60 protein-coding genes and 1 tRNA gene (2 of these 61 cut by a window edge) are annotated in these 55834 nt (G+C 57.1%); 20 read left to right on the plus strand and 41 right to left on the minus strand.

Annotated features, from left to right (window positions below; translation table 11 throughout):
* The 3 genes in view from ACN0WW_RS03340 to ACN0WW_RS03350 are tightly spaced (at most 24 nt apart) and all read left to right on the plus strand, a layout consistent with a single transcriptional unit that may run on beyond the window.
* Nucleotides 1-342: the end of an MFS transporter gene (locus ACN0WW_RS03340; RefSeq protein ID WP_417609371.1), read on the plus strand. Its footprint begins 921 nt before the window's first position; the window shows 342 of its 1263 coding nt (coding positions 922-1263); its start codon lies beyond the left edge, outside the window; its stop codon occupies nt 340-342.
* Nucleotides 343-366: 24 nt separating this feature from the next.
* Entirely contained in the window at nt 367-1287 is a 921-nt protein-coding gene (gene cysK, locus ACN0WW_RS03345; protein WP_417609373.1) for a cysteine synthase A, read from the plus strand.
* Complete coding sequence (locus ACN0WW_RS03350; protein WP_417609375.1) at nt 1284-2024, plus strand: dienelactone hydrolase family protein; 741 nt, start codon at nt 1284-1286, stop codon at nt 2022-2024. Before cysK ends, ACN0WW_RS03350 begins: the two co-directional genes overlap by 4 nt.
* A gap of 33 nt (nt 2025-2057) precedes the next feature.
* Here ACN0WW_RS03350 and ACN0WW_RS03355 read toward each other — a convergent pair whose 3' ends face one another.
* On the minus strand, nt 2058-2330 hold the full coding sequence (locus ACN0WW_RS03355; protein ID WP_417609377.1) for a hypothetical protein: 273 nt from the start codon (nt 2328-2330) through the stop codon (nt 2058-2060).
* A 270-nt stretch (nt 2331-2600) separates the two neighbouring features.
* Here ACN0WW_RS03355 and ACN0WW_RS03360 point away from each other — a divergent pair, with 270 nt between their 5' ends.
* The gene (locus tag ACN0WW_RS03360) at nt 2601-3389 is read left to right on the plus strand and encodes an aspartyl/asparaginyl beta-hydroxylase domain-containing protein (RefSeq protein ID WP_417609379.1); all 789 of its coding nucleotides are present in this window, start codon (nt 2601-2603) and stop codon (nt 3387-3389) included.
* A 9-nt stretch (nt 3390-3398) separates the two neighbouring features.
* Here ACN0WW_RS03360 and ACN0WW_RS03365 read toward each other — a convergent pair whose 3' ends face one another.
* Genes ACN0WW_RS03365 through hisI form a run of 4 tightly spaced genes read right to left on the minus strand, consistent with a single transcriptional unit; the run spans nt 3399 to nt 6613 of the window.
* Nucleotides 3399-5201, minus strand: coding sequence for an acyl-CoA dehydrogenase C-terminal domain-containing protein (locus ACN0WW_RS03365; protein WP_417609381.1), 1803 nt, complete (start codon nt 5199-5201; stop codon nt 3399-3401).
* A gap of 53 nt (nt 5202-5254) precedes the next feature.
* A complete protein-coding gene (locus ACN0WW_RS03370; RefSeq protein ID WP_417609744.1) occupies nt 5255-5692 on the minus strand; it encodes a MerR family transcriptional regulator in 438 nt (145 codons plus the stop codon).
* A 37-nt stretch (nt 5693-5729) separates the two neighbouring features.
* Nucleotides 5730-6254, minus strand: a complete 525-nt coding sequence (locus ACN0WW_RS03375) for a hypothetical protein (RefSeq protein WP_417609383.1) — start codon at nt 6252-6254, stop codon at nt 5730-5732.
* A complete protein-coding gene (gene hisI, locus ACN0WW_RS03380; protein ID WP_417609746.1) occupies nt 6251-6613 on the minus strand; it encodes a phosphoribosyl-AMP cyclohydrolase in 363 nt (120 codons plus the stop codon). The genes ACN0WW_RS03375 and hisI overlap by 4 nt, the downstream gene beginning before the upstream one ends.
* A 185-nt stretch (nt 6614-6798) precedes the next feature.
* Between hisI and purF the strand changes: the two genes are divergently transcribed.
* Nucleotides 6799-8322, plus strand: coding sequence for an amidophosphoribosyltransferase (gene purF, locus ACN0WW_RS03385; RefSeq protein ID WP_417609385.1), 1524 nt, complete (start codon nt 6799-6801; stop codon nt 8320-8322).
* A gap of 2 nt (nt 8323-8324) precedes the next feature.
* A complete protein-coding gene (locus ACN0WW_RS03390; protein WP_417609387.1) occupies nt 8325-9026 on the plus strand; it encodes an SDR family NAD(P)-dependent oxidoreductase in 702 nt (233 codons plus the stop codon).
* Nucleotides 9027-9032: 6 nt separating this feature from the next.
* On the opposite strand, the gene ACN0WW_RS03395 is transcribed toward ACN0WW_RS03390, so the two are convergent.
* The 7 genes from ACN0WW_RS03395 to ACN0WW_RS03425 all read right to left on the minus strand — a co-directional run bounded on the left by ACN0WW_RS03395 (nt 9033) and on the right by ACN0WW_RS03425 (nt 17953).
* On the minus strand, nt 9033-10238 hold the full coding sequence (locus tag ACN0WW_RS03395; protein WP_417609389.1) for a serine hydrolase domain-containing protein: 1206 nt from the start codon (nt 10236-10238) through the stop codon (nt 9033-9035).
* Nucleotides 10239-10252: 14 nt separating this feature from the next.
* The gene (locus ACN0WW_RS03400; RefSeq protein ID WP_417609391.1) at nt 10253-11503 is read right to left on the minus strand and encodes a class I SAM-dependent methyltransferase; all 1251 of its coding nucleotides are present in this window, start codon (nt 11501-11503) and stop codon (nt 10253-10255) included.
* A gap of 64 nt (nt 11504-11567) precedes the next feature.
* Entirely contained in the window at nt 11568-12362 is a 795-nt protein-coding gene (locus ACN0WW_RS03405; protein WP_417609393.1) for an SDR family oxidoreductase, read from the minus strand.
* Between the two features lie 141 nt (nt 12363-12503).
* A complete protein-coding gene (locus ACN0WW_RS03410) occupies nt 12504-13907 on the minus strand; it encodes a cryptochrome/photolyase family protein (RefSeq protein WP_417609395.1) in 1404 nt (467 codons plus the stop codon).
* A gap of 14 nt (nt 13908-13921) precedes the next feature.
* The gene (locus ACN0WW_RS03415) at nt 13922-14914 is read right to left on the minus strand and encodes a metal-dependent hydrolase (protein ID WP_417609397.1); all 993 of its coding nucleotides are present in this window, start codon (nt 14912-14914) and stop codon (nt 13922-13924) included.
* 121 nt (nt 14915-15035) lie between these two features.
* Nucleotides 15036-16067, minus strand: a complete 1032-nt coding sequence (locus ACN0WW_RS03420) for a 2-oxoacid:ferredoxin oxidoreductase subunit beta (RefSeq protein WP_417609399.1) — start codon at nt 16065-16067, stop codon at nt 15036-15038.
* Nucleotides 16064-17953: a 2-oxoacid:acceptor oxidoreductase subunit alpha gene (locus ACN0WW_RS03425; RefSeq protein ID WP_417609401.1), complete on the minus strand. Its 1890-nt coding sequence runs from the start codon at nt 17951-17953 to the stop codon at nt 16064-16066. The genes ACN0WW_RS03420 and ACN0WW_RS03425 overlap by 4 nt, the downstream gene beginning before the upstream one ends.
* A gap of 179 nt (nt 17954-18132) precedes the next feature.
* Here ACN0WW_RS03425 and ACN0WW_RS03430 point away from each other — a divergent pair, with 179 nt between their 5' ends.
* Genes ACN0WW_RS03430 through ACN0WW_RS03440 form a run of 3 tightly spaced genes read left to right on the plus strand, consistent with a single transcriptional unit; the run spans nt 18133 to nt 20579 of the window.
* Nucleotides 18133-19077 (plus strand): alpha/beta hydrolase, encoded by a 945-nt coding sequence (locus tag ACN0WW_RS03430; protein WP_417609403.1) that lies wholly within the window; start codon nt 18133-18135, stop codon nt 19075-19077.
* 45 nt (nt 19078-19122) lie between these two features.
* Nucleotides 19123-19608 (plus strand): RNA pyrophosphohydrolase, encoded by a 486-nt coding sequence (locus ACN0WW_RS03435; RefSeq protein WP_417609748.1) that lies wholly within the window; start codon nt 19123-19125, stop codon nt 19606-19608.
* 20 nt (nt 19609-19628) lie between these two features.
* Complete coding sequence (locus ACN0WW_RS03440; RefSeq protein ID WP_417609405.1) at nt 19629-20579, plus strand: DUF481 domain-containing protein; 951 nt, start codon at nt 19629-19631, stop codon at nt 20577-20579.
* A 23-nt stretch (nt 20580-20602) separates the two neighbouring features.
* On the opposite strand, the gene ACN0WW_RS03445 is transcribed toward ACN0WW_RS03440, so the two are convergent.
* The 4 genes from ACN0WW_RS03445 to ACN0WW_RS03460 all read right to left on the minus strand — a co-directional run bounded on the left by ACN0WW_RS03445 (nt 20603) and on the right by ACN0WW_RS03460 (nt 25496).
* Nucleotides 20603-21133 (minus strand): tetratricopeptide repeat protein, encoded by a 531-nt coding sequence (locus ACN0WW_RS03445; protein WP_417609407.1) that lies wholly within the window; start codon nt 21131-21133, stop codon nt 20603-20605.
* Nucleotides 21134-21202: 69 nt separating this feature from the next.
* Nucleotides 21203-22381: an RsmB/NOP family class I SAM-dependent RNA methyltransferase gene (locus ACN0WW_RS03450; RefSeq protein WP_417609409.1), complete on the minus strand. Its 1179-nt coding sequence runs from the start codon at nt 22379-22381 to the stop codon at nt 21203-21205.
* An 89-nt stretch (nt 22382-22470) separates the two neighbouring features.
* Nucleotides 22471-23949, minus strand: coding sequence for an IMP dehydrogenase (gene guaB, locus ACN0WW_RS03455; protein WP_417609411.1), 1479 nt, complete (start codon nt 23947-23949; stop codon nt 22471-22473).
* A gap of 50 nt (nt 23950-23999) precedes the next feature.
* A complete protein-coding gene (locus tag ACN0WW_RS03460) occupies nt 24000-25496 on the minus strand; it encodes a M28 family peptidase (protein WP_417609413.1) in 1497 nt (498 codons plus the stop codon).
* 102 nt (nt 25497-25598) lie between these two features.
* Between ACN0WW_RS03460 and ACN0WW_RS03465 the strand changes: the two genes are divergently transcribed.
* Nucleotides 25599-26564, plus strand: coding sequence for an SPFH domain-containing protein (locus tag ACN0WW_RS03465; RefSeq protein WP_417609415.1), 966 nt, complete (start codon nt 25599-25601; stop codon nt 26562-26564).
* A gap of 25 nt (nt 26565-26589) precedes the next feature.
* Nucleotides 26590-27069, plus strand: a complete 480-nt coding sequence (locus ACN0WW_RS03470) for an NfeD family protein (protein ID WP_417609417.1) — start codon at nt 26590-26592, stop codon at nt 27067-27069.
* A 31-nt stretch (nt 27070-27100) separates the two neighbouring features.
* On the opposite strand, the gene ACN0WW_RS03475 is transcribed toward ACN0WW_RS03470, so the two are convergent.
* Nucleotides 27101-27664: a DUF937 domain-containing protein gene (locus ACN0WW_RS03475; protein WP_417609419.1), complete on the minus strand. Its 564-nt coding sequence runs from the start codon at nt 27662-27664 to the stop codon at nt 27101-27103.
* A 248-nt stretch (nt 27665-27912) separates the two neighbouring features.
* Here ACN0WW_RS03475 and ACN0WW_RS03480 point away from each other — a divergent pair, with 248 nt between their 5' ends.
* Together ACN0WW_RS03480 and ACN0WW_RS03485 are read left to right on the plus strand one after the other, a co-directional pair.
* Nucleotides 27913-28278, plus strand: coding sequence for a DUF3597 domain-containing protein (locus tag ACN0WW_RS03480; protein ID WP_417609421.1), 366 nt, complete (start codon nt 27913-27915; stop codon nt 28276-28278).
* 40 nt (nt 28279-28318) lie between these two features.
* Complete coding sequence (locus tag ACN0WW_RS03485; RefSeq protein ID WP_417609423.1) at nt 28319-28984, plus strand: uracil-DNA glycosylase; 666 nt, start codon at nt 28319-28321, stop codon at nt 28982-28984.
* Here ACN0WW_RS03485 and aguB read toward each other — a convergent pair.
* From aguB to rpsD, 6 genes are all read right to left on the minus strand, one after another.
* Entirely contained in the window at nt 28957-29805 is an 849-nt protein-coding gene (aguB, locus tag ACN0WW_RS03490) for an N-carbamoylputrescine amidase (protein WP_417609425.1), read from the minus strand. The genes ACN0WW_RS03485 and aguB overlap by 28 nt on opposite strands.
* A gap of 18 nt (nt 29806-29823) precedes the next feature.
* Nucleotides 29824-30678, minus strand: a complete 855-nt coding sequence (locus ACN0WW_RS03495; protein WP_417609427.1) for a class I SAM-dependent methyltransferase — start codon at nt 30676-30678, stop codon at nt 29824-29826.
* Nucleotides 30679-30757: 79 nt separating this feature from the next.
* Entirely contained in the window at nt 30758-32278 is a 1521-nt protein-coding gene (locus ACN0WW_RS03500) for an FMN-binding glutamate synthase family protein (protein WP_417609429.1), read from the minus strand.
* Nucleotides 32279-32358: 80 nt separating this feature from the next.
* Nucleotides 32359-33339 carry an agmatine deiminase family protein gene (locus tag ACN0WW_RS03505; RefSeq protein ID WP_417609431.1) on the minus strand — a complete coding sequence of 327 codons (981 nt, stop codon included), beginning with the start codon at nt 33337-33339 and terminating at the stop codon, nt 32359-32361.
* Nucleotides 33340-33360: 21 nt separating this feature from the next.
* Nucleotides 33361-35034 (minus strand): M28 family metallopeptidase, encoded by a 1674-nt coding sequence (locus ACN0WW_RS03510; protein ID WP_417609750.1) that lies wholly within the window; start codon nt 35032-35034, stop codon nt 33361-33363.
* Nucleotides 35035-35235: 201 nt separating this feature from the next.
* Nucleotides 35236-35850, minus strand: coding sequence for a 30S ribosomal protein S4 (gene rpsD / locus ACN0WW_RS03515; RefSeq protein WP_417609433.1), 615 nt, complete (start codon nt 35848-35850; stop codon nt 35236-35238).
* A gap of 216 nt (nt 35851-36066) precedes the next feature.
* Between rpsD and ACN0WW_RS03520 the strand changes: the two genes are divergently transcribed.
* Nucleotides 36067-36378, plus strand: coding sequence for a chorismate mutase (locus tag ACN0WW_RS03520; RefSeq protein WP_417609435.1), 312 nt, complete (start codon nt 36067-36069; stop codon nt 36376-36378).
* Between the two features lie 3 nt (nt 36379-36381).
* Here ACN0WW_RS03520 and ACN0WW_RS03525 read toward each other — a convergent pair whose 3' ends face one another.
* The 14 genes from ACN0WW_RS03525 to ACN0WW_RS03590 form a co-directional block, all read right to left on the minus strand.
* Complete coding sequence (locus ACN0WW_RS03525) at nt 36382-37125, minus strand: RNA methyltransferase (protein WP_417609437.1); 744 nt, start codon at nt 37123-37125, stop codon at nt 36382-36384.
* The gene (gene nrdR, locus ACN0WW_RS03530; protein WP_417609439.1) at nt 37122-37583 is read right to left on the minus strand and encodes a transcriptional regulator NrdR; all 462 of its coding nucleotides are present in this window, start codon (nt 37581-37583) and stop codon (nt 37122-37124) included. Before nrdR ends, ACN0WW_RS03525 begins: the two co-directional genes overlap by 4 nt.
* A 14-nt stretch (nt 37584-37597) precedes the next feature.
* Nucleotides 37598-38887 (minus strand): serine hydroxymethyltransferase, encoded by a 1290-nt coding sequence (gene glyA, locus ACN0WW_RS03535; protein WP_417609752.1) that lies wholly within the window; start codon nt 38885-38887, stop codon nt 37598-37600.
* Between the two features lie 14 nt (nt 38888-38901).
* The gene (gene rpiB, locus ACN0WW_RS03540; protein ID WP_417609441.1) at nt 38902-39354 is read right to left on the minus strand and encodes a ribose 5-phosphate isomerase B; all 453 of its coding nucleotides are present in this window, start codon (nt 39352-39354) and stop codon (nt 38902-38904) included.
* Nucleotides 39355-39514: 160 nt separating this feature from the next.
* Nucleotides 39515-41455, minus strand: a complete 1941-nt coding sequence (locus ACN0WW_RS03545; protein ID WP_417609443.1) for a potassium transporter Kup — start codon at nt 41453-41455, stop codon at nt 39515-39517.
* A 153-nt stretch (nt 41456-41608) separates the two neighbouring features.
* A complete protein-coding gene (locus tag ACN0WW_RS03550; protein ID WP_417609445.1) occupies nt 41609-42265 on the minus strand; it encodes a tetratricopeptide repeat protein in 657 nt (218 codons plus the stop codon).
* Complete coding sequence (locus ACN0WW_RS03555; protein ID WP_417609447.1) at nt 42262-42678, minus strand: cytochrome c-type biogenesis protein CcmH; 417 nt, start codon at nt 42676-42678, stop codon at nt 42262-42264. Before ACN0WW_RS03555 ends, ACN0WW_RS03550 begins: the two co-directional genes overlap by 4 nt.
* Nucleotides 42675-43202, minus strand: coding sequence for a DsbE family thiol:disulfide interchange protein (locus tag ACN0WW_RS03560; protein WP_417609449.1), 528 nt, complete (start codon nt 43200-43202; stop codon nt 42675-42677). The genes ACN0WW_RS03555 and ACN0WW_RS03560 overlap by 4 nt, the downstream gene beginning before the upstream one ends.
* The gene (locus ACN0WW_RS03565; protein ID WP_417609451.1) at nt 43199-45136 is read right to left on the minus strand and encodes a heme lyase CcmF/NrfE family subunit; all 1938 of its coding nucleotides are present in this window, start codon (nt 45134-45136) and stop codon (nt 43199-43201) included. Before ACN0WW_RS03565 ends, ACN0WW_RS03560 begins: the two co-directional genes overlap by 4 nt.
* Nucleotides 45133-45582 (minus strand): cytochrome c maturation protein CcmE, encoded by a 450-nt coding sequence (ccmE, locus tag ACN0WW_RS03570; RefSeq protein ID WP_417609453.1) that lies wholly within the window; start codon nt 45580-45582, stop codon nt 45133-45135. The genes ACN0WW_RS03565 and ccmE overlap by 4 nt, the downstream gene beginning before the upstream one ends.
* Nucleotides 45579-45710, minus strand: coding sequence for a heme exporter protein CcmD (locus tag ACN0WW_RS03575; protein WP_417609455.1), 132 nt, complete (start codon nt 45708-45710; stop codon nt 45579-45581). The genes ccmE and ACN0WW_RS03575 overlap by 4 nt, the downstream gene beginning before the upstream one ends.
* Nucleotides 45707-46423, minus strand: a complete 717-nt coding sequence (gene ccmC, locus ACN0WW_RS03580; protein WP_417609457.1) for a heme ABC transporter permease CcmC — start codon at nt 46421-46423, stop codon at nt 45707-45709. Before ccmC ends, ACN0WW_RS03575 begins: the two co-directional genes overlap by 4 nt.
* Before the next feature lie 176 nt (nt 46424-46599).
* Nucleotides 46600-48264 carry a SulP family inorganic anion transporter gene (locus ACN0WW_RS03585; protein ID WP_417609459.1) on the minus strand — a complete coding sequence of 555 codons (1665 nt, stop codon included), beginning with the start codon at nt 48262-48264 and terminating at the stop codon, nt 46600-46602.
* A 12-nt stretch (nt 48265-48276) separates the two neighbouring features.
* Complete coding sequence (locus ACN0WW_RS03590) at nt 48277-48597, minus strand: helix-turn-helix domain-containing protein (RefSeq protein WP_417609461.1); 321 nt, start codon at nt 48595-48597, stop codon at nt 48277-48279.
* Between the two features lie 261 nt (nt 48598-48858).
* Between ACN0WW_RS03590 and ACN0WW_RS03595 the strand changes: the two genes are divergently transcribed.
* On the plus strand, nt 48859-49368 hold the full coding sequence (locus tag ACN0WW_RS03595) for a DUF983 domain-containing protein (RefSeq protein ID WP_417609463.1): 510 nt from the start codon (nt 48859-48861) through the stop codon (nt 49366-49368).
* Between the two features lie 42 nt (nt 49369-49410).
* On the opposite strand, the gene ACN0WW_RS03600 is transcribed toward ACN0WW_RS03595, so the two are convergent.
* From ACN0WW_RS03600 to gspJ, 4 genes are all read right to left on the minus strand, one after another.
* Complete coding sequence (locus ACN0WW_RS03600) at nt 49411-50460, minus strand: Leu/Phe/Val dehydrogenase (RefSeq protein ID WP_417609465.1); 1050 nt, start codon at nt 50458-50460, stop codon at nt 49411-49413.
* A gap of 129 nt (nt 50461-50589) precedes the next feature.
* Nucleotides 50590-50666, minus strand: a tRNA-His gene (locus tag ACN0WW_RS03605).
* 90 nt (nt 50667-50756) lie between these two features.
* The gene (gene gspK, locus ACN0WW_RS03610; protein ID WP_417609467.1) at nt 50757-51752 is read right to left on the minus strand and encodes a type II secretion system minor pseudopilin GspK; all 996 of its coding nucleotides are present in this window, start codon (nt 51750-51752) and stop codon (nt 50757-50759) included.
* On the minus strand, nt 51749-52345 hold the full coding sequence (gene gspJ / locus ACN0WW_RS03615; protein WP_417609469.1) for a type II secretion system minor pseudopilin GspJ: 597 nt from the start codon (nt 52343-52345) through the stop codon (nt 51749-51751). The genes gspK and gspJ overlap by 4 nt, the downstream gene beginning before the upstream one ends.
* 125 nt (nt 52346-52470) lie before the next feature.
* On the opposite strand from gspJ, the gene ACN0WW_RS03620 reads away from it, so the two are divergent.
* The 5 genes in view from ACN0WW_RS03620 to ACN0WW_RS03640 are tightly spaced (at most 19 nt apart) and all read left to right on the plus strand, a layout consistent with a single transcriptional unit that may run on beyond the window.
* Nucleotides 52471-53112, plus strand: coding sequence for a prolyl hydroxylase family protein (locus ACN0WW_RS03620; protein WP_417609471.1), 642 nt, complete (start codon nt 52471-52473; stop codon nt 53110-53112).
* Between the two features lie 19 nt (nt 53113-53131).
* Entirely contained in the window at nt 53132-54343 is a 1212-nt protein-coding gene (locus tag ACN0WW_RS03625; protein ID WP_417609473.1) for an Nramp family divalent metal transporter, read from the plus strand.
* The gene (gene pxpA, locus ACN0WW_RS03630; RefSeq protein ID WP_417609475.1) at nt 54340-55095 is read left to right on the plus strand and encodes a 5-oxoprolinase subunit PxpA; all 756 of its coding nucleotides are present in this window, start codon (nt 54340-54342) and stop codon (nt 55093-55095) included. Before ACN0WW_RS03625 ends, pxpA begins: the two co-directional genes overlap by 4 nt.
* Complete coding sequence (locus ACN0WW_RS03635; protein WP_417609477.1) at nt 55095-55766, plus strand: 5-oxoprolinase subunit B family protein; 672 nt, start codon at nt 55095-55097, stop codon at nt 55764-55766. Before pxpA ends, ACN0WW_RS03635 begins: the two co-directional genes overlap by 1 nt.
* Nucleotides 55763-55834 carry the 5' end (the start) of a biotin-dependent carboxyltransferase family protein gene (locus tag ACN0WW_RS03640; protein ID WP_417609479.1) on the plus strand. The gene runs 876 nt beyond the window's last position, so only the first 72 of its 948 coding nucleotides appear in the window; it begins with the start codon at nt 55763-55765; its stop codon lies off the right edge, out of view. Before ACN0WW_RS03635 ends, ACN0WW_RS03640 begins: the two co-directional genes overlap by 4 nt.

The raw sequence follows: 55834 nt of genomic DNA on the forward strand, positions 1-55834 counted from the left end.
TTTGGATTTAGCAAAAATCTCTACCTGTCCATGGCCTGCCTCGGCATCTGCGGTGCGGCCGACATGTTCGGCGTCTATGTCCGCGGTTCGCTAATCCAGCTGCATACGCCCGATGCCAAACGCGGACGAGTGGGAGCCGTGAGCCAGATGACGATCAGCGCATCGAACGAACTGGGCGACGCCCTGTCCGGTGGCCTCGCCGTTTTGGTAGGACCAATTGCCGCCATTGTCGCAGGCGGCACCGGCGCTATAGTGGTGACAGGGCTTTGGTCACGGCTGTTTCCGGAGCTTGGCGCGGCCAAAACTTTTGATCCGCCGGAAGACCTCGAGCCGGAAAAATGAAAAAATAGACAGGAGTGCAGGATAATGATTGCCAATACTATTCTCGAAACCATTGGAAATACACCGCATATCAAGATGCAGCGCCTGTTCGGCGATGCAAATGTCTGGATCAAGTCAGAGCGTTCCAACCCGGGTGGATCCATCAAGGACCGAATCGGCCTTGCGATGATCGAGGCAGCCGAAAAGTCCGGCGAACTTAAGCCCGGCGGGACGATCATCGAGCCGACCTCCGGCAATACTGGCGTCGGTCTGGCGATGGTGGCCGCGGTCAAGGGCTATACGCTGGTGCTGGTCATGCCCGAGTCGATGTCGCTCGAACGCCGGCGGCTGATGCTCGCCTATGGCGCAACTTTCGATCTCAGCCCGAAAGAAAAGGGCATGAAGGGCGCGATCGAACGGGCGCAGGAACTGGTCGACCAGACACCCGGCGCCTGGATGCCACAACAATTCGAGAATCCCGCCAATTTCGAAGTGCACAAGCGCACCACGGCGATCGAAATCCTGAATGACTTCAAGGACAATCCGCTGGACGCGATCATCACCGGCGTCGGCACCGGCGGGCATATCACCGGCGTGGCAGAGGTGCTCAAGGAGCATTGGAGCCATCTGAAAGTCTATGCGGTTGAGCCGACCTCATCTCCGGTGATCAGCGGCGGCCAGCCCGGCCCCCACCCTATTCAGGGCATCGGCGCCGGCTTCATTCCCGGTAACCTGCACACCAAAAGCATCGACGGCGCGATCCAGGTCGAGCCTGCCAACGCCAAGGCGATGGCGCTGCGGGCGGCCAAGGAAGAAGGCATGCTGGTCGGCATTTCATCCGGTGCAACTCTGGCGGCCATTGCCCAGAAGCTGCCCGAACTGGGCGAAGGCGCGAAAGTGCTCGGCTTCAACTATGATACCGGCGAACGCTATCTGTCAGTTCCCGAGTTTCTTCCCGAAGAATGAGCTCGATCGAAGTCCAGCAGTTCACCTATCATCATGGTGATGTGGAGTTGGCAGGATATATGGCACAACCCAGTCGCTATCCACGCGCGGGTATATTGATTGTGCCAACGATAGCTGGCCCGACCAAGCTTATGTATGATCGCGCCCGCTGGCTGGCGTCGCTCGGCTATAGCGCGATGGTCTGTGACCTGTACGGAGCGGGTCCGCTCCAGGACATTCGCGAAGCCCGCCGACTGGCCGATGCCTTGCGCTCGGATGCGGAATATTATCGCGAGCGATTCCGCTGCGCGCTCGAAGAACTGCGCAGACGATCGAGGCTTGCCAACAACCGGATCGGCGCCATCGGCTATTGCATGGGCGGGGAAGTGGTTCTCGAAATGGCGCGTTCGGGTGAAGATATTGCCCTCGTGGTGAGCTTTCACGGACTGCTTGCTACCCCCCTCCCGGCGAAACGCGGCGTGATCAAATCGCGGATCCTGGTCTGCCACGGTCGGGCTGATCCGTTTGTTCCGCCAAAACAGATGCGGGCATTCCTGGAAGAGATGGATTTTGCAGGCGCCGATTGCCACGTGCATATCTATTCTGGCGTCCTGCACGGATTCACGGATATCAGCAACAATGCATCGTCGGTCGAACCGGTCCGCTATAACGCGTCGGCAGACCGGCAGAGCAAAGCGGCCATGCTCAGCATGTTCGATGAGGTGTTTGAAGTTAAAAAAACACCGGACCAATATTAGGCCCGGTGTTTCAGAGGTGACAATAAGCCGGGTCTAGTCCGGCTCACCGTCACCATCATCGTCGAGCAAATCCGGCGCACCGTCGCCATCGCTGTCCCAGGCATCAGCCTGCCCGTCACCGCTGCGATCCCAGCCATCCATTACCCCATCACCATCGGTATCGAGGGTCGGGGCGGGGATTTCGGGTTGCATCTCATCGGATGGTGAAGGTTCTGCGGCTTGGGCGGAGACTGATAGACCCAGTCCGACAACCATCAGAAAAGGCATCATGCGGCTGGCCCGCGTTACGCTTGTATTGGAATGCATTGCATATACTCCTTATGCTTCTCATTCCCCTGTCACCTGATCGTCTGACAGGTTCGCCTCAAAAGGTCTACCGTCCTTCGTCGGCCCGGGCGTGATAGCGGACAAACGGCGGTTTTCCGCCGTTTATCGGCAAATATACACCGTTCATCACGCTTCAGCTTTGCGCCGCGTTCGGCAGATTCCCGGCAACAGTTGGTCGAAATATCGTCACATTTCCGTGTATATTGAGAGACAAGGGTCGCGAAAGTTACAACTGGAAGGTTGCTTGCCATGACCACGCAAGATGCCCGGTCCGCCTTCGCAAAGGCGCCCACTCCATCCAAACGCCCGCTTGTCATCCGGATCGGCAAACGCCTGCGTGGTTCGCTCAATCGCCTGGCCACGGCCCAGTCGAAAATCGCGACCGGGCCAGTCATGTCTCCCGATGTGTTTCCTTGGACCGCTCGCCTGGCCGAACAGTGGCAGACCATCGCACAGGAAGCCGCATCAATCTTGCGCCACCGCGACGCTGTTCCACCGCTCAAGGACATATCGCCCGACCACGCGCGGATTGCCGGCGACGGCAACTGGCGCTCCTTCTTTCTGGTCGGCTATGGATATGAAGTCTCGGAAAATTGCGCACGTGCGCCGCAAACCGCTGCGCTGGTAAGGCAGATTCCGGATCTCAACTCCGCATTTTTCTCCATCCTGGAACCGGGTGCCGTGATTCCGCGCCATCGCGGCGTCACCCGCGGGCTGATCACCTGCCACCTTGGATTGCTGGTTCCCGATCAGCCGGAACAATGCGTGATGCAGGTCGAAAATACCGACCTGTTCTGGGAGGCCGGACGATGGCTGGTGTTCGACGACAGTCAGTATCACCAGGTACATAACAATACCGATCAACGGCGCGTGATTTTGCTGGTGCAGGTCAAAAGGCCGATGCGCTGGCTCGGCCGGATCACCAACGATCTCGCCTTATGGGCGATTCGCCGGTCACCCTTTGTCCAGGATGCCCGGCGAAATCTCGGTATGTGGGAAGAAGCCTACCGGCAGGCGGAACAGAACGAAACCGCCTGATGCGCCGGTTCAGGCGACGCCGAACATTTCCGGATCCAGTGCCATCATCGCATCGCTGCCGCCTTCGATCTTGCGGCGGAGGGATCCGGCATCCGGCATGAAGCGTTCTGCAAAATATTGCGCCGTCACCAGCTTGGCCTCGTAATATTTCGCATTGTCGGTGCCCGCATCCAGCGCCGCCTGAGCGGCTTCGCTCATCCGCAGCCACATCAGGCCAAGCGAAACGATGCCCATCAGATGCATATAATGGAAGGCGCCGGCACCCGCATTGTTCGGATTGGCCAGGCCATGCTGCATGAACCACATCGTGGCTTTCTGCAGTTCACCATTGGCCTTTTCGAGCGCTTCGGCAAATTTCGACAGCTTGTCATGTTCTTTGGCTTTGGCAATCTCGTCGGCGACCACCTTGAAAAAGGCCTGGATCGCCCGACCACCGTTCTGGCCCAGCTTGCGCCCGACCAGATCCATCGCCTGGATGCCGTTGGTGCCCTCATAAATCATCGCGATCCGGGCATCCCGCACGAACTGCTCCATGCCCCACTCGGTGATATAGCCGTGGCCACCATAGACTTGCTGTGATTCCGTGCAGATGTCATAGCCCTTTGCCGTGCCATAGCCCTTGATGACGGGCGTGAGCAGGCTAACCAGATCATTGGCGAATTGCCGCTCTTCCTCGGTCTCCGCCTTGTCGGCCAGATCGACCTGCAACGCACCCCAGAGCACCAGCGCGCGCATCGACTCGGTAAACGCCTTGCCGTCCATCAGCATCCGCCGGACATCGGGGTGGACGAACAGCGTATCCGCTTTTTCTTCCGGATCCTTGGCGCCAGTGAGCGCCCTGCCCTGACGGCGATCACCGGCATAGATCACCGCATTCTGATAGGCGATTTCGCCCTGGGCCAGACCCTGCAGGCCTACACCCAGCCGCGCCGCGTTCATCATGATGAACATCGCGCGCAAGCCTTTGTTCTCCTCGCCGACCATATAGCCGGTGGCGCCATCATAGTTCATCACGCAGGTGGCGTTGCCGTGAATGCCCATTTTCTCTTCGATCGAGCCACAGCTCACCTTGTTGCGCTCGCCCAGTGATCCGTCATCGTTGACCAGGAATTTGGGGACGATGAACAAAGATATGCCTTTTGAACTGTCCGGCGCGCCCGGCGTCTTCGCCAGCACCAGATGGATGATATTTTCTGCCAGATCATGCTCGCCGGCCGAGATGAAGATCTTCTGCCCGGTAATCGCATAATTGCCGTCCGCCGTCGGTTCCGCCTTGGTGCGGATCAGGCCCAGGTCGGTGCCGCAATGCGCTTCGGTCAGGTTCATCGTCCCGGTCCACTTGCCGGAAATCATCTGCGTGGCATATTTCTGCTTCTGCTCTTCGCTGCCTTCGGTCAGGATCGAGGCAATCGCGCCCTGGGTCAGGCCGGAATACATTTCCAGCGCCTGATTGGCAGACACCATGAATTCCATCACCGCATTGCCGACCACGCGCGGCAAGCCCTGGCCGCCGAATTCTTCGGGTGCCGACAAGGTCGTCCAGCCGCCGTCTGTCAGCTTTTGATAGGCTTCCTTGAACCCCTTGGGCGTGGTCACAGAACCATCTGGGTGACGGATACATCCTTCGGCGTCGCCCGACTGGTTGAGAGGGTGCAGCACTTCGGTCGAGAATCGTCCGGCTTCGGTGAGGATCGCGTCCACCATTTCCGGCGTCGCATTTTCAAAGCCGCTGACATTGGAATATTTTTCGAGATTGAGAACTTCGTTGAGAATGAACCGGACTTCGCCGATCGGAGCGGTATAACTGGGCATGATATTTTACTTTCTACTCAAAGGGGGAACCGGATCGAACCGGCATTGATCCTCTATTGCTGCTGCGCTTTTGCATCCGCCATGGCGGCCTGCACAGTCTTTATAAAACCGGTCAATTCCTTGATCGAACTGTCGATGTCGGCGCGCTGTTTCTTCAGCGTGTCGACCTTTTCCTGACATTTTTCGATGGTAACCTGCATCTGCGTCTGTCGACCATCACCCACATCATAGAGATCGATCATCTCGCGAATCTCGACCAGACTGAACCCGACATTCTTCGCGCGCATGATCCACGCAAGACGGGCCCGGTCGCGTTTGGTATAGACCCGCGACAATCCCTTGCGATCCGGAGCGATCAGCCCCTCGTCCTCATAGAAACGCAGAGCGCGGGCGGTAACGCCAAATTCTTCCGAGAGATCGGATATCGTGTAGGTTTCCCGATTCTTCAGATCCGGGGTATCAAGTTCGGCATGGCTTGGCGGCTTTGACATGCCCGTCATATAGCTTACGCTAACGTAAACGTCAATGCTAACCGCCGGGGCAGAGATTTTCGAAATCGCGGCCACTGGTCGACCGTGCAACCGCGTCGCCCTCGCCAATCATGTAGAAGCTGACCCCTTCGAAACCGGCCCGCCGGCTGCAATAGCTGGCACAGCCGTCGGGCAGTTCACCCGGCAATTCCAGCTCAACACCATCAAATCGGGCGGTGAAGCTGCATGTTTCTTTGCTGTTGAGCGTGATGCGAACTTTTTCGCCATCGCGCTCCGCTTCGCCCAGCCCCTCGCATTGGGTCCCCGGCCCGAACACCGCGATCATTCCGATCTGATAACCGTTTTCGTCATTGCCGACCGCGCAGAACCGGTCGGTTCCCAGATCGCTCCGTCTTTCAAAGGCACCGGACAGCGTCACATTGCGAACATCGGGTATCACCCCGGCATCGATCGCGGCCTGCTCAAGCGCAGAGATTTCCTCGGCCGGTTTTTCCGGATCAGCCTTTTCCTGTGCACAGGCGGCAAGCCCAAGCGCCAGCACCAATGGCCACAAGCGACTCAAGCAACCGGCTCCAGCCCGCCGTCGACGATTTTCCGGTAGAAGCAGCTGCGCTGGCCGGTATGGCACGCCGGACCTGCCGGGACCGCCTTGACCCACAAGGCGTCTTGGTCGCAATCAATCCGCAGCTCGGTGACGGTCAGGATATTGCCCGATGTCTCGCCTTTCTTCCACAGGCACTGGCGGCTGCGCGAATAGAAATGCGCCACACCGCTATCCTGGGTCAGTTGCAAGGCCTCGGCATTCATATGCGCCAGCATCAACAGCTCTCCCGACGAATCGTCAGTCACCACCGCAGTGATCAATCCGTTCGAATCATATTTTGGCTGAAGGACCGTTCCGGTCTCGCGATCATTGGCAATATTGGTCATGGCAGTGGACTAAGGCCCGATCCGGTCCCGCGCAACGGCTAAAGACGCAATGGTTCGCCCCTGTTGCTGCTGCTCGGCGTAATATTATGATTTTGTGACATTGGGGGCAGACAAAGCCCGGTTTCAAACCTATATGGCTGACATCCCCGCCGCACCACTGAATAGCCAGGTGATATATGCTGACAACCCACCCGTTTGATGACGACAAGCTACGGGAAGAGTGTGGCGTTTTCGGAGTAGCCGGAATTGAGGACGCAGCCGCCATGGTTGCGCTCGGCCTGCACGCACTGCAGCATCGCGGACAGGAAGCAGCCGGCATCACCTGCCGGAACGGCAAGGAATTCTACAGCCATCGCGCACTGGGTCCGGTCGCGGGCAATTTTGACAGCGAAGAGGTAATCCATCGCCTCCGCGGCGATTCGGCCTGCGGCCATGTCCGCTATTCGACGACCGGTGCCGGCACCTTGCGTAATATTCAGCCGCTGGAAGCAGACCTTGCATCCGGCGGTTTTGCTATTGCCCATAACGGCAATATCTCCAACGCGATGACGTTGCGCGATGAACTGGTGCGGCATGGTTCGATCTTCCAGTCAACCAGCGACACAGAGGTTATCATCCATCTGCTGGCGACCTCGAAATATCGCACCCTGCTCGACAAGTTCATCGACGCCCTGAAACAGGTCGAGGGCGCCTATTCGCTGATCTGCATGACCGCCGAAGGCATGATTGCCTGCCGCGATCCCCTCGGCATCCGGCCGTTGGTCATGGGACGGATCGGCGAAGCCTATGTTTTCTCTTCGGAAACGGTGGCTCTGGATCTGGTTGGCGCGGAATATGTCCGCAGCGTCGAACCCGGCGAACTGATCGTCGTGACCAACGGCGAATTGCGTTCGCACCGCCCGTTCGCCGATGCCAAGGCCCGCCCCTGCATCTTCGAACATGTTTATTTCTCCAGACCCGATTCGATCGTCGACGGCAAATCAGTCTATGGCGTGCGCAAGGGCATTGGCGCGCAACTGGCGACAGAAAGCCCGGTCGACGCCGATCTGGTGATCCCCGTTCCCGACAGCGGGACCCCGGCAGCCCTCGGTTTTGCCGAACAATCCGGCATTCCGTTCGAGCTGGGCATCATCCGTTCGCATTATATCGGCAGAACCTTCATCCAGCCGGGCGATGGCGTCCGCCATCTCGGCGTCAAGCTTAAGCACAACGCCAACCGCCCGCTGGTCAATGGCAAGAAAATTGTGCTGGTCGACGATTCGATCGTGCGCGGCACCACCAGCATGAAGATTGTGCAGATGATGCGCGAGGCAGGCGCGGCCGAAGTGCATATGCGGATCGCCAGCCCGCCGACCATGCACAGCTGCTTCTATGGTGTGAATACACCGAAGCGGGAAAAACTGCTCGCGGCCCAGAAATCGGTCGAACAGATGCGGGACTTCATTCAGGCTGACAGCCTGGCATTCGTGTCCATTGACGGCCTGTACCGGGCCGCCGGTGAGGACAATCGCCATGACATCCAGCCGCAATATTGCGACGCCTGCTTCACGGGCGCCTATCCGACCGCCCTCACCGACCGCGATGGTGAAGAAGAGCCTGATCAGCTGACCATGCTCAACGAACGGTCTGATTCCTCTGGTACCGCTCGCGACAATGAGCCTTCCGGTGATTTGCCGCGCCTCAAACAAACGGCGAATTGAATATGAAATTTGAAGGTCAACTGGCGCTCGTTACGGGCGCGAGCCGCGGCATCGGTGCGGCAACCGCCCTGGCACTGGCGAAAGAAGGCGCCCATGTCGTAATTACCGCGCGCAATGCCGATGGCCTGGAAAAAATCGAAGAACAGATTCATCAGGCCGGCGGCCATGCCACAATCGCCCCGCTCGATCTGACCGATGGCGACAGTATCGGGCGTCTGGCGACGGCGATTGCCAGCCGCTGGGAGGGTCTCGACATCTTGGTGCTCAACGCCGCGATGCTGGGGTCACTGGGCCCGGTTCCGGGCATTGACGGTCAGGAATTCAACAAGATCCTGACCCTCAACCTGATTGCACAGCAAGCGTTGATCGCAGGTTTTGATCCGATGCTGCGCAAAAGTGAGGACGCGCGGCTGCTGGCGATAACCAGCAGTGTCGGTCGCAAACCGCGCGCCTTTTGGGGCGCTTATGGGGCATCAAAAGCCGCGCTGGAGACACTTGTGTCCAGCTATGGTGAAGAAATGCGCAATTTGGGCAAGATTCGGACCGCAATTGTCGATCCCGGCCGCACCCGCACCGACATGCGCGCGCGCGCCTATCCCGGTGAAGATCCGGCCACCGTCAAACAGCCATCGGTCGTCGCAGACCGTCTGGTCGAAATACTCGCCAGCGACTTTGCCACCGGCGAGCGTTTCGAGATCAGCTAGCTCCGGTCAGCTTTCGGGCGCCGCTTCGCTGTCCAGATAGTTTTGCACCGCCTTGTAAAAGGCGTTGCGGGTTACTTTCTTGTCATCCGGCGAGGCGCGCGGCCAATTGCCATTGCCGGCAATCACCAGCTTGCGCTTCGGGTCGATGAAGATGCCCTGACCGAAGATCCCCTGCGCGGCATAGCTGCCGTCATCAAACGTCCACCACTGGTAGCCATAGCCCGCGCCGGGCCGGCCGATATCCGCCTGTTTGGTGCCAGCCTTGGCAAACCAGTCCTCGGGAACGACATATTTGCCCCCGATCTTGCCGCCATTCATCGCAAATTGACCAAATAGGGCGAAATCGCGAGTGGTTGCGGAGAGGCAGCAGCCGCCGATCTCTTTGCCACCGTCATTCAAAACCCAGGCCGCGTCCTGGGTCATGCCATAAGGCTTCCAGATTTTTTCCGAGAGATATTCGGAGAGCGACTTGCCCGTCGCCTTTGCTACCAGCACGCCGATCAAATTGGTCTCGCCGGTATTATATTGCCAGCGCGTGCCCGGTTCCGCTTCGTTGACCAGCGTTTTCATATAGAGAATGACCGGATCGACGCCATCTTTCGACTTGGTCGTATTGAACCGCGCGACATCGCTGTCCTTGTCCTCATAATCCTCGTTCCACTTCACCCCCGAGGTCATGGTGAGTAGCTGTTCAACGGTGACGCCGTCATAGCCGCTGCCTTTCAGTTCGGGGATATAATTGGTCAGCGGGTCATCCAAAGACTTGATATAGCCGTCCTTGATCGCCGCTCCGACCAGAGAGGAAACCAGCGACTTGGCGACCGAGAAACTGGTCCAGCGATCATCCGGACCAAAGTCCATCCGATATTCTTCCAACCTGACCTTGCCATCCTGCAGGATGACCAGTCCGGCCAGCCGCTGGTCCGCCATATATTCATCGATACTGACTTCGCCATTTTCGGTGGCCAGCGTCTTCGGAAAAGGCTTTCCCGCCGGCAGCGCATGGGCCTTCTCACCCGCTTCAATCGTCCGCGTGGTGGTCAGCACTTCCATCTGGCGGAAGGCATTGTCGCGCTGGTCCTGGGTCCAGAAAAGCACATTTTCGTCAGTCGGCAAACCAGCCACGCTGGCAGCCGCCTTCTGAACCTGTTCGCACGCGGTCAGGCTGATGCAGGCAACGCCCAGCATCGCCCATCTTCCCAAAAGTCTCATCACTCTCTCCCGTTTTATCGTTCTTTTATCAGTGTCACTTGGGCGACATCGATACCGCCGCCACGAAATCCGCCTTCACAATAGGTCAGATAATAGCGCCACAAGCGGACGAATTTATTGTCGAAACCGGCGGGCAGTTCGCCGCGGTCCACGACATCGTCAAACCGCTCGCGCCAGATTTTGAGAGTTTCCGCATAATCGAGACCGAAATTATTCTGATCGGTCCATTGCAAACCGCGTTCTTCCGCCAGAGCCCGGAACCGGCTCTCGGACAGCAGCATGCCGCCGGGAAAGATATAGGTCTGGATGAAATCAGCGCTCGCGGCATATTGGTCGAAAATATCATCGGCAATGCTGATATATTGCAGCGCCGCCCGGCCGCCGGGTTTCAGGTTGCGGGCAATACAATCGAGAAAATCCGGCCAATATTTCTGACCGACCGCTTCCACCATTTCGACGCTTGCGATCGCATCATATTGTCCGTCCACATCGCGGTAGTCCTGAATCAGGAACTGGGCTTCCGGATGGTGCTCCCGTGCCCATGCCGTCTGCTCGTCGGAAAGCGAAATGCCGGTCACCTTCAGACCATGTTTCCGCACCAGAGTCCCCGACAAATGGCCCCAGCCGCAGCCAATTTCCAGAGCAGTGTCGCCTGGCGCGGCGTTCAACCGCTCGGCGATCGCCGCCACCTTGGCTTCCTGCGCTTCTTCAAGTGAAGTCTCAGAATTCTCAAATAAGCCACTGGAGTAGCTCATTGTTTTGTCCAGCCATAGGGCATAGAAATCATTGCCGAGATCGTAATGATACTGGATATTCTGCCGCGCCCGCAGCTTGTTGTTGTTTCTCCGATTGTGGCGCATCCTGGCGATCAGCCTGAAAAAGCCTCCCGCCCGTCCGGTGTCTTTCAGGCCGGCGCGATTGCGGGTAAAAATGTCGAACACTTCGACCAGATCCGGGCTTTCCCATTCGCCCTTTTCCCACGCCCGATACCAGCCGATCGAACCGGAATTGACCAGCCGGAGCAACGCGTTCCAGCTGTGCAGCGTGATCCGCGCAGTGGGACCGTCGCCGCGTCCGCCCAGAACACGGGTGGTTCCGTCGGGCAATTGCCCCTCGAATGTTCCGTGATCCAGCCCCTCGTCGATCCGGTCCAATATCCGGTGGAAACCGGGCGCTGTCAGGCGCGCGAACAAGCCGCCGCCGGTTCCGAAGCGCTTGCGTGCATCAAGCAGATGTTTGCCTCTTTTGGGTGCCTGTGCATTCATGGCGCCATAATGGACCAGCGGCAAGTGCTTGGCAATGCGGAACTATCCCCTAATCGCACCCGATTCAGCCCTCATCCGCCTGCCCAGGCGCCGCTGCCGAACCCGCCAGAATTCCGCCATCGATATTCAATTCCGACCCGGTGATATAACCCGCTTCATCCGACGCCAGGAGAACCGCAATAGCCGCGACTTCGCTGGCCTCGCCGAAGCGTTGCAGCGGCGTGTCCTTGACCAGGGCGGCCTCCGTAGCAGCGCGTGCTTCGCCCTCACCCAGCATCGGCTCCCACATTGGCGTCATGATGGCAGCCGGATGGATCGAGTTGCACCGGATTTGCCAGCCCTGCTGCGCGCAATAGAGCGCCACGGACTTGCTATGATTGCGAATCGCGGCTTTGGACGAGGCGTAAGCCGCGGCTCCCGGTATGCCGACGAGCCCCGACCGCGAGGAGATATTGATGATCGACCCGGTGCCTTTTTCCTTCATCGCGCTGATCGCATAGCGGCAACCCAGAAAGGTGCCGTCAAGATTGACTCGATGCACCGCGCGCCAGTCCTCAAGCGACGCATGTTCGGGATCATGTGGCGCGAAGCCCCGCTCAAAACCGGTCACCCCGGCATTGTTGACGACGACATCCGTAACCGGGTGCAAGGCAGCCAGCCGCTCCCAGTCCGCTTCCTGCTCGACGTCCAGAGCGAGCGTCTCGCACCCGAGTTCCCCGCCGGTGGCCGTCAGGGCCTCGGCGTCACAATCGGTCAACAGCACCGTCGCGCCTTCGTCGACAAAGGCCTTGGCAATAGCTTTACCAATGCCGCGAGCAGCACCGGTGATAACGCAAAATTTTCCTGATAATCTGTGCATAAAAGATCCTGAATATAGGTGTCATATTATCCGGCCCGACGGACCGCATGGCAGCATTGATGTGCCTGATGGAGACCTATTTATTCATCGATCTGATATCCTTTTGCTCTGCGTACTTATTAGCGGTTCACGCGGCGGATTTCAATCCTCGCCCTGTTTGACCTGATCATAGGCATCAAGCGCACGTTGACGGCCTTCTTTATGCGCGATGATTTTGGCCGGATAGGACTCCGGCTTGCAGCCATGGTCTTCCGGATCGTGGATATAAGGATCATCAATATCGGCCAGTTCCGGCACCCAGCGACGGATATAGTCCCCGGCATCGAATTTCTCCGACTGGGTCAGTGGCGCCATGATCCGCACGAACATATTGCTGTCAACGCCGGTCCCCGACACCCATTGCCAGTTGACGCTGTTGGATCCGTAATCGGCGTCAACCAGCGTGTCCCAGAACCATAGCTCGCCCTCGCGCCAGTCGATCAGCAGATGCTTGATCAGAAAGCTCGCGGCAATCATCCGCACCCGGTTGTGCATCCAGCCGGTCGCCCAAAGCTCCCGCATTCCGGCATCGACAATGGGATAACCGGTCTTGCCGCCGCGCCAGGCCTTGAAGTCTTTTTGCACCGCCTCATCGTCCATATCCCGCCACGGCAGGGCGCGCATCTTCTCACGATAACTCTCGCTGCCATATTGCGGAAACTGGTCGATCACGTTCTGCGCATAGTCGCGCCAGACCAGCTCCTTGAGATAGGTTTCGACCTTGCTCCCCTGCCCGGCCAGCCGGTTCCAGACCGTCGCAGGGCTGATCTCGCCAAAATGCAGATGCGGCGACAGGCGAGACACCAGCGGCTCTGAAGGCAGATTGCGACCTTCATCATATTGCGCAGCCTTGTCCGCGAAATCCTCCAGATTGGCCTCGGCTCCCGCAGACCCGGGCTGCCAGTGGTCGCCGAAAGACACAGCCCAGTCCGGATTGGTCGGGAGCAGGTTCCAGTCGGCCAGCTCATCGCTATCCGGCCAGCTGTCGGGCGCAGCAAGACTGTCTGGCGCGGCCACCGCATCGGATGGCGGCATATATTCACGCAGAGACTTCCAGAACGGCGTGTAGATTTTATAGGGGTCGCCAGCGTTGGTGGTCACCGTTGCTGGCGGCAGCAGATAATTGCCGTCATGCAGCACCAATTCGGCATCATCGCCCAGAGCCTTGGTCAAAGCCCGCTCTGCATTTTTCCACCACGGCTCATAATGATGCAGAGCATGTACTTCCCCTGCCCCGGTCGATTTGACAATTTCGGCCAAATGCTCGGCCGCCACGCCCCGGCGCAGGATCAACCGCGACCCCAGATTTTTCAAACATGCTTCCATTTCTTCCACTGACCGGTGCAGCCACCAGCGCGAAGCCCCGCCCATAAGGCGGTGTTTGGGGGTTTCATCGTCGAGAATATAGACCGGAATGACCGGGCCTTTGGAGGCAGCTGCCGCGACAGCGGCCTGATCGGCCAGACGCAGGTCGCGGCGGAACCAGATGATGGTGGGTTTTGTCATGCCGTTGCAATGACTCAGGGAACAGAACGTTCCAACCTGTCTTTGTGGACATTGGCCCGGACGGTAAACCGGTCCCCCATCAGCGGATTCATGAAGCGTTGATCCTTAACCGTCACACGATCGCCGACCGCCGTCACCACCGGCATTCTCGACCAGAACAGAAAAGCGGCACCATCCCTGTTCGATCGCGCCACTTCAGCCGCCAGAACGTCGGCGTCGCCCCGAATCTTGTGCTCCGGCTCCAGCACAACATGGCCGAACAGGTCGAATGCTCCAGACCCATAAGCAGAGCGATCGCGCCACAATATCTCACGTTTCCAGAACAGCAGAGGAACCGGGTTTGCCACCACCATCGCATCACGCCGCTGCAAGACTTCCGCACGACCCGCCCCGGCCGCGCTATCGACCAGCACCTGTTTCGTCTCCGCTTCCGCCTTGCCGGTGATCAGCCCATTGGCAAAAATATAGGCACAAACCGCAGCAAAGCTGATCCACGCCGGACGCCGCCAGTCGCTGGCACCGCGCTTTTCCCGCCGCCGCGAAATCCACAAGCCCGCAATCAGCGCCACCCAGAGCCAGAGATCGATGATGAAGATACTGTCGCCATAAAACCATTGCGACGAAAACGGCTCGAGCAAGCGGATCCCATAGCTGTTGAGCCAGTCCAGCGCCGGATGGCTGAGGCAGCCGATATAGGCCAGCGCCAGCAGCCAGCCCTTGTGGATCGGCAACCGGTCCGCAGGCCGCTTGCCGCGCCTCGTCTGCCAGCGATCGAACCCAATCATGATGCCAGTGAGCAGCAACGGCAGCACCAGCATCGCAATTGGCCCATGCGTAATCCCCCGCCGGATCGCCAGATGCTGCACCCCATCAAGCAGCGTCGCCACCGCGTCGATATCGGGAATATTGGCGGCGATAATCAGCGTCGCCATGCCAAGCCCGGTCTTCTTCTTGAGGCCCATCTGGCCGAGAACGGCACCAGCGAGGCTGTGGGTCAGATTGTCCAAAAAATTTCCTCACACGAAGACTGGCAGAATTTACAATGCCTAGCGACGCAAATCGCTATTTACCAGCCGTTCCACGCCGCCATCTTAGCGCCTTCGTGTCTTCGTGCGAGCGCCAGAAACTTTACAGTCCCGGTCCATCCTCCGCCACCGTCCAGGTCTGGCCCTTGTTCAGCAGGCCCTGCAGATCCGGCTCCTTGCCAACCGATGCTGCTGCATTCTGCGCCACAACCGCCGCTTCAAACGTCGGCCGAGGATCGTCATAGAGCACGCCAAGCGCCATCGGAAACTCCCCGAACTGCATCTCAACCAGCATATGGGCGACCGAACGATTGGTGACGTCGTGCACGATCACACCAGCCGCTTCCCAGTCGCCATCAACAACGTCGACGACTTCCAGCTGCAGAGTCTTGTGGTTGAGCGTAATGCCTTTCGCCCCTTTGGCGAACAGCATCGGCTCTCCGTCAACGAGATGCAGCTGGGTATCAGCCGCGGTCTTCTTCGCCGCAAACTCCTCGAACACATCCTTGTTATAGACGATGCAGTTCTGGAAAATCTCGATGAACGAAGCGCCCTTGTGCGCATGCGCCGCTTTCAGCACATCCGGCAGTCCTTTGTGAACATCGATCCCGCGGGCAACGAAGCGCGCGCCAGCGCCCAATGCAAACGCACAGGGCGAAGCGGGCCGGTCAACCGAGCCATAAGGCGTGGACGGACTATGCGTGCCCTGCCGGCTGGTCGGCGAATATTGGCCCTTCGTCAGGCCGTAAATCTCGTTGTTGAACAGCATCAGCTGGCAGTCGAGATTGCGACGCAGCAGGTGCATCGTATGGTTGCCGCCGATCGACAGCGCGTCGCCGTCGCCGGTGATGATCCAAACGTCCAGCTCCGGATTGGCCAGCTTGACGCCTGTCGCAATCGCCGGAGCGCGACCGTGGATCGTGTGGAAACCATAGGTCTCCATATAATAAGGAAAACGCGAAGAGCAGCCGATGCCGCTGATGAACACGGTGTTCGAAGGGTCGGCCCCCAGATCAGGCATGGTCCGCTGGACCGCCTTGAGGATCGCATAGTCGCCGCAACCCGGACACCAACGCACTTCCTGATCGGTTTCCCAGTCTTTCAGCGTCGTCGTGATTTTGGTCATCTCGTTCATGACAGATTCTCCTCGATCGCGGCTTCAATTTCGGTGATAGTGAACGGCTGACCGGAAACCTTGTTTACCGGCTTTGCGTCGACCAGATATTGATCCCGCAAGATCGTTTTCAACTGTCCGGCATTCATTTCCGGCACAATGATCCGATCAAAGCTCTTGAGCAGTTCCCCAAGATTTTTCGGAAGCGGCCAGATGTTGCGAATGTGGATGTGGGCAACGTCCTTGCCAGCCCGCTCAGCCCGCAACACCGCCTGATGAATGGGGCCAAAGGTCGAACCCCAACCGACAACGCACAATTTCGCTCCGGCCTTGCCAAGGGCGATTTCCTGTTCCGGCACACTGTCGGCAACGCCAAGAACCTTGTCGCGCCGGATATCGGTCATCGTCTGGTGGTTCGCCGGACCATATTCGATATGACCGGTGCCCACACCCTTTTCGATGCCGCCAATGCGGTGCATCAGACCCGGCGTACCGGGCTTGATCCAGGGCCGTGCCAGCTTGTCATCGCGACCATAAGGCATCAGCGTGCCTTCCGGTTTCTCGGTCATGAAGCTGACCGGAAAACGCTCGAGCGTATCGATATCCGGAATTCTCCATGGCTCCGCAGCATTGGCGATATAGCCGTCGGTGAGTAGCATTACCGGGGTCATATATTGCACGGCAATACGGACCGCTTCGATAGCGCAGTAAAAGGCATCTTCCGGCGAACGGGCAGCAATCACCGGCATTGGTGCATCACCGTTCCGGCCATAGACGGCCTGATAGAGGTCGGACTGTTCGGTCTTGGTCGGCAGGCCAGTGGATGGTCCACCGCGCTGCGAATTGACGATCACCAGCGGCAATTCGGTCATGATCGCCAGGCCCATTGCCTCGCCTTTCAGGGCGATACCGGGACCGGACGACGAGGTGATGCCGAGGCTGCCAGCATAGCTGGCACCGATGGCGGCCGTGATCGCGGCAATCTCGTCTTCCGCCTGAAACGTGGTGACGCCAAATTCCTTAAGCCGCGAAAGATGATGCAGGATCGCAGACGCCGGCGTGATCGGATAGCCGCCAAAAAACATCGGCAATGCAGCAAGCCGCGCACCGGCGACGAGCCCGAGTGACAGGGATTCTGCTCCCGTTACCGTTCGATAGGTACCCGCTGCCGCTGGCGCTGCAGCAACCTTGTGATGTTGCAGGTGACCGCCGCCCAAACCGTCGCCGGAAATTTCGGCGGTTTCGCCATAGGCATGGCCAGCATTGAGCGCCGCGATATTGGCAGCCGCAACATCCGGCAGCTTGGCAAATTTGCTGTTCAGCCACTCTACGATCGGTTCGCGGTCGCGCTCGAACATCCAAAGCGCCAGGCCAAGCGTCCACATATTCTTGCAGCGCAGCGCTTCCTTGTTGCCGAGCCCGAATGGCTTTACCGCATCCAAAGTCAGCTGCGAAATATTGAGTTTGAGCAATTGCCACTTTGCGAGCGAGCCGTCTTCCAGCGGATTGCTGTCATAATGCGCCTTGTCGAGATTCCGTTTCCCGAATTCGCCTTCGTCCGCGATCACCAGACCACCGGGCCGAACCGCCTGGACATTGGTCTTCAGAGCGGCCGGGTTCATCGCGATCAATACATCTGGCTCATCACCAGCGGTTTCGATCGCCCGCGATCCGAAATTGATCTGAAAGGCGGAAACGCCGAATAACGTGCCTTGCGGCGCGCGGATTTCTGCCGGGAAATCGGGGAATGTGGCAAGGTCATTGCCGGCCAGCGCTGTCGAGAGTGTGAACTGCCCTCCGGTCAACTGCATCCCGTCGCCGCTATCGCCGGCGAAACGCACAACGACGTTTTCAGCGCCGTCGGGACTGGGGTTATTGGGTTCTTCCTGCTTCAACGCGGTGGCCATGATTAAACTTCCGTGCCTTATGTTATTATGCACGCCGCTGTAGAGCAGCAATGCGAGGGGCTTCAAACCACAAAAACTAATAGGGATAAAGCATTTGTTTGCCCATCCGATTCCGATTAGCGCTTGCCTAGTGAACGTGGCCTGATCTAATCGACCGGTTAAACGGCTGGAGATGACAGATGACTGACGCTTACGTACGCCCCGATGTGCAAATGATTTTGACCATGATGGAGCAATCGGACCAGCCACTGATGTCGGAAGTCGAACCGGCAGCTGCCCGCGAAATGTACAATGTGATGGCAGCGATGCTGGAGGCAGACGCCGTCGATCTCGCGCGCATCGAGAACATGTCTTGTCCCGGTCCGGCAGGCGATATTCCGCTCCGGCTATATGACAATCAGGCAGAGCGGGACGCGGAAACGCCGGTCATCGTCTTCTATCATGGCGGCGGTTTTGTGATTGGCGACCTCGAATCGCACCATAGTTTCTGCACCTATGTTGCGCGTGAGATGGACGTGCCAGTGATCGCCGTCGATTATCGGCTGGCTCCGGAAGCGCCCTTCCCTGCGGCGCCAGAGGACTGTCTGGCCGCGACCCGGTGGATCGCGGACAATCAGGAACAGCTCCAACTCAAAATCAGCGGTCTGATTCCTTGCGGCGACAGCGCCGGCGGAAATCTGGCACTGGTGGTCGGCCATGTACTGGCAACGCAGCCCGCTACAGTGCCCTTGACCGCACAATTTCCGATCTATCCCGCAACCCGGATGGATGCGGAAGGCGGATCGATGGACGAATTTGCCGAGGGCTTTCTGCTGACAAAGGAAAGCATGGACTATTTTGATCGCCAATATGCACCGAAAGACGATGATATTCGGGTGTCGCCGTATCTCGGCGATCTTTCGCTGTCGCCACCGACCGTATTGGTAACCGCTGGCCTCGACCCGCTTCGCGACCAGGGCCGCGAATATGCGGCTGACTTGATCCGCCACGGCGTGAATACCCATTTTCTGGAAATGCCCGGCAACGTGCATGGTTTCATCAATATCCGCAAAGCCGTGCCTTCTGCCGCGCAGGATGTCGACAAGATGATTGCCGCCTGGAAGACTTTGATCAACTCGCTGTAATCATGAATTTCAACCCCGCCGAGAATTTCAGAAAGGCATAGTACAATCGACTATAGTGCACTCCCATATCGCCCCTGTGCCGGTATCATGCTCGCCAACCGTGATGGCCGCGTATTTGTCGGCCAAAGGCTGGATGCTGCTGACAGCAACTATCCGGATGCATGGCAGATGCCGCAAGGCGGAATTGACGAAGGCGAAGATGCCGAGACTGCTGCTTTACGCGAGCTTCAGGAGGAAACCGGCGTCGCTCCCGAGCATGTTCACATCATTGGCCGCAGCACAGAAGAATATCTCTACGACCTGCCTGACGAATTGCTCGGCAAAATCTGGAAGGGCAAATATCGGGGCCAGCGCCAAAGCTGGTTCCTGATGCGGTTCACCGCGCAAGACGATCACATCGACATACAAACCGAGCACCCGGAGTTTGTTGACTGGAAGTGGGTCGATCCCGCAGACTTGCCAGACTTGATCGTTCCCTTCAAAAGGGACCTGTACCGGGCAGTATTGAAAGAATTTCTGCCGCTGATCTAGTAGTAGTAAGCAGGATTTTTATGTTCAGACCAGCGTTCACCACCGCCATATTGGTCGCGGCAGGCCTATCTGCGCCCGCCGCGGCGGCCCTGCCGGACCCTGTCCGGGCCATGCTCGATGCCGCGATCGCATCCGGAAACAAGCAGGATGTGGCGGCAGTAGCGAAAGTCGCCAAAGCAACAAATCCGGAGGATGTTGCGGAGATCGACTCGATCGTTGCCGACTATAATCGCAAGCTCGCAGCACAGGCCGCTGCCTCACTGCGCGAAAAGCAGGAGGCTGGTTTTTTTGAAAACTGGAAGGGGCAAGGCGAGCTTGGTGGGTCTCGTTCTACCGGCAATACCAGGAATCTTGGTCTTTCGGGTGGCCTGAAACTGGTCAAAGATGCGGTAAAATGGCGGCTCAATTTCCAGGCGCGCGCCGATTATGAACGCAACAATGGCAAAACAACACGCGATCAACTCAGCGCCACGATCGAGCCGAATTACAAGTTCAACAAGGGCCTTTACGCCTATGGCCTGGCACAATTTGAGCGTGACAGATTTCAGGGATTTACGGCTCGCTACACTGTATCGGGCGGGCTGGGTTATGAGGTCGTCAAAACCAAGGACCTGCGTCTGGCGGTGAAGGCCGGCCCTGCGCTGCGGATCACCGATTTTGTCAACGGAGACTCCCGAAGCAGCCTGGCCGGTCTGGTGGGAGTTGATTTCGACTGGAAAATCTCGGACAATGTGAAATTCTCGCAAGACGCAGGCGGCACCTGGGCGAGTGATGCTCAGGGATTCACCTCAGCCGTTGCGGTCTTCGAAAGCGGCAACACCACTCTGAATGCGACATCGGCACTGGATGCCAAGCTGATTGGTGCACTTTCAGCACGGATTTCCTATACCATCGAACATGAGACAAATCCGCCGGTCGGCCGTGCCAAGACAGACACGATCAACCGTGCTACCCTGGTTTATGATTTCTGATATTATGGGCGAAAGCCGATTTGTCAGGGCGTTTCGGTAACCGGCTCTTCATCGCCAACTTTGGGCTTTGGCGTCACTGCCGCGGCCGAGAGCACGGGTTTTTCTGCCGCTACCTTGATTGCTGATGCAAGCTGTTCGGTCTGCGCGCAGCGCGACCGGCACAGGGTTTCAATCCGCGACAGGTTCACTCTGGCCTTCTCGACGGCGCCTCGCTGGATGAGAGCCTCACCCTGCCCGGCCAGCGCATCGAGATTATTCGGATCAAGAATGAGCGCTTCCCGATAGAGGCGGATCGCCTTGCCCGGCAGGTCCTGCACCCGGGCGATTTGGGCCAGGGCTATGAAGGCCGAGCCGTTGCGCGGGTCCACGGCGAGAGATGTTTCATAGAGATCTGCTGCGAGATCGAGTTCACCACGTTTTTGTGCCGCTTCGCCCATTTGCATATATTCAACCGAGCGCTGCTTGATCTCGATATCGGCAGACTGGCCGAAACCGGCGCTGGAAACGGTAGCAAAAACAAGGGACAAGGCGACAACAGCCGGTGAAAAACGCATAATCAACTCCAATAAGCTCTCGCGATCATAGCCAGACTCAGCTGCATGCTGGCTTAACATGTTTTGCTATCACAGTTTTTCGAGACAGGTAAAATAAAAGCCATCCGTTCCATCGTGGTGCGGTGAAAGAAGCATACCTTTACGATATTGACGGCCAATCGGCAAATCAATCGATATTTCCTGCCACTCGGGATGATCTGCCAGAAACCGGACAGCCTGGTCACCGCCCTCGGCATCGAGTAGTGAACACACTGCATAGACGAGACGTCCTCCCGGCTTCACCAGTTCGCTCCCGAGAACCATCAATCTTTGCTGCAATTCGGTAGTATGATCCAGCCGTTTCGGGGTCATCCGCCAACGCAGTTCAGGGTTCCGGCGCCAGGTGCCCGTGCCGCTGCAAGGCGCGTCAATCAGAACGAGGTCACACCGCGAACGCAGGTGGCTAACGGCTTCCATTTCCTCACCCGGAGCAAGCAAAACCGTCTCGATATTCCGGGCATCCGCTCTCCGCTTGCGAGGCTCGATCCGGCTTAGCCGCCCGCGATCCGTGTCCGCTGCGATTATTTTGCTATCGGGCGGAAGCATTGCTGACAAAGCAAGTGTCTTGCCGCCTGCCCCGGCGCATAGATCCAGAGCCAGTTTGGGCTTCGCGGCTGCGCTGGCCGCCGCGATCGCCTGACTCCCCAGATCCTGAATTTCCAAAGCGCCCTCACGGAACAGCGCCGTGTCTTCCAGCTTGGTGCCAGCCGCCAGCTCGTAAGCATTTGGAAGCGTCAGTGTGACAGCATCCGGCCAAGCCGACTTGACATCTATATCCGTGGAACGGCGACCATTCACCCGGATATGCAGAGGCGCTCTGTCAAACAGCGCTTTGCGCTCTGTCTCGTCAATGAGGCTGGCGAACTTGGCCGTCAGCCAATCCGGAATTTGCGGACCGGTCGCAACTGGCTCATCGCCTCCGATGGCAGCAGGGCCATAGTTCGCGCCCGAAAAAAGCTCCTGCAGTTCCGGCTGTTCTGCCACCAGTCCCAGCATGGCTTGCCTGCCGCTTTCAGGTCGGTCGCCCCAGCGCCTGATCGCCGTATAGACATGCTCACGAATGGCCCGACGATCTCCGGACCCTGCGTAACGCCGTTCCTTGAAAAACTTTTTGGCAATATTGTCCGCAGACGCGCCATTGTCGCGAGCAGCGGCGATGATCCAGTCGAGCAGCTCGATTGCAGCCTGAAGTCTCGCTGCAGGGGTCATCGATCAATCCGATCTTCGGCCTGGCCGACCGGCCAGACAAACATTGGCAGGAATATCTTGGCTTCGATCACGCGCGGCCTCTCGGGGCCTTATCGCGTAGGATAATTGGGTGCCTCTCTGGTGATCGAAACGTCATGTACATGGCTTTCCTGCAATCCGGCGTTGGTAATCCGGACAAACTCAGCACGATCGCGCAAATCTTCGAGTGTTGCAGAACCGGTGTAGCCCATCGCCGCCTTCACGCCGCCAACCAGTTGATGAATTACGTCGCGCGCCGGTCCCTTGAACGGGACCTGCCCTTCAATCCCTTCCGGTACCAGTTTCATCTGGTCGGTGATATCCTGCTGGAAATAACGATCCGCCGATCCACGCGCCATGGCGCCGACCGAACCCATGCCGCGATAGCTTTTATAGGCTCGCCCCTGATAGAGAAACGTTTCGCCCGGCGCCTCTTCCGTACCAGCCAGCAACGATCCGATCATCACCGCAGATGCGCCGGCAGCCAACGCTTTGGCCACGTCACCCGATGTTCGCAATCCGCCATCGGCTATGACCGGGATACCCGATTTTTCGGCTTCTTCGGCGCAGTCCATGATTGCGGTCAGTTGGGGTACACCGACGCCAGCAACAACGCGGGTCGTGCAGATCGAGCCAGGACCGATACCCACCTTGATTCCGTCTGCGCCAGCATCAATCAGGGCCCGGGTGGCAGCGGCTGTCGCGACATTGCCAGCAATGACCTGAACGCCGTTCGACCGCTTTTTGACCTCTTCCACCGCCCGCGACACCATCGCGCTGTGGCCGTGTGCCGTGTCGATAACGATCAAATCGCACTCAGCATCAATCAGCGCCTGGGTTCGCTCCAGACCACTGTCGCCGACCGTCGAAGCAGCAGCCACCCGTAACCGCCCGGATTCATCCTTGGTGGCGTTGGGATAGGTAACCGCTTTCTCGATATCCTTGACCGTGATCAGGCCGACGCAACGATAATGCTCGTCCACCACCAGCAATTTCTCGATCCGCCGCTGGTGCAAGGTGCGCCGCGCTTCCTCCTGGCTCACACCGGCAGGAACCGTAGCGAGATTATCCTTGGTCATCAGCTCGGAGATCTGCTGTTTCGGATTTTCCGCGAAACGGACATCGCGATTGGTCAGAATGCCAACCAGCTTGCCCGATTTCTCGACCACAGGAATGCCGGATATCCGGTTTTGCTGCATCGTCGCCTGCGCTTCGGCAAGCGTTGCTTCCGGGGCAATTGTGATTGGGTTGACCACCATGCCTGACTCAAAGCGCTTCACCTGCCGCACCGCAGCCGTCTGCTGCTCGATCGTCAGGTTCCGGTGCAGCACGCCAATCCCGCCCATTTGCGCCATCACGATCGCCATGTCGGACTCGGTCACCGTATCCATGGCCGAGGAAAGAACCGGAATATTCAGACCGATCAGTTTGGTCAGACGGGTTTTTGTGTTGGCCTGGCTCGGCACAATCTCGGATGCAGCCGGCTGCAAAAGGACATCGTCAAAAGTCAGTCCCAATCGAATTTCTTTTTGTATGCCCGGCCTGCTCATGATCGCCACTTTCCGATATCGTGAATGTGATTCTGTGGCGGCCCATGTAATCAGTTATCGGCGGAACCGCTAGTGGCTATTCCCGGATAAGTCGTCGTGGAAGAAAAATAATTGCCCAGCGCGACGTGAAAATTCGCGTCAGCCGCAGCTCCGGTCAGAACCAGACTATCATTCGCTTCGTCGGTGACGTCGTGATAGGCGCCATCAAGAAAGGCTTGGAGCGACTCCTCATCGGCAAATGCACTGGTGATCATATAGGCGGGCACGCCCCGCTCGAGAAACACATAGCCGTCCTGGCGTTTCACATACGCATTCCCTTTTCCGCTTTGATCAATGTCCCGTCCCTCCTCCTCGGCGACGAGCGCGATATCGCTGTCCAATGATGACCTGCCCATTCCGACGACCGCAATCTCCTGACCACTGCCAGAGAGCGCGACCGTATCCGCATTGAATACAGCCTTGAATGTTTGCAGCGGAACAGGCGGATGGTTCGCGAAGGCTTCCGCCCCGAGCAGGCCTTTTTCCTCAGCAGTAGTGGCCAGGAAAAATATGTCGCGATCGTGCTGATCGGCCGATAGCCGCTTGGCTGTTTCTATGAGGAGCGAGATGCCGCTGGCATTGTCGACCGCGCCATTGCAGATCCTGTCTTTGTCAGGATCAAGGGGGTCTTCGGACCGGCAGATACCGAAATGATCCCAGTGCCCCAGGAACAACAAGGCGCCGCTTTTCGGGTCAGTGCCGGGAATTTTCCCGATCACATTGTGCGAAATATAAGACCGGACCTGCGTCTCAGCTTTGGCGGCGGCGTTCAGGCCAAGCTCGATCACCGCCAGCTCATCTCTGTCAGCGAGCAGGCGCTCTGGATCCTGGCCCGATTTCCGCATCAGCTTCTGGAATTGATCGAAGCTGATGACTCCTTCCAGCTCCGCATGATTTTCAGGATCAGCGAGGGCGGTGGACGCGCGCTGGAAAAATCGCTGAAATCTGGTCCACCGGTCCTGATCATCCAGAACCGTAATCACGCCAACCGCTCCATCCTGAAGCAGCTTTGCCTTGCGATTGCGAAAATCCGGAACCCGGCCGCTATCGTCGCGCGGCTTCCGCGGCAGCAACACGAGCTTACCGGTCACCGCCGGTTCATACTGACCGTGCTCGGCATAACCGACAAAAACGACCGGGATAGCGGATTGATGGTAACTGGACTCTCTGCTCCGCAAGACAATATCGTCCTGCTCAACCCGCACTCTCTGGTGACTATTGCTATCAGTCAGCGCTAGCCGATAGGATTGCGGCGTCCGCACCGTCAGAGTTACCGGAGCATACCACGAACCATCCGTTCCGGCGGGTCTGAAGCCAGCCTTCGACCATTGCGTGGCGATATAGTTGACGGTCTTATTTTCACCAGCGGTGCCAGGTTCGCGTCCCTCAAATTCATCGCTGGCGAGAATTTCGATATGCCGGCGCAAATCTGCTTCGCTAATGTCCTGGGAACGCGCCGCTCCCGACAACATCAGACCAAAAACGAACAACCCGGCAGACAAACGCATCACCCTTACAACCTCTTACTCAGCACAGAAACTTCGCTTTTCTCTTGGCATTATGCGGCAAATAATCAATGCTTATGAGACGGGTCGCAGAGGAGAATGAAAATGGGCGTTTCGCTGCTATTGTTGGTGCTTTTGGTCATCATCATCTATCTTTTTGCGAGTATCAAGATAGTCCGCCAGGGCCATCAATATACCATAGAATATTTCGGCCGCTTCACAACGACAGCGCAGCCGGGGTTCAACTTTTATCCCGCATTTCTCTATCGCGTCGGCCGCAGGGTCAACATGATGGAGCAGGTTCTGGATATTCCGGGTCAGGAAATCATCACCAGGGACAATGCGATGATCTCCACCGACGGCGTGGTGTTCTTTCAAGTCCTGGATGCGGCGAAGGCCGCCTATGAAGTCAACGATCTGTACAACGCAATTCTCAATCTTGTGACCACCAATCTTCGCACCGTTATGGGCTCCATGGATCTGGACGAAACATTGTCCAAGCGCGACGAAATCAACGGCCGGCTTCTGGTTGTAATCGATGATGCCACAACGCCTTGGGGGATCAAGATTAACCGCGTCGAGATCAAAGACATCCGTCCACCGCAGGATATTATCAACGCGATGGCCCGACAAATGAAGGCGGAGCGCGAAAAACGCGCCAATATCCTGGATGCGGAAGGCGCGCGCGCTTCTGAAATTCTCCGGTCCGAAGGTGAAAAGCAGGGCCAGATATTACAAGCCGAAGGCCGGAAGGAAGCTGCATTTCTGGATGCCGAAGCCCGCGAACGCGAAGCACAGGCTGAAGCGAAGGCCACGCAGATGGTGTCCGAGGCCATTGCCGGCGGCAATGCTCAGGCAATCAACTATTTTGTTGCTCAAGACTATGTGAAGGCAGTCGGGAAATTCGCCACATCGCCCAATGCCAAGACCATATTGTTCCCGGTTGAAGCGACCCAGCTCATTGGAACATTGGGTGGAATCGGAGCGTTGACCAAAGAAGCGCTGGGCGAGAATAGCGAGATATTCGCACCGCCGCCGCGCCGGGGGCCGTTCGACAATCAGGACAAATAATCTCGAAAGCTAGCAAGGCATAGCCATGGATGATTTCACTATCAGCAATCCGGAATATGTCTGGCTCGGCCTCGCCGCGTTATTGGCGCTGGCCGAGCTATTCGTTCCAGGCGTCTTTCTGATTTGGGTTGCGGCTGCTGCGGCCGTAACCGGCATTCTGTCCCTGTTCATCGACCTGACCTTTGCCGGACAGCTCACCGCGTTTGGCCTCTCGACAATAATCGCGGTGCTGGGCGGCCGGCGCTGGTATCTCACGCATGTTGTCGAGAGCGATAATCCGCTGCTGAACAACCGTTCGGCGCAATTGATCGGAAAAACGGTCACCGTCGTCGAGACGGTTTCAGCGAATGGCGGCCGCGTCAAAGTCGGCGACGGAGAATGGCCTGCCAAAGGCCCGAAAATGGCCAAAGGAACAATCGCGAAAATCGCAGCGGTGGAAAACGGAATTCTCTGTCTGGAGGCGGTCGACGATCCCGATCAGGTAACAGCTGCCGCCACTAGTTGAAGGGATCCGCCGCAGCCTCTGCTCGCCAAATCTAGCGCGCCAGCTTCCCGGCCATGCCAATGATGTCGTCAAGCGGATTGCCGTCGCCATTCAGGTCAAGCAGCGATCCCAGACCGCCGGCAGATGCCTTGCCTCCGCCCAGCAGTCCGCCGATCAGGCCGCCAAGCCCGCCCCCGTTGCCAGCACTGTCACCAGCCTGTTTAGCCATATATCCAGCGACCATCATCGCTACCATCGGCAGCATTTTCTTGAGCAGATCACTGCTGATCCCGGTTTGCTGTTCCGCACCGGCAGCAACGGTCCGGCTTACTTCCTTCGAACCGAAAATCTGCCCCAGCACATCATTGCCCTTGGCGACTGGCGTTGGCTCCGTTCCCAGCACACTGTCGAGCAGGCCGCCTCCGCCCAGTTGCACAAGCAAGCCGCCCAATCCATCCAGGCCGCCCGGCTGCGCTTGTGTGGTTTTCTTGAAACCGCCCAATATGGCCGGCAACAGGGCAGCAGTACCAGCTTCCGCCACGCTTTCGCTGACGCCGAGTTCCTTTGCCATCGTGCCGATCCCGCCCGACTGCTGTAATATGTTGATGATATTCATTGTCACTCTCCTCGCCATCATCATGGCATGTACTGATTCCGTTACTTTCTCGCGCTCTAGCACAATCTTTGCAAAAAAAGCCACTAATCGGCAGAGTTACAAGTGTTTACAGAGAAATCACGGCATCCGTTCGTTTAGAAACGACAACAGCAATTGACTCCGGGGCCACGAACACCGAGATGATTACATGAAGGCGTAGCAATGCAAAAGCTGATCAGCGATTTCCCCAATTTGTAGAGGAGCAGAATATGAGTATTTTTGGAAAAATCAAAAACGCAATCTTTGGCAAGGAAGCCAAGGCCGAGGAACCCAAAGTCGCAGTAACCCCTGTAACGGCTGCCCCTGCCCATCGCGCGGCAATCAGCGAAGTTGATGTCGCCGAAAGGCTCGACAATATTCCTGGCTCCGACAAGCTTAACTGGCGGACGTCGATTGTCGACCTGATGAAGCTCGTTCAGATCGACGCGAGCTACGAAAATCGCAAAGAACTGGCGCAGGAACTTGGCAATGCCGATTATAGCGGATCGGCTGAAGACAATATCCTGCTGCACAAGCAGGTGATGAACAAGATCGCTGAAGCGGGCGGTATCGTTCCGGCCGAACTGAAAGATTAATCATCTGGACCACAGGTCCAATTGAACATAGGCGGGGGCTGTGAGCGATCATGGCCCCCTTCCTTTTGCCGAACCCCCATATGGCTGTCGGCGGTGTCCGCGTTTGGTCACTCTGCGCAAATCGCTACGCAAGACAAAGCCTGACTGGTGGAACGGACCGGTTCCCGCTTTTGGCGATCCAGAGGCCTGGCTGGCCGTCGTTGGCCTGGCACCGGGCAAGGAAGGCGCAAACCGGACAGGACGGCCGTTCACCGGCGACGCCTCCGGCGAAATGCTGTTCGCGACCCTTACCAAATTCGGTTTCGTACAAGGCGAATTCGCAAATGACCCAAGCGACGGGATTGCGCTCGATGGCGCGATCATTCTGAACGCAGTCAAATGCCTGCCACCGGAAAACAAGCCAACCGGAGCCGAGGCGAATAACTGTCGCGATTTTCTGAAAAAGGCAATCCGCGCCCTGCCCAATTTGCGGGTCATCCTGGCTCTTGGTAAAATCGCCCATGATAATTTGATCCGGATGGAAGGCCTGAGACTGGCGGACCATAAATTCAGCCATGGCGCCGATCACCAGTTACCGGATGGCCGCATCCTCATCGATAGCTACCATTGCAGCCGATATAATGTGAATACGGGCCGTTTGACGGCGGCGATGTTTGAGCGTGTGTTTGAGCAGACGGTCTATCTGTCTTCCACTAACCGGCCGTAAAGCTCCGGTCGCCGATCCCGGAAGAATCCCATGCCCGCCCGGTGCTTGCGCGCCTCGGCAAGGTCGAAAGATGCGATCAGCACGCCGGTTTCATCCGATCCATATTGCCGGATCAGATCACCCCATTGGTTGGCGATAAAGCTGTGCCCGTAAAATGCCTGCCCTTGCTCGATGCCAATGCGGTTGCTGGCAACAATCGGCATACAGTTGCTAACCGCATGTCCCTGCATCGCACGACGCCACATCCGGCTGGTGTCAAACTCGGCATCATATGGCTCTGACCCGATCGCGGTTGGATAGAATAATATTTCTGCGCCCATAAGAGCCATCGCCCGCGCTGTTTCCGGGTACCACTGATCCCAGCATATCCCGACTCCGATCCGAGTACCGAAAATATCCCAGACCTTGAAACCGGTATTGCCCGGGCGGAAATAGAATTTTTCCTCGTAACCCGGCCCATCGGGGATATGACTTTTCCGATATACGCCCATGATCTCGCCGTCCGGACCGATCATCGCCAGACTGTTGTAATGATGCGGCCCGTCCTGCTCAAAAAAGCTGGCCGGAATTGCGACGCCATATTGTTTGGCGAGCTTTTGCATAGCCAATACCGGACGGCTCTCCCCGACCGGTTGCGCCAGCGCGAACAGCGCTTCATCCTCGGTCTTGCAAAAATAGGGACCTGCAAACAGCTCCGGCGGCAGAATGATCTGCGCGCCCTGCTCTGCGGCTTCCGCGACAAGGCCGCTTACCGCCTCAATATTTGGCTCTTCATCATCGGCCAAGGCCAATTGCAGGGCCGCTACGCATATATTGGTCATAGCGGCCCTGTTAGCGGCTTAGGGGCGCTTCTTAAACAATAATGTCATCCGGTCGGATTCGCCGATCGCCTGATATTTGGCTTTGTCGGCATCCCCTGACCCCAGAACCGGCGGCAATGTCCACACGCCGCCTTCATAATCGGACATATCTTTCGGATTGGCATTGATCTCCGATTCATCAACCAACTCAAAACCGTTCAGCTCGAACAGATCCACGACCGATTCCTGCTTAATATATCCCTTGCTGCCGTTGGACATGGCGTAGGATGCGTCAGGCTTGGCTCGATGCTGGACCACCCCAACCATGCCGTCATCGGCAAGCATTTCACGCAAGGCCCTCAGCTCGGAATCCGCGCGATTGCCGTTGAGCATACCGTGCAGCGATCGGAAAATAAAGATCCGGTCAACCTTTCCCTTCATAGTGTCGGGCAATTCGTCGCTTTCAAAAGCCATTATCTTTTTTGCGTCCATCCCGGTCCATTTAGCCGCTGCAACCGGAAAGCTTTCCGGCCAGCCCTTGGCCCGTGCTTCTCGCGCCCGGTCCGGAAAATTGGTAGCCGAACTGTCTCCATTGATCGCAATATATGTCCCGCTGCCGGCAAGATAGGGCACCAATATGCGCGTATACCAGCCGCCGCCCGGTCCATATTCCACCACCGTTTGGTCGGGCTTTACCCCGAAAAACATCAGCGTCTCTGCCGGATGGCGATAGACATCACGAGCCTTGTCATCAGCGCGTCGCTCGTGATCGAGAACAGCCTTCATGTCTGCTGAATGCATCGAGGCACCATCCTTTTCGTGATGGTTGGCAACCGCAGGAGCTCCAGCGGTCAGCATCGCCAGCGCCGCACTGGCCATAAGCAATTTCTTCATGACATTTTTCCTCTCATATTTTTTGGCACCAATTCTCTCACCGCATCACTAACGGCGACGCTTGGGGGCACAATATGTATTATCGGGCACTCTCCATAGACAGCTTATATTGCGGCAGCAGATCGGGTCTGGGATAGAGTTCATCAAATGGCACGGATTTTCCCGTGTCCTGCACAATCCGCACATGTTTTCGCCCTAGCAGCCGCGGCTCATCGACGCCGCAGCTATGCGCGATGACTTCAACCTCGTGAACAATGTTACGGCAGTAATTGGCAACCTTTACCTTCTTGTCCTGGGGATCCAGGCCGCGCTGCAGGCGCGGATTATGCGTCGTGATCCCTGTCGGACAGGTGTTCTTGTTGCACTTTAGCGACTGGATACAACCAAGCGAAAACATGAAACCGCGCGCGGTATTGACGAAATCGGCTCCCGCGCAGATCGCCCACGCGACGCTGGCAGGCGTAACCCGCTTGCCCGATGCTATGATCTTAATCCGCTCCCGCAGCCCGTATCGCGAAAAAATATCGGACAGCATCGGCAGACTCTCCTTCAGCTGCAATCCGACATTATCCATCAACGGCATCGGCGCAGCACCAGTGCCACCATCGCCGCCGTCCAGCGTGAAAAAGTCGGGTGCACTTTCAACGCCGCGCTTGTGGATTGCTTCACACAATTCCTCCAGCCAGCCATAGGCTCCGACGACAGCCTTTATCCCGGTCGGTTTGCCGGTGACGTCACGCACATGATGAATGAAGTCCAGCAGATCATCGACGCTGTTGATCTCGGGATGGCGGTTGGGCGAAATGCTCGGCTTCCCTTCTTCGATTCCCCGGATTTCGGCGATCATTTTATTCACTTTTTCTCCGGGCAGGATCCCGCCCTTGCCCGGCTTGGCACCTTGCGAGAGCTTGATTTCAAACATCCTCACCTGATCATGCGCAGCCACCTCTCGCAGCTTGTCATCGCTCAAGCTCCCGTCGCTGTGGCGAACACCATATTTGGCCGTGCCGAGCTGGAAAATAATGTCGCAGCCACCTTCGAGATGATAAGGAGACAAGCCTCCTTCCCCGGTGTTCAGCCAGCAACCTGCCAGTTTTGCGCCGTGCGACAGTGCCCGGATCGCCGGCACCGACAAGGCGCCGAAGCTCATCGCGGAAATGTTGAAGAATGAATGCGCTTCATAGGGATGTTTCGAATAGGGTCCGACCACTCGACTGGTCGTTTCCGCTGCATCGGTCTTCAGCGTCGGAAACGGACAATTGACAAATATCGCGGTGCCGGGCGGATCGAGATTCTTCGTCGACCCGAAAGCGATGGTATTGTCCATACCCTTCCCGGCTCTTTTTACCCATTCGCGCTCGGCCCGGTTGAAAGGCATTTCCTCGCGGTCCATGGCGAAAAAATATTGCCGGAAAAACTCTCCAAGCGTTGAAAAAATATGACGAAACCGGCCGATGACCGGATAATTGCGCCGCACGGCATCCTGTTTCTGCGTTATATCGATCAAAAAAAGAAGGACGATAACAGCCAGCCCGAGTCCCAGCAGCACGATGAATATATAGGTCAGCGCACTTAATACGCTCAACAGGCTGTCCGTCATCGATATCCTCTCTACTGGCTTGATAGGCATTTATCAGCTTACGCCGCTGTGACCAACACACGCCTGCACTGCGGCGCGGGTTAAGAAAGCGCCGGAATCTGCTGTGAAATGCAGTGAAAACTGCCACCGCCGCGCAACAGCGCCTGGCTGGATAGTCCGACAACCTTGCGATCGGGGAACAGAGCGGAAATTCCATCAACGGCCTTGATATCGTTCGCCGCCGCATATTGCGGAACCGCGACCACGCTATTGCCGATATAGAAGTTCATATAGCTGGCCGGAGCAATCTCTCCGTCGATCTTGTACAGCCCTGCGGATGGCAAGCGGGCCACCTCTAATCCGAACGATTTGGCCCGCTCCGCAGCGTCGGCAAAAATCTGGGCGTTGGGATCATCGGCAGTATCGGCCTCCGGAACAACGACTTTGCCTGGCGCAACAAAGCGAGCGAGATTATCAACATGCCCGTCGGTATGATCGGCGACCAGCCCGTCACCGAGCCAGCAAATATCCGCTACCGCCAATGCTGCTCGTAGGCGGGCTTCGGCCTCATCGATGGTGAGCCCGTCGTTGCGATTGCCATTGAGCACGCATTGCGCCGTGGTGACCAGACGGCCCGCTCCGTCTCCATCGATCGCACCGCCTTCCAAAACCCAATCCTGATCGCGCACTTTCAGATCAAAGCGCTCGGCCAACCGCAGGCCGATATCCTGATCACCAGCCATCGCATATTTTCCGCCCCAGCCGTTAAAGCTGAAATTCTGGCCCAGAAGGCCATTTGAACCCGCACAAAAAATAGGCGCAGAGTCGCGCAGCCAGATATCCCCGAACGGCTCGAAAATGATTTCGACGGGGGGCCGGACAAGCAGGCGCGCGGCCTCGGCGTCAGCACTTGTCCGGCAGACCAGAACGACTGTCTCTCCCGCCCCTTCGTCAGCGACAGCATTTGCAAATGCTGCTACCTCGCGCTGCGCTTCAGCGAGTCCGACCGGCCATTCCGCCGGATCACCGGGAAAGCCGATCCAGACCGCCTGATGCGGCTCCCATTCTGCTGGCCATCTCATATCGGCCTCTTTCAGCTGGGATTAGCTACCGGCCCGGCTTTTGTCCCGGATCGCCCGGAATTCGTCGCCTTCATTCCAGTTCGGCCAGTCTTCGGTCATCGCCATCATCCGGCCGACGGTATAATAGACCTTGAGATCACCCATTACGCCGGTCCAGTCCCAGTTCGGATCATATTCATCCTTCGGTCCATGATAGCGATTATCGGTATAATCCTTGGCAGCGGCCTCGCCCGCTTCCCGGCCGCCGTCGACCATATCTTCACCGCCTTCGAAATAAATCATCGGCACGCCAAGCTTGGCAAAGCTGAAATGATCGGACCGGTAATAGAAGCCCTTCTCCGGCGTCGGTTCAGCTTCGGCCACACGGCCATCCTCTTTCAAGGCCGCTTCCAGATACGCATCCAGCTCCGACTTGCCCTTGCCAACCACAACGACATTTGTCGCCGGACCGGCCATGGCAAAAGCATCCATATTCACGCCGCCGACCGTCTGGCTGAGCGGATAGATCGGATTTTCCGCATAATATTTTGAGCCGAGCAATCCCGATTCTTCAGCCGTCACCGCCAGAAAAATAACGCTCCGGTCCGGGGCACCTGCTTTGACATAGGCCTCGGCCAGCGCCACCAGCGCCGCAGTGCCCGTTGCATTGTCTATGGCACCGTTGCAGATATCGTCGCCATCGGGAGCAGGCTTGCAGTGACCCAGATGATCCCAGTGAGCGGTATAGATGACATATTCGTCTGGACGAGTCTTGCCCTTCAGAACACCGATGACATTCTTGCTGTCGGTCTTCTTGATATCATTTTCCAGCGAAACCGATGCTTTCTGCTTCAGGTCCACCGCCTTGAAACCCTTTTCCTTCGCTGCCCTCATCTGCGCAGCCAAATCTTCACCAGCTGCGGCAAAAATCTTGGCAGCCGCCTCTTTCTGGATCCAGCCGTTCAATTTTGTCTGATCGGCACCACCGTTGGCGGACTGGGCGTAAAATTGCTCGCCAGTCCAGCTCGATTCAACCACGTTCCAGCCATAGGCAGCCGGGTCTGTGTCATGAATGATCAGCGCCGCAGCAGCACCCTGCCGTGCCGCTTCTTCATATTTATAGGTCCAACGGCCATAATAGGTCATCGCCCGTCCCCCAAATTCGCCGTCCAGGCTTTCGGTACCGAAATCCGGATCGTTGACGAGAATGACGACCGTCTTGCCCTTCACGTCGACATCGGCATAGTCATTCCAGCCGCGCTCCGGCGCGTTGATGCCATAGCCGACAAACACCATGTCACTGTCGGTCACTTCGACTTTGGGCTGTTCCTGATAGCTCGCAACAACATAGTCGCTGCCATAGTCAAAGGAGAAATCACTCTCGCCGCCGCGAATTGTCAGCGGCGACATATTTTTGGCCGTGATGCCGACCAGCGGAACATCCTGGAACCAGCTATCGCCATTCCCGGGTTCCAGTCCTGCTTCCGCGAATTTTGCGGAAATCAGCTTGGTCGCCTTTTCCTCACCCGCTGTCCCCGGAGCGCGGCCTTCGTAGGCGTCAGAGGAAAGCTCCTCGGTGATGGATTTCATGGTTTCGACCGACAGGTCTGGAGCTGCGACTTCGGGAAGGGCAAGTGTCGCATCTTCCTCTTCAATTTTCGTGCAGCCAGCCAAGGCCAACGCCGGGAGGACAAATATCAACAGCGACCGTTTCATCATATTGCATTACCTTCTGAAATTTTCAGTTTCGCAAATCGTTGTTTACCCAATGGCATGCGATTTTAGGCAAGGCAAGGTGCGTCACCGTCGACAGTGGAAACGTGCCGCTAACCGTATCCGTGTGTCCCTATGGATCCTGCCCACAAACAAAAAAGGCGGCTCGCGAGAGCCGCCTTTTTTGAAACTTTCTGACACCGATCAGCGCGAATAGAATTCAACAACCAGATTGGGTTCCATCGTCACCGGATAAGGCACTTCATCCAGTGTCGGGATCCGGACATAGGTCACTTTGTCAGTGCCGTCAGGCGCTACATATTCAGGAATATCACGCTCCGGCAGGCTCTGCGCTTCAATCACGAGCAGCATTTCCTTTGCCTTGTCGCTCAGCGAAATTTCGTCGCCAGGAACGACCTTGCGCGAAGCAACATTACATTTGACGCCATTGACGCGAATGTGGCCGTGGCTCACGAGCTGACGGGCAGCAAAGATGGTCGGGGTAAACTTCGCGCGATAGACAACCATGTCAAGGCGCCGCTCCAGCAGGCCAATCAGATTCTGGCTGGTATCGCCTTTCATCGCTGCGGCTTCTTTATAAGCGCGTCGGAACTGCTTTTCCGTCACATCGCCATAATAGCCCTTGAGCTTTTGCTTGGCGCGCAGCTGAATGCCGAAGTCGGAAAGCTTGCCCTTGCGGCGCTGGCCATGCTGGCCGGGGCCGTAATCGCGGCGATTGACGGGAGATTTGGGGCGGCCCCAAATATTCTCACCCATGCGGCGATCGAGCTTATACTTGGAACTGGTACGTTTGGTCATATCAATGACTCCTCATTTGCTGTTTTATCGTCTTCCCGGAGCGCACCATCAAAACAGCTGTTTTGATGCGGCCACCGCTTCACCGGGGTGCGGGGCCAATTGCAAGTGCGCGCCTATGACGAGCAAACTCTTCATTGTCAACTGTCTTTCCGTGCGAAAAACGTCCGCAAATCCGCAACAGGCCTCGACTCTCAATCGAGCGGAGATTATTGCCCGATGATGACCAAAAGTACATCATTGCCGCCCATGGAAACCATGAACGATGTCCGGGAGCAGGTTGACCGCATTGACTCCGAGATTATCGCGCTGATGGCCCAGCGATTTGCCTGTATGGATGCTGCTGCCCGGATCAAGCAAGACCGCAATGTCGTCCGTGATGAAACCCGCAAGGCAGCCGTCCTGCAAAATGTCAAGAAACTGGCGGAGGAAGCCCGCATTCCCGTCCCCGCGATGGCAGCGATCTGGGAAATGCTGGTGGAAACATCGATCAGCTATGAACTGCAAAAATGGGATCAGCTGCGCAAATAACGGCTACTGTTTTTCCGCCTTGTCCTTGCGCGGAGGGCGTTCGAGCGACGATATCACGCCGCGCCACGTCTTGACTTCCTCATTCGTCCATGCCGGCTTGGTCAGCATATTGCGAAGCGTCACCTTCGTAGCCGCAGCCCGCTCGGCTGGATAGAAATAGCCGTTTTTGTCCAGCGCTCGTTCGAGATGCTCGTAAAACATGTCCAGCTCTCGTTGCGGTGCCGGTTCGGCCAGTTTCTTCTCCAGCGTCGGCTGAATAGTGGCTCCCCGATCCATTTTGGACAGTTCATAGGCCACGAGAATCACCGCCTGCGCCAGGTTGAGCGAGCCAAATTCCGGGTTGATCGGGACGGTGATGATCTTCCGCGCCAGCTCAACATCGACCACTTCCAGCCCGGCGCGCTCCGGCCCGAACAGGATCGCGCATCTGCCGCTTGCCTGCGCGATATCTTCCGCAGCCTCCCAGGGGGCAAGAACTGTCTTGGTCATGCCGCGCTTGCGGACGGTTGTAGCGTAAACATGCGCACAGTCCGCCACCGCGTCTGCCGTGGTTTCGAAAATCTGGGCCTGTTCGAGAACAACGTCCGCTCCCGAAGCCGAAGGCCCGGCAGCGGGATTGGGCCAGCCATCTCGTGGTTTGACGATGCGCATCTCGGTCAGCCCAAAATTCAGCATGGCGCGGGCGGCTTTTCCGATATTCTCGCCGAGCTGGGGATTGACCAATATGATCGCGGGCTGGTTATTCACGCGCCGCCGACATCTTTTACGCTGCCCGCAAATTCCTTGAAATCCTTCGCTTCGGTGAAATCCTTATAGACCGAAGCGAAGCGAATATAGGCGACGCTGTCGAGCGCTTTGAGGCCATCCATCACCATCTCGCCGATCTTCTTGGATGGAATTTCGGTTTCACCACTCGTTTCCAGCTGCCGCTGGATCCCGGAGACCAGCTGATCCATCTGCTCCTGCTTCAGACCGCGCTTCCGGCAAGCCAGAGAGACCGACAACTCGATTTTCGACCGATCAAAAGGCTCCTTGCGCTGCTCGCTTTTGACAACAGTAATTTCCCGCAATTGCACCCGTTCAAAGGTAGTGAACCGCGCACCGCAGCCTTCGCACTGACGGCGGCGCCGGATCGTTGTATTGTCCTCTGTTGGACGGCTGTCTTTCACCTGACTGTCGTCATGAGCACAAAAGGGGCAACGCATGATGTAGCTTTCTGTTAAGCTGGGTAGATCGGGAAGCGGTCACACAGCGCCTGCACCCGCTCGCGGACATCGGCTTCTACCGACGGATCGCCGTCCTCTCCCTTGTCTTTCAGCCCGTCCAGGACGTCGGCCACCATATCGCCGATCAGGCGGAACTCGGCCGGACCAAAGCCGCGGGTGGTGCCGGCAGGCGAGCCAACCCGGATGCCGCTGGTCTTCATCGGGGACTGCGGATCATTGGGGATGCTGTTCTTGTTGCAGGTGATGCCCGCCCGTTCGAGCGCTTCATCGGCATCCCGTCCGGTAATGCCGAGCGGCGACAGGTCGATCAGCGCCAGATGAGTGTCGGTTCCACCGGCGACGACATCGGCGCCGCGCTCCTTCAGCGTCGCCGCCAAAATCTTGGCATTTTCGATGACAGCGGCGGAATAGCTTTTAAACTCCGGACGCAGGGCTTCGCCAAAGGCAACCGCCTTGGCAGCGATCACGTGCATCAACGGACCACCCTGCAGACCAGGGAAAACGGCCGAATTGATTTTCTTGGCAATGGATTCGTCGTTGGTCAGGATCATACCGCCGCGGGGGCCGCGCAGGGTTTTGTGGGTGGTGGTGGTGACGACATGCGCATGATCCAGCGGGCTGGGATGCAGTCCGGCAGCAACCAGACCAGCAAAATGCGCCATATCCACCATGAAAATCGCGCCCACTTCATCGGCAATCGCCCGGAATTTCGCAAAATCAATCTGCCGAGGATAGGCCGAACCACCGGCAATGATCAGTTTTGGCTGATGCTCCTTCGCCAGAGCTTCAACTTCTGCATAATTGATCAAATGATCATCATCGTTGACGCCATATTGGATCGCATTGAACCATTTGCCCGATTGGGCAGGCTTGGCACCGTGGGTCAGGTGGCCGCCGGCATCCAGCGACATGCCAAGAATGGTATCGCCAGGCTTGACCAGCGCCAGCATCACCGCACCATTGGCCTGGGCACCGGAATGCGGCTGCACATTGGCAAAACCGCAATTGAATAGCTGCTTGGCGCGCTCGATCGCCAGAGTCTCGACATCATCCGATGGCGCGCAGCCCTGATAATAGCGACGGCCGGGATAGCCTTCGGCATATTTATTGGTGAAAACAGAACCTTGCGCCTGAAGAACCGCGCGGGACACGATATTTTCCGAGGCAATCAGTTCGATCTGGTTTTGCTGGCGCGATAGCTCCGAGTTGATCGCTCCGGCTACTGCTGGATCGCTTTCATTGACCGAAAAGTCGAAAAAACCGGTCTGCCTGATATCCTGCATATCTGCCACGTTGCTCATGCGCTAACTCCTTCAAATGATGGTGCGGACAATTTATCGACCCGCCGCTGATGCCGGTCGCCGCCAAATTCTGTTTTCAGAAAGACGTCGAGACAGTCTTTCGCGATTTCGATGCCGATCAAACGCGCGCCCATGGCAATCACATTGGCATCATTGTGTTCCCGCGACAGCTTCGCGGACAGGCCCTCAGAAACCAGAGCACAGCGACAGGCCGGATTGCGATTGACCGCCATGGAAATACCGATGCCTGACCCGCAAAGCGCGACCCCGCGCTCGACCCGGCCGGACGCCACTTCCTCTGCCAATTTATAACCATAATCCGGATAGTCGACGCTATCGGCGGTCATCGGACCAAGATCGGTGACTTCGTGCCCTGCCTCCTGCAACCAATCCACCAGCGCGGCCTTCAAATCAAGGGCGGCATGATCGGAGGCTATGGCGACGCGCATGGGATGGTCCTGAGTTAGAATCGAATGGCCGCTATTTAGTAGAGAGTCCGGCGATAGGCCACCAAATAGTTGACGCACCGCGCCATTCCAAGATTGATCTCCGGCAGAGGCAAATGTCCGGACCAGCCGATCCATATAGCCTGAACGCAGGTCTCAATCTTTAAATTTCCATCTGACTTCCCAGTTCCACCACCCGATTGGTCGGCAGCTTGAAAAATTCCATCGCTGTCGCCGCATTGCGCAACATCCAGGCAAAGAGCTTTTCCCGCCAGATCATCATTTCCGGTTTTTTCGAGGGCAACAAGGTCTGACGCGAAAGGAAGAAGCTGGTGGTCATCATATCGAACTCCATTCCACACTCCTTCACATTTTTCAGCGCTTCCGGAACATCGGTTTCCTGCATGAAGCCAAAATGGAGAATGAGCCGATAGAAACCGTCGCCCAGATCCTTGACTTCACAGCGCTTGTTCGGATTGACGGTCGGCACATCCCTGATGTTGACGGTCAGGATAACAACCCGCTCGTGGATCACCTTGTTGTGCTTGATATTGTGAAGCAGCGCGGATGGCACTCCAGCGGAGGAAGACGCCATGAAGATCGCCGTACCTGGTACTCTTGTCGCGCTATTGGCAGCAGATTTGGTGAAGATTTCGATCGGCATCGCCGCCTCAGCCATATTCTTGCGCATGATCTGCCGGCCCTTGGCCCAAGTGGTCAGAATGACAAAGGCAACGCCGCCAACAGCCAGCGGGAACCAGCCGCCGTCAGGGATCTTGGTAAGATTGGCCGCAAAATAAGCGCCGTCAACAATGAAGAATATCGCCAGCAGGGGAAGCGCAAACCACAATTTCCATTTCCACAGCACCAGCATCACTATGGCCAGCAGGCAAGTATCGATAAACATCGCACCGGTTACGGCGATGCCATACGCCGATGCAAGATTGCTGGAACTCTGGAAGGTCAGAACCAGCAGGATCACAGCAATCATGATCGCCCAGTTGACGAAGGGAATGTAAATCTGGCCAGCCTCCGACGCGCTGGTATGCTTGATCGTCAGGCGCGGAATAAAACCAAGCTGGATCGCCTGGTGAGTGACCGAAAAAGACCCTGAAATCACGGCCTGGCTAGCGATGAAAGTGGCCATGGTCGCCAGGATGACGAGCGGCAGTCGCAGCATTTCTGGCGCCATGATGAAGAACGGATTTTTAATGGCCTCGGTCGCCCCCGCTGCATCGAGCGATAGGATCATCGCACCCTGCCCGAAATAATTGCACAGCAAAGCCGGCATCACAAAGCCGTACCAAGCGACGCGCATCGGCTTGCGGCCGAAGTGCCCCATATCGGCAAACAGAGCTTCTGAACCGGTTACGGCGAGCACCACGGAGCCAAGAGCCAGGAAGGCCTTCACACCGTCCGTGATGAAGAATTGCAGCGCATACCAAGGATTGAACGCCAGCAGGATGGAGGGATGCTGAACGATCTGGATGAGACCGAGCGTAGCAATGATCGCGAAATAAAGAAACATGACCGGAGCAAACAACGCGCCTATTTTCGCAGTGCCGCGCGATTGAAGCAGGAACAGGAATATCAGCAGTGTCAGCGCAATCGGAATGACCAAATGATCCAAGCCGGGCTGAACGACGGTCAGCCCTTCAACCGCCGAAAGCACGGAAATGGCCGGCGTGATCATACTGTCGCCGTAGAAAAGCGCCGTTGCAAATACACCCAGTAATATGGCGAGCCAGCCGTATTTTGATCGGCGCATCGCACCCGATATCAGCGCCACCAGCGCAAGACTGCCCCCCTGCCCCTTGTTATCCGCTCGCATCGTGATGGTGACATACTGGATCGTGACGACGAGGGTCATCGACCAGAAAATCAGACTGACGACGCCCAGAATGTGAATCCGGTCAAGCTCGAGCGGATGCGCTCCGATGAAGGTCTCCCGAAATGCGTATAGCGGGCTCGTGCCAATATCGCCGAACACGATACCGATGGCACCAGCAGCCAGCTTGGCGATAGCTGTATTGCGCTGCGGCGAGCCATGGGTTTGCACCGTGTGGCTTTGCGCATCTGCGCTTTCATTTGGTTCTGCTGACATTGGTTGGCCGTTCAGGCGTACCCCGATCAATTTCGAAAAAAAAGGCGGTCTACTGACATTTGTTTCAGCAAGCGCGTGCGCTTAGCACCGGCATTGAGCAGGTGCAACAAATCGACGGACCGATAATATCAACTTATTCAAAAAACAGAAGTTTTACTGTCCTGGCGCTGGATCAGCAGGTGCTGGGAGGGATGGCTGTATCCGCTCCATCGCCGCCAACCGCGACTCGAGATCCGCGCGCCAAGGAGCATCTTCAGAGCTTCGTGCCAGCAATTCTTTCCAGATCGCCCTGGCCTGATCGATCTTGCCTGACTGGGCGTAAGCCAATCCCAGAAAAAATGGTGGGCCGGGATGTTCAGGAGACAGATCAGCCGCTTTCTGGAACGCAAATTGTGCGGCCGGCGTGACCATGCCATCCGCGTGCACCACCAGAGCGTTGCCCAGGCCTACCCAGAGATCGGGATCATCGGGATGCTCCTTAACCCCGTTGCGCAGATAGTTGGCCGCAGCGCCGTGTTTTCCGGCACGATTGAGCGAGTCGGAAAAAATCAGCCACTCCCGCGCCGTGCCGAAACGCTCCCCCATCTCGTCGCGCGCATCCGTCAGGTCGTCATCAAAGCTATTTGGCTTCTCTGTCGGCTCAACCGATACACCAGCCATCCCCGGATGCCCCTGCCACGCGTAACCAGCGACGCCCAGTAGCAGGGCAGCAGCGGTGATTTCGTAGGTAGCCCGCGACAATTTACCCAGTTTTATGAGGGCGGCAGCGCATATCAGCACAAAAATCAATAATATGATCCAGCCCATCATTCACTACCCTTCGATTTGCGAAAACGCCCACGCGCCAACCAAATAGCGGCAAGCAACAGCACAATCGGCGCGATCCACAAGGGCCATGTCACTGCCGAAGCGATCGGCGGATCGTAGGAGACCCAGTTACCATAACGTTCAATCAACCAGTTTCGCACCGCTTCCGGTGTTTCCCCGGCCGCTATCCGTTCACGCACTTGGCTGCGCATGTCGCCGGCCATCGGGGCGTTGCTATCGGCGATGGATTGGCTCTGGCATTTGAGACAGCGCAATTCTTCCATAAGGTCACGAGCAGCGGCCTCTTGGCGCGGATCATCCAGCTGACGGTCGGCATACGGCGCAGGTGGCAAGCCAGTTTGCGCCGCAATCGGCACCGAAAGGATCAGCATAAGCAAGGCAAGAAAGCGCTTCATCCCGCGTCCTCCAGCAACTTTTTAATCATCGCTATATCTTCCGGGCGGATATCGCCAATATGCTGATGCACGATTATGCCGTTGCCATCGATCACAAAGGTTTCCGGTACTCCAGAGGAACCGATCTCAAGCTGGACCCTGCTCGTCGTGTCACTGCCGATCCGGGTATAGGGATTGCCCCATCGATTCAGAAAATTGGCGACATCCTCCGGCGTATCCCGGCTGGCGATCGCGTTGATCTCCACGCCAGCGCGCTGCAAGGCCAGCAATTGCGGCGCTTCAGCAATGCAAGGCAAACACCAGCTGGCAAAAATATTGAGTAATGTCGGCTTTCCTCTGGCCAAGTCAGCACTGCTCAAGCCGGGCCGTTGTTCAATTGCAGCCGGTAAAGCAAATGACGGCATCGGTTTGCCCACCATTTTGCTCTCGATGATATTGTCTTTGGGCATCATCAAGCCGGTCGCAACCGCCCCAAAAAAGAGGCTGAATAGCACCAGAGGTAACCATAGAAGCCAGCGGTTCATAGCATCGCCTCGGCAAATTCCCTCTGCTTGCGATGCTTGTAACCACGCCGCAGCCTGCCGATCATTGCCAAAAATCCGCCCAGCGCCACCAAAATCCCGCCAAACCAGATCAGGGGTACAAACGGCTTCCACCAGATCCGCACCTGCCAGCGCCCCTCATTATCGCCGTCCCCCAGCACAACGTAAAGCTGACCGTTCCACCGGGTCAGCAACGCGGCTTCACTCGTCTGCGTCTGGGCCGAGGCAAACATGCGGTTTTGCGGATTGATCTCATGCAACGGACCGTCACCATATTGCGCCGTCATCCGGCCTTCCAGTGCCGTCCAGTTCGGCCCCGCAACCGGCTCAATCGCCTGAAAATTGAGTTTCCAGTCGTTGATTGCAATTTCGTCGCCCAGCTGAGCCGCAACCAGCCTTTCCTCGGTAAAGCTGCTTTCGCTGGCCATGCCAACCAAAGCGACCGCGATACCAAAATGAGCGATGACCATGCCATAGGTATGAAGTGGCGTGCGGCGCAAATTGCGTTTCCATAGCGGCGCAAAGCTGGCAACGGCGACGCCAGCGGCCAGCGCCAGACCCAGCAAAGCCAGAATCGACATGCCTGTTGTGAAGGCAACAAGTGAAAACAGGGCCGCGGCGAACACCAGCACCGGAATGGAAATACGATTCAGCAATGCCTTTGCATTGTCGCGGCGCCACCGCAAAAGCGGGCCAGCGGCCATCACCACCACTAGCAATAGCGCCAGAGGCCCGGTTGCCAGATTGAAATAGGGCGGCCCGACCGAAAGCTTTTCACCGGTCACCGCCTCCACCAGCAGCGGATAGAGCGTGCCGATAAATACCAGAGCCAGAATCACCGATAGCAGTAGATTATTCGCTACCAGCGCGCCTTCACGGCTAATCAGTTCGAAGCGGGATCCTTCTTTCACGGTGCCGACCCGCAGTGCGAACAAGGCCATCGCGCCACCGATATAAATTGCGAGCAGAGCGAGGATGAAGCTGCCTCGTTCCGGATCAACCGCAAATGCATGGACGCTGGTAAGAATCCCCGACCGGACCAGGAACGTGCCAATCATCGACATCGAAAAAGCGACCACGGCCAACATCAAGGTCCAGGCGCGCAATCCATCACGCGTCGCAAGCACGGTCACAGAATGCAGCAAAGCTGTCGCCGCCAACCAAGGCATAAGCGAAGCATTTTCGACCGGATCCCAGAACCACCAGCCGCCCCAACCCAGCTCATAATAAGCCCAGTAGCTGCCTGCAGTGATGCCTAGCGTCAGGAATATCCACGCACCCAGCACCCAGGGCCGCATGGCTTTTGCAAAAGCCGGGCCGACATCGCGGGTGATCATCGCACCTACCGCGAAGGAAAAGGCGACGGAAAGGCCGACATAACCGAAATACAGCGTGGGCGGATGGAAGGCGAGACCCGGATCCTGCAGCAGCGGATTCAGCCCCTGCCCGTCTTCCGGGATTGGGAAAATCCGTTCAAACGGATTCGAAGAAATCAGCAGAAAAGCGTAGAATCCCAAGCTGATAAAGGCTTGCGCTGCGAGCGTAGCAACCAAGGTGTTTTGTCTCAGCGACCGCTCAAAGAAAGCAATGAAGGCACCAGCCAGTCCCATCACCGTTACCCAAAGCAACATGGAGCCTTCATGATTGCCCCATGTGCCGGCGAATTTGTAAAGCCAGGGCTTCACGGAAGCACTGTTCATGACCACTAGCCTGACCGACATGTCAGACCGCAGAAATAGCCAGATAAGCAGCAGGAAGGACAGGCTTACAAACAGACCTTGCGCGATGGCGACCGGTCGAATGGCAGCGACATAATCATCCCGCCCGGCGCGCAGTCCAATAGCTCCAAGCGCAAATTGCAGCAGCGCCAGTGCCGCCGCAAGCCATAGCGCGATCAATCCGGTTTCAGCGATCATTGAACAAGCGTTTCGGTCTTGTGCTGACCAGCGGTCATATCAATCCCTTCCAACTCACGCGGAACGTAATTTTCATCATGCTTGGCGAGCAAAGTCTCGGCTACGAACATACCTTTGCCATCAAGCCGTCCGTCAGCCACCACGCCCGACCCTTCGACAAAAAGATCCGGGGTAATGCCAGTATAGGTAACGGGCTGCTGAGCGGTGCCGTCTTGCACAATGAACTGGACTGTCACGCCATCGGCCGATCGCTGGATCGAACCTTCTTCAACCATGCCACCCAACCGGATCGCCTTGCCCGCTTCCGGCTTCCGTTCAGCAATGTCTGTCGGCGTATAGAAATAACTCGCCTGATCCTGCAGCGCATAAGCGGCCAGCAGCCCGGCACCGATCAGGGCAACCAGCGCCAGCAGCACCAAGGTCAGTCTTTGATGCTTCGCTTTCATTTTCGTTTACCCAATTGCTCTGCCTTCTTTTCTGCCTTGCGCATGGCAGCATAGCTGACCACGATAACGGCGACCGTGCAAAGCAGCACTATGGCATATGAGGCAAAGACAAAAGGCCAGTGGTTCATTCGGCTGCCATTCTTTTGAGTCGGGCTTCGACCTTCGTCTCTGCCAGGATCGTTCGCATGCGCATCAGCACAATTGCCCCGAACAGCAGGCTGAAGCCAATAACATTTACCAGCAATGGCCATAGAAAGGCACTATCGATCGAAGAACCGCTGACCGTGATACTGGCCGGTTGATGCAGGCTGTTCCACCACACCACCGAACGATTGATGATCGGAATATTGATCGCGCCGACGATCCCGAAAATCGCAGTGACCCGCGAAACGCCACCCTTGTCTCCACTGGCATTGGCTAGCGCGATATAGGCCAGATAAAGGAAGAACAGCACCAGCACCGATGTCACCCGGCCGTCCCAGACCCACCATGTGCCCCATGTTGGCCGGGCCCAGATCGAGCCGGTTATCAAGCCGAGCGCGGTAAAGGCCGCGCCGGGTATTGCCACCGCGCGAGCAGCCACGGATGCCAAAGGATGCCGCCAGACAATCTGCATGATGCTGGCGATGGCAATGGCGGTCCAGCCCCCCATTGCCAGCCAGACCGTCGGGACATGGATGTACAATATACGGACGCTGTCTCCCATCAGCCGGTCGGCCGGTGCGTAGAGCAAGCCGTAAGTGGAACCGAATATGGCCAGCACCAGACCGACCGCCAGAAACCACATGGTCAGCGGCTTCGCCAGCGTCAAAAAACGGGTTGGGTTTGCAAAAGCGTGCATGGATTGAGCGGTGATTGCCTCGAGCTAGATCGCGTCCAGTGTCATTCGCGCAATTCGATGGCAGAAGCTTGGCTCAGCGACAAGTGTTTTTGCGATTTTCAAGCTTTCGCAACCGCGAACAGTGAACGCTGCAGACATGGCCGAAGGCAAGATGATAGCTCCCAAATAATACATGCTTACGAATCCGCTATCGTCAATTCTCTCGCACGCTGCAGCGCCGCGCGATAGTCGGATTGAAAGGAAATTCCTGGCTGGTCGGCCGACAAGCCAACGCGCGCAAGCATTTCGAAAGGTTGGGTTTGAACGCCCGACAAGATTATCTGCGTACCCGACAGCCTCGCCTGATCGATGAATTCTTCAATCATTGTGACTCCGCTGGCATCCAGCATCGGGACCAGACGCATCCGCAAGATGATGACTTTCGGCGTGCGTCCGATTTTCCGCATGGCATCCAGCAGTTCGCCCGCCACGCCGAAAAAGACGGGACCGCTGATACGGAATACTTCAACGCCTTTGGGCAGATCGTCGCGCTGATCGAGATCATCAGCATGAACGTCGGGATCACGAGTCGGCGGAACTTCGCTATCCAGCTGGACGGTTTCACTCATCCGCGCCATGAACAGAAGCGCAGCCAGGGTCACACCTACGCCGATGGCCACCGTCAAATCGACAAAGATGGTGAGTCCGAAGGTGAGCAGTAACACCGCACGGTCGCTATTCGGCATCCGCAACAATGCGATGAACCGGTCAATTTCGCACATGCCCCAGGCGACTATGAAGAGAATGGCGGCCAGCGCGGCCATGGGTACATAGGCCATCAGTCCGCCGCCAACGAGAATGAACAACAAGACAAAAAGTGCGTGCATCATGCCCGCTACCGGCGTTTTTGCGCCAGCCTTGATATTCGTCGCTGTCCGCGCAATCGCACCTGTTGCGGGCAATCCGCCAAACAGCACCGAACCAATATTGGCGATACCTTGCGCAATCAGTTCCTGATTGGACCGATGGCGGGTGCCGGTCATGCCATCCGCAACCACAGCCGACAGCAGCGCTTCGATTCCGGCAAGAAAGGCAATGGTGAAAGCCGATGGCACCAATTCCGCTGCCCTGCTCCACGACAGATCCGGGAATGAGGGCGCGGGAATAGTGGTGAGCATATCGGGAAACCGCGTACCAATGGTCTCAACCGGTAGATGGAGCATGGGAACGGCTACCGACGCCAGAATCGTCGCGATCAGGAAACCCGGGAGCTTGGGAGCGAACCGCTTGAGTATGACGATTGTGAGCAGAGCCCCGAGACCGACCAACAGGGTCGCAATATGCACCGATGAAATCGCCCCAATATAAGCCTGCCACTTTGGCACAAAAGCGGCTGGAGCATTCTCCAGCGACAATCCCAGAAAGTCATTCACCTGGCTGGACGCGATGATCACGGCGATGCCGGCGGTAAATCCCGTGACCACCGGATGCGGAATGAACTTGATCAGGCGCCCAATCCTGAACGCTCCGGCAGCGATCAGAATAAGCCCTGCCATGAACGTCGCAATCAGCAATCCGTCATAGCCATGCTCGGCTATCACATTGAAGACGACGACCACGAATGCGCCGGTTGGCCCGCCCACCTGAACCCTGGACCCTCCCAGAAAAGAGATCAGAAATCCGGCGAAAACCGCCGTGACAAGCCCCTTGTCAGGCGACGCGCCGCTGGCAATGGCCAGCGCCATCGATAAGGGCAGAGCCACAATCGCGACAGTAAGTCCGGCAACCGAATCAGATTTGAACAGGCGGAAATTATAGCCATCGCGGACGGTCGTTACGAATTTTGGTGTGAAACTATACACCGGAAAGGCTCATCATTCTGTTATCGTGTCCGCTCTGGCCTGATCGAACAATATTGAACCAACTTCGCCGCTGGGCTTTTGACCAACCGTCTCGCGCAATCGTACGCCGCGTCCGATCGCAATGCTGGGGGCGTTTTCACCAATCAGCTCAATTCCGCTGCTTTCCAGCGCCCCGATGACCTTTACCAGCGTATCCACAACGCCGCGTACCTGTCCGTCCGATGCCTCCATCCGCTGGATGGTGGGCAAGGAAAGCCCGGCCAGTTCCGCCAGTCGGCGCTGATCGATACCGAGCAGAGCCCGCGCGGCCCGCATTTGTTGAGACGTGATCATTTATCTGCCTAACTTGATATATAAAACATCAATAATCAGTATTAACAATTTATTCTAATGCTGTATAGAGAAGTTTCGTGATCAGGCGCAAAGCTCCCACAGCAGCCCGATTACAGATTCGACAGTGATGTCCGTCTCCACATTCGATATGATCGATCCGCCACATCGACGGTCGTGGGCCGAACAACCGCTGACAGCAATTGCCATGGGTGGCGACGACGCCAGCCGTTATTTTAGTGATCAGTAACCAGGGTAGAATGAATGGCCGGATTTGAGACTTTGCTCGACAGACTCGTCGATGACATGCGTAGCGACGATTCCACAGGCCGCAATCGTTGCGACAGATCTGATCGCCAGGCTTCACCCAAAACCGCATGGGAAGCTGCTTTCCGCGGCTTGAGAGGCCGTTGCCCGAGCTGCGGTGAAGGCAAATTGTTTCCTCGCCTGCTCAAGCCGATCGAACAGTGCCCGGTCTGCGGCCAGGACTGGACAGCGCAGCAGGCCGATGACTTCCCGGCCTATGTCGCCATCATTGTGACTGGGCACATCATGGCACCCGTCATTATCTTCATGGTCAACGAGATTGGGTTTTCAATGTGGACCAATCTGGCGATCATAATTTGCATGTCCCTGATGCTTATCGCCAGTCTACTGCAACCAGCCAAAGGCGCGATCATCGCCTTGCAGTGGTGGCTGGGGCTAAACGGATTCGAAAAACCTGCCCGGACAAAAGAGTCTATCGACGCAAATGGTCAAAACAAGCGCCTATAACAGACTAGAATAAAAGCAAATCCTGTCCGTTAGCCCGGCTAGCTATCGTCCGATTAACGCCATGGCCATATTGTCGGCAACAACCGAGTCTGGCAATTTTTGCGATGCACTTTGCGTCCATATCTCGGTCAGTCGCTCGGGAATCATCGCGACCCGGCGATTGACTTCCGCGACATCGCCATCACCCAGATATTCCAATCCAACACTGATGATACCGCCGCTATTGATCACATAATCGGGCGCGAACAGGATATTGCGATCAAAGATGCGCTGGCCGTCCTCGGGAGTCGCCAACTGGTTGTTGGCCCCACCGGCAACAATCGGAACATTGAGATGAGCAATCGAAACATTGTCCAGTATGGCGCCCAAAGCATTGGGACTGAACACATCGGCTTCGACGCGCATGATTTCATCAAGACCGACAACCGTCGCGCCGATTTCGGCTGCCAGATCAGCGGCGTGGCTCTTGTTGATGTCAGCAATGCTCAACTTGGCGCCGTCTTTGGCGAGCAAACGTGCGAGTCCGCCGCCGACACTGCCAACACCCTGCACCGCGACATGAACGCCGTCCATATTGTCCTTGCCAAGCTTGTGCGCCACCGCCGCCTTCACGCCCAGATAAACACCCATTGCCGTGAATGGTCCCGGATCACCTCCGGCTTCGCTGCTATTGCTCACTGGCAGGCCAGAGACATATTTGGTCTCTTTGGTGAGAGCGACCATGTCGGCGGCCGTTATGCCAACGTCTTCAGCGGTGACATATTGACCGCCAAGCGACTCGACCATCCGACCGAAGGCAGCCAACATTTCGGGTGTCTTGGTGCGATTCCGGTCAGCCAGAATCACGGCCTTGCCGCCACCCAGCGGCAACCCGGCCATGGCGTTCTTGAAGCTCATCCCGCGGGATAGGCGGAGTGCATCGGTCACTGCGGTTTCTCGGTTTTCGTAGTGCCAGAAACGGGTTCCGCCGGCACCGGGACCGAGATGTGTGCTGTGTAGCGCAATAATCGCGCTAAGGCCGGAGGGCGCATCATGGAAAAAATGGACCGCTTCATGGTCATCAAAATCCGGCAAATCCCACATCACGCTCATGCTCTAATTCCTGGCAAGTTGAAGTAATTTAATATCCCATAGCTGTAATTTAATTACAAATAAAGAGAAGCTTTGCCACAAGGCTGCGTCGCGGTGGCCTTGCCGTTCTTATGCTTCTCACGGGAAAAATGGGGCGATCGAGGGGTCTTGAACCCCCGACCTCCGGTACCACAAACCGGCGCTCTAACCAACTGAGCTACGATCGCCACAAGCCGCGCGCTATAAAGCCGCATTGCGCCGCGGTGCATAGGGACAGCGACTAGCAATCGTCAAGCATTTAGCGGACTGATTGAGAATTAATACGCATCTCCACGCTGCCGGTGGACCAGTCGGGCGGGTTGCAGCGCGGCATCGATCAATACGCGCTCTTCAATCAGCGCACTTTGCATTTCAACCGCCAGGTCCACCCGGAACCAGCGTGTAGCGAGTTTGACTTGGCTCTGCACTTCTGGCGATGCTCCCAAGCTGGCGGGATAGGACTGCGCCCAAAAATCGTTCAGACTGGCATATCCCAGTTCCGGTCGGCGCCCCAAAAATTGGCGCGCCGGCGTGAGGTCGGACGGGACCGGGCCCAACATGGCGAGCAGGACTGCCTGCTCCGGCCGCAGGGTGTTGATATTGATTGGCGAGAGATCGGTGGTTGGCAAGGCGCATATCCATGGAGCCAAACGAACATAAATCTCGTCGGTCATGCCCTTTATCGTGCGCAACTCACTGATATCGACGATCAGGGCATTGGCAGTGCGATAGGGGTTTTCTTGCTGTAAATAATATTGATCTTCGGCGCCGCGCGGTGATGCCACGCTGTCACTGTCGATCCAGTCGGCGACCGACTCCGCTATATCGGCCGCATCGCCGTCGAGGACACCCTGCATCACCATAAGGCGCGCAAATTGCGCCAGACCTTCCGGCCGAGCGGTCAGAACCGCTTCCTGCTGGGTGACCAGGCTATTGATGTTGAAACAATTTCCCCCGTCCGCCAGCGTCGCTGAAATAATCCCGCCGGGGACCGGCACTTTCTGTTCCCGGCCGTTCCATCCACCGACATTGATGGTTCTTCCGGGTGAAGCCGACACGATCTGCTTGGCCGACTCCATGCCAATCGACTCAGCCGCGATCAGATAGGCCTTGGCTTGTGAGAGTTCCCGCGCGTTTGAAGCAAGCTTGGTCGCCCCGGCCAGCCGGTCGATGCCATGCGCAGCCAGGATGGCAATCACTGCGACCAGCAGCAATACCGTCAGCAGCGCTGCTCCGCGTTCCCTTTCAGACCCAAATTGCCGGATTAGACTCATAAATAGCCGGTCCCGACCAGAAACAGATGCCGGTAACGGCGCCCCTGCTGCTCAAACTCCATTTCAATTGCTCTGGGCAATTCCGCCAGCCGGCCGGCCTCCCAGCGACTCGCCCACTGCCCGCGCCTGTCGCGAAATCGCAGTTCGAGTGACCCAATGTTCGATAGTAGAACCGCCGGCTCATCTGTTGACCCCCCGTCCGTCATTCGATAGCGCCATCGCTCCAGCTTGCCGTTGACCAACCGATATTCGACCCGCTCCAGATTGGATCGTGCTTCGCCATTAATATTGCCTTGACCGCCCCTCGTAAATTTCAGAAACGCCGCATCCGGCCCGCTGGCTTCGCTGGCGAAGGCCGGCATGCGGTCACCCCGCTCGTCGCGCGCTGTTCGCGGCAGCGCCTGGCTCAGGTCAGCCTCCATCAATGAGACAAACCGCTGCATTTCTGCCATTTGGCCAAGGTTTTTTGCGGTTATCTCATCGCCATCAACGGCCGATCGCAGCATGATCACGCCGGCAACCGCCAACATGGAGAAAATAAACAACGCCACCATCATCTCGACCAGCGTAAAGCCATCTTGATCGCGGAGCATTGCTGACATTTTTTCCATCGACTTCGCTTATATTGAGATTGTTCAAAGCCGCAAACAGCGGTTGCGATCAACTGGGATTCATTTATCGTAAGGCACGGTATTTAAGCACAGTTTTGGACGTTCGTATGACAGAGGCCAATAATACATCGGCTGACTATCTGGTCGCATTGGGAAAAGTGCAGCGTTTTCCGCGCAAGGAAATCGAACTGTGCATTGTTAAAAACTTCCTCAACCCCGACGAATGCCGCAGACTGACAGCGCTGATTGACGAAAAAAGGCGACCGTCCGACATCGCGGACCCCAATGGCGACGATTATTTCCGCACCAGCGAGACCTGTGACCTTGACCATTCTGATCATTTCGTAGCCGAAATGGACGACAAAATTTGCTGTTTCGCCGACATCAATGCGAAATTTGGCGAGCCGCTGCAGGGGCAGCGTTACGCCGTGGGTCAGGAGTTTAAAGCTCACACTGATTTTTTTGATCCCCATGGTCAGGACTTCCAGAGATATTGCTCCGTCTCCGGCCAACGCACGTGGACGTTCATGATCTATCTCAACGAACCGGAAGCAGGCGGTGCTACCCGCTTCACCCATTTCAAGAAAAGCTTCACGCCGGAAACCGGAACGATGCTATGCTGGAACAACCGCAACTCGGACAGCTCGGTCAATGAGTGGACCTTGCATCACGGCATGAAGGTTCGAAAAGGGACGAAATATGTGATTACCAAATGGTACCGCGAAAGACCCTGGCCATGGAACGGTTGACCCGATTGGCTCTACGATAATGAAACTCAGCCGCTACCGGCCCGGGCCCGGGATGATGGTTTCCGCCGCCTTCATCGGGCCCGGAACCGTAACCGCATGTACGCTGGCGGGCGCAAATTTTGGCTTCGCCCTGCTCTGGGCACTGGTATTCGCCACGATCACAACCACCATTCTGCAGTCCTTTGCGATCCGCATCGCGCTGGTGACGCAGCTGGGGCTGGCAGAGGCGATGCTGAAGACGGTCGCATCTCGCACCTTCCGCCTGTTGGCAGCGCTGTTGCTGATATCCGCGCTGGTTATCGGCAATGCCGCCTATGAGGCGGGCAATATGTCCGGAGCCGCGCTTGGTCTGGAAGCGATCAATGGCGGCCCACTGGCCTTCGGGATCGCGCCGGTCATCATCACCATTGCTCTGTTTGCATCCGCCATGCTGGTCTTCTCCAGACCAAAATGGATCGAGAAGATCCTGATCCTGCTGGTATTGCTGATGAGCGCTGCCTTTTTGCTGACATTCGCGCTGATCCGGCCCGATCTAGGCTCATTGCTGCAAGGCTTTGTGCCCGCCGTACCGGACGGTGGCTTGATGACCGCAATTGCCCTCATCGGCACGACAATCGTGCCCTATAATCTCTTCCTGCATGCAGCCAGCGTCCGCGAGCGATGGGACACAGAGCAGCTACCCGAAGCACAGCTGGACAACACGATTTCAATCGGTATCGGCGGACTGGTTTCCATGACAATATTGGCAACCGCGGCAGCCAGCCTGTTCGGTAGCGGCAAAACGATAGAAAATGCGGTTGATATGGCCGGGCAGCTCACACCCCTGTTTGGCAATCTGGCCACTATCACGCTCGGCACAGGCCTGTTTGCAGCCGGCCTGACCTCTGCAATGACCGCTCCACTGGCAACCGGCTATATTGTTCAGGAAATTTTCAAATCCTCCGATTCGCGAAGACCGTTTCAAATCGGCGCGCTGATCGTAATCGTCTCGGGCACGCTGGCGTCGTTGCTCGGATACCGGCCGGTTGAACTGATTTTCATTGCCCAGATTGCCAACGGCCTGTTGCTGCCGATTGTAGCGGCCTTTCTGCTAAAACTGGCAAATAACAAGCAGCTGCTGGGAGAATATGCCAATGGCGTGAAAGCCAATATTCTGGGGGCGATAATTTTGCTGATTACAACGGGATTGGGCTTTCGATTGATCGCACGCGCCCTCGGATTTTGGCCATGACCCGGACCATCGATCTGAACGCCGACCTCGGCGAGGACGAAAGCGCAGCGGGTATCGCGCGCGATATTGCCATCATGGACATTGTCTCCAGTTGCAACATCGCGTGCGGCGGTCATGCCGGTTCACGGCAGAGTATGCGCACCATGCTGGCAGCTGCCAAATCCAAAGGCATTGGGCCTGGCGCCCATCCCTCTTATGCAGACCGGGTCAATTTCGGTCGGCGATCAATGGATATCGCAGTGGAAGATTTGGAAGCATCTTTGATGAATCAGCTGGGCGAGATCATATCGATAGCGGAAGAAGTCGATGTGCCGCTCACCCACCTCAAGCCGCATGGGGCCTTGTACAACGACGCACAGGATGATGAGGCCCTTGCCGCTCTGCTGGTCGATATTGCCGCCCGGACAAATCTCGCCCTGGTCGGCATGCCGGGATCGCTGATTGAGCAGAAAGCCGATCACAAGGACATCCGTTTTATCGCAGAAGCCTTTATCGACCGTCGATACAGTGACAATGGCCGGCTGGTTCCACGCAGTGAAGCTGGCGCGGTAATCGCTGAGGAAGAGATTCGCATTCAACAGGGCCTTGCTCTGGCTGAAGGCACCGCGCTGACGACAAAAGACGGGTCGCGACTCGTGATCGCCGCCGATAGCCTCTGCCTGCATTCGGACAGCGATGGCGCGCTGAAGACCGCAGAAAAAATGCGAAAGGCACTCGAGCAGAACGGCATTAAGATTGGCCGGGTTGCATAGTGACTGACCTGCGGACCGCAATCCACATCTGTGATGACTGGATCGACATCCAATTGCCCAATCAGGAAACGGTGATAGCCGCGCAAATGGCTTTCTCCGCCAATCATCACTGGACCGAGATAGTGCCCGCTCTGGGCAGTATTGCCGTTCAGTTTGATCCTGCCGTCATCTCGCCCGACGAGGCTGCCAATATAGTGCGCGATCAACTGGATCATGCAACATCGACTTCCGATGCATCGCAATCAACGATAAATATTCCAGTATGTTACGACCGGAAATTGGCACCAGACCTAAAGCATGTCGCGGATCGACTGGGCATCGCGCCCGAGACATTGCCGTCCTGGCATACAGCGCGTGCGCAATCCGTTGCCATGCTGGGGTTCATGCCCGGCTTTGCCTATCTCGACAGCGAGGAAGAATGCCCGGCGATCGGCCGACTGCCCAGTCCACGGCAATTGGTCAAAGCCGGTTCCATTGGCATCATTGGCCGGCAAAGCTGCATCTATTCCTTTGACAGCCCCGGCGGCTGGCCGATTATCGGTCGCACCCCGCTGCGCCTGTTTGATCCGGCGAAAGAGCAACCGGCGTTACTATCGCCTGGCCAAACTGTGCGCTTCGAATCGATTTCGCGCGCCGAATTCGAAAACTGGACACGGGCGAAGGATCAGTGAGTCTCCGCGTGTCGAAAGCCGGGCTGCAAACGACGTTGCAGGGCGGACCGTTCGTCGGCCACCGGCAT

It is taken from the genome of Parasphingorhabdus sp., from assembly GCF_048269865.1.
In the GTDB taxonomy this organism is placed as follows: Bacteria; Pseudomonadota; Alphaproteobacteria; order Sphingomonadales; family Sphingomonadaceae; genus Parasphingorhabdus.

Excerpts from the sequence above, each read along its gene's own strand:
- cysK (WP_417609373.1), top strand. The coding sequence starts at position 367 with ATGATTGCCAATACTATTCTCGAAACCATTGGAAATACACCGCATATC.
- ACN0WW_RS03350 (WP_417609375.1), top strand. The coding sequence starts at position 1,284 with ATGAGCTCGATCGAAGTCCAGCAGTTCACCTATCATCATGGTGATGTG.
- ACN0WW_RS03355 (WP_417609377.1), bottom strand. The coding sequence starts at position 2,330 with ATGCATTCCAATACAAGCGTAACGCGGGCCAGCCGCATGATGCCTTTT.
- ACN0WW_RS03360 (WP_417609379.1), top strand. The coding sequence starts at position 2,601 with ATGACCACGCAAGATGCCCGGTCCGCCTTCGCAAAGGCGCCCACTCCA.
- ACN0WW_RS03365 (WP_417609381.1), bottom strand. The coding sequence starts at position 5,201 with ATGCCCAGTTATACCGCTCCGATCGGCGAAGTCCGGTTCATTCTCAAC.
- ACN0WW_RS03370 (WP_417609744.1), bottom strand. The coding sequence starts at position 5,692 with ATGTCAAAGCCGCCAAGCCATGCCGAACTTGATACCCCGGATCTGAAG.
- purF (WP_417609385.1), top strand. The coding sequence starts at position 6,799 with ATGCTGACAACCCACCCGTTTGATGACGACAAGCTACGGGAAGAGTGT.
- ACN0WW_RS03390 (WP_417609387.1), top strand. The coding sequence starts at position 8,325 with ATGAAATTTGAAGGTCAACTGGCGCTCGTTACGGGCGCGAGCCGCGGC.
- ACN0WW_RS03395 (WP_417609389.1), bottom strand. The coding sequence starts at position 10,238 with ATGAGACTTTTGGGAAGATGGGCGATGCTGGGCGTTGCCTGCATCAGC.
- ACN0WW_RS03400 (WP_417609391.1), bottom strand. The coding sequence starts at position 11,503 with ATGAATGCACAGGCACCCAAAAGAGGCAAACATCTGCTTGATGCACGC.
- ACN0WW_RS03405 (WP_417609393.1), bottom strand. The coding sequence starts at position 12,362 with ATGCACAGATTATCAGGAAAATTTTGCGTTATCACCGGTGCTGCTCGC.
- ACN0WW_RS03410 (WP_417609395.1), bottom strand. The coding sequence starts at position 13,907 with ATGACAAAACCCACCATCATCTGGTTCCGCCGCGACCTGCGTCTGGCC.
- ACN0WW_RS03420 (WP_417609399.1), bottom strand. The coding sequence starts at position 16,067 with ATGAACGAGATGACCAAAATCACGACGACGCTGAAAGACTGGGAAACC.
- ACN0WW_RS03425 (WP_417609401.1), bottom strand. The coding sequence starts at position 17,953 with ATGGCCACCGCGTTGAAGCAGGAAGAACCCAATAACCCCAGTCCCGAC.
- ACN0WW_RS03430 (WP_417609403.1), top strand. The coding sequence starts at position 18,133 with ATGACTGACGCTTACGTACGCCCCGATGTGCAAATGATTTTGACCATG.
- ACN0WW_RS03440 (WP_417609405.1), top strand. The coding sequence starts at position 19,629 with ATGTTCAGACCAGCGTTCACCACCGCCATATTGGTCGCGGCAGGCCTA.
- ACN0WW_RS03445 (WP_417609407.1), bottom strand. The coding sequence starts at position 21,133 with ATGCGTTTTTCACCGGCTGTTGTCGCCTTGTCCCTTGTTTTTGCTACC.
- ACN0WW_RS03450 (WP_417609409.1), bottom strand. The coding sequence starts at position 22,381 with ATGACCCCTGCAGCGAGACTTCAGGCTGCAATCGAGCTGCTCGACTGG.
- guaB (WP_417609411.1), bottom strand. The coding sequence starts at position 23,949 with ATGAGCAGGCCGGGCATACAAAAAGAAATTCGATTGGGACTGACTTTT.
- ACN0WW_RS03460 (WP_417609413.1), bottom strand. The coding sequence starts at position 25,496 with ATGCGTTTGTCTGCCGGGTTGTTCGTTTTTGGTCTGATGTTGTCGGGA.
- ACN0WW_RS03465 (WP_417609415.1), top strand. The coding sequence starts at position 25,599 with ATGGGCGTTTCGCTGCTATTGTTGGTGCTTTTGGTCATCATCATCTAT.
- ACN0WW_RS03470 (WP_417609417.1), top strand. The coding sequence starts at position 26,590 with ATGGATGATTTCACTATCAGCAATCCGGAATATGTCTGGCTCGGCCTC.
- ACN0WW_RS03475 (WP_417609419.1), bottom strand. The coding sequence starts at position 27,664 with ATGAATATCATCAACATATTACAGCAGTCGGGCGGGATCGGCACGATG.
- ACN0WW_RS03480 (WP_417609421.1), top strand. The coding sequence starts at position 27,913 with ATGAGTATTTTTGGAAAAATCAAAAACGCAATCTTTGGCAAGGAAGCC.
- aguB (WP_417609425.1), bottom strand. The coding sequence starts at position 29,805 with ATGACCAATATATGCGTAGCGGCCCTGCAATTGGCCTTGGCCGATGAT.
- ACN0WW_RS03495 (WP_417609427.1), bottom strand. The coding sequence starts at position 30,678 with ATGAAGAAATTGCTTATGGCCAGTGCGGCGCTGGCGATGCTGACCGCT.
- ACN0WW_RS03500 (WP_417609429.1), bottom strand. The coding sequence starts at position 32,278 with ATGACGGACAGCCTGTTGAGCGTATTAAGTGCGCTGACCTATATATTC.
- ACN0WW_RS03505 (WP_417609431.1), bottom strand. The coding sequence starts at position 33,339 with ATGAGATGGCCAGCAGAATGGGAGCCGCATCAGGCGGTCTGGATCGGC.
- ACN0WW_RS03510 (WP_417609750.1), bottom strand. The coding sequence starts at position 35,034 with ATGAAACGGTCGCTGTTGATATTTGTCCTCCCGGCGTTGGCCTTGGCT.
- rpsD (WP_417609433.1), bottom strand. The coding sequence starts at position 35,850 with ATGACCAAACGTACCAGTTCCAAGTATAAGCTCGATCGCCGCATGGGT.
- ACN0WW_RS03520 (WP_417609435.1), top strand. The coding sequence starts at position 36,067 with ATGATGACCAAAAGTACATCATTGCCGCCCATGGAAACCATGAACGAT.
- nrdR (WP_417609439.1), bottom strand. The coding sequence starts at position 37,583 with ATGCGTTGCCCCTTTTGTGCTCATGACGACAGTCAGGTGAAAGACAGC.
- glyA (WP_417609752.1), bottom strand. The coding sequence starts at position 38,887 with ATGCAGGATATCAGGCAGACCGGTTTTTTCGACTTTTCGGTCAATGAA.
- rpiB (WP_417609441.1), bottom strand. The coding sequence starts at position 39,354 with ATGCGCGTCGCCATAGCCTCCGATCATGCCGCCCTTGATTTGAAGGCC.
- ACN0WW_RS03545 (WP_417609443.1), bottom strand. The coding sequence starts at position 41,455 with ATGTCAGCAGAACCAAATGAAAGCGCAGATGCGCAAAGCCACACGGTG.
- ACN0WW_RS03550 (WP_417609445.1), bottom strand. The coding sequence starts at position 42,265 with ATGATGGGCTGGATCATATTATTGATTTTTGTGCTGATATGCGCTGCC.
- ACN0WW_RS03555 (WP_417609447.1), bottom strand. The coding sequence starts at position 42,678 with ATGAAGCGCTTTCTTGCCTTGCTTATGCTGATCCTTTCGGTGCCGATT.
- ACN0WW_RS03560 (WP_417609449.1), bottom strand. The coding sequence starts at position 43,202 with ATGAACCGCTGGCTTCTATGGTTACCTCTGGTGCTATTCAGCCTCTTT.
- ACN0WW_RS03565 (WP_417609451.1), bottom strand. The coding sequence starts at position 45,136 with ATGATCGCTGAAACCGGATTGATCGCGCTATGGCTTGCGGCGGCACTG.
- ccmE (WP_417609453.1), bottom strand. The coding sequence starts at position 45,582 with ATGAAAGCGAAGCATCAAAGACTGACCTTGGTGCTGCTGGCGCTGGTT.
- ACN0WW_RS03575 (WP_417609455.1), bottom strand. The coding sequence starts at position 45,710 with ATGAACCACTGGCCTTTTGTCTTTGCCTCATATGCCATAGTGCTGCTT.
- ccmC (WP_417609457.1), bottom strand. The coding sequence starts at position 46,423 with ATGCACGCTTTTGCAAACCCAACCCGTTTTTTGACGCTGGCGAAGCCG.
- ACN0WW_RS03590 (WP_417609461.1), bottom strand. The coding sequence starts at position 48,597 with ATGATCACGTCTCAACAAATGCGGGCCGCGCGGGCTCTGCTCGGTATC.
- ACN0WW_RS03595 (WP_417609463.1), top strand. The coding sequence starts at position 48,859 with ATGGCCGGATTTGAGACTTTGCTCGACAGACTCGTCGATGACATGCGT.
- ACN0WW_RS03600 (WP_417609465.1), bottom strand. The coding sequence starts at position 50,460 with ATGAGCGTGATGTGGGATTTGCCGGATTTTGATGACCATGAAGCGGTC.
- gspK (WP_417609467.1), bottom strand. The coding sequence starts at position 51,752 with ATGAGTCTAATCCGGCAATTTGGGTCTGAAAGGGAACGCGGAGCAGCG.
- gspJ (WP_417609469.1), bottom strand. The coding sequence starts at position 52,345 with ATGCTCCGCGATCAAGATGGCTTTACGCTGGTCGAGATGATGGTGGCG.
- ACN0WW_RS03620 (WP_417609471.1), top strand. The coding sequence starts at position 52,471 with ATGACAGAGGCCAATAATACATCGGCTGACTATCTGGTCGCATTGGGA.
- ACN0WW_RS03625 (WP_417609473.1), top strand. The coding sequence starts at position 53,132 with ATGAAACTCAGCCGCTACCGGCCCGGGCCCGGGATGATGGTTTCCGCC.
- pxpA (WP_417609475.1), top strand. The coding sequence starts at position 54,340 with ATGACCCGGACCATCGATCTGAACGCCGACCTCGGCGAGGACGAAAGC.